Source organism: Polaromonas sp. P1_H6 (assembly GCF_056405195.1).
In genome coordinates this window covers 114,481-168,931 of record NZ_JBFUCN010000012.1, presented here as the reverse complement: position 1 = coordinate 168,931, position 54,451 = coordinate 114,481, and the positions used below count along the sequence as shown (strand labels likewise).

At 64.9% G+C, this 54,451-nt stretch carries 58 protein-coding genes (1 of these 58 cut by a window edge); 23 read left to right on the top strand and 35 right to left on the bottom strand.

Going from position 1 to position 54,451, the window contains the following annotated elements:
• Positions 1-164: 164 nt before the first annotated feature.
• On the bottom strand, positions 165-1,421 hold the full coding sequence (locus AC1D1F_RS13265) for an MFS transporter (RefSeq protein ID WP_477696423.1): 1,257 nt from the start codon (positions 1,419-1,421) through the stop codon (positions 165-167).
• A 159-nt stretch (positions 1,422-1,580) separates the two neighbouring features.
• Between AC1D1F_RS13265 and AC1D1F_RS13260 the strand changes: the two genes are divergently transcribed.
• From AC1D1F_RS13260 to AC1D1F_RS13240, 5 genes are all read left to right on the top strand, one after another.
• Complete coding sequence (locus tag AC1D1F_RS13260) at positions 1,581-1,955, top strand: VOC family protein (protein WP_477677256.1); 375 nt, start codon at positions 1,581-1,583, stop codon at positions 1,953-1,955.
• On the top strand, positions 1,952-2,497 hold the full coding sequence (locus tag AC1D1F_RS13255; protein WP_477677255.1) for a GNAT family N-acetyltransferase: 546 nt from the start codon (positions 1,952-1,954) through the stop codon (positions 2,495-2,497). Before AC1D1F_RS13260 ends, AC1D1F_RS13255 begins: the two co-directional genes overlap by 4 nt.
• Before the next feature lie 309 nt (positions 2,498-2,806).
• Positions 2,807-3,607, top strand: coding sequence for a hypothetical protein (locus AC1D1F_RS13250; RefSeq protein WP_477677254.1), 801 nt, complete (start codon positions 2,807-2,809; stop codon positions 3,605-3,607).
• The gene (locus AC1D1F_RS13245; RefSeq protein ID WP_477696424.1) at positions 3,604-4,518 is read left to right on the top strand and encodes a hypothetical protein; all 915 of its coding nucleotides are present in this window, start codon (positions 3,604-3,606) and stop codon (positions 4,516-4,518) included. The genes AC1D1F_RS13250 and AC1D1F_RS13245 overlap by 4 nt, the downstream gene beginning before the upstream one ends.
• Before the next feature lies 1 nt (position 4,519).
• Entirely contained in the window at positions 4,520-5,311 is a 792-nt protein-coding gene (locus AC1D1F_RS13240) for a peptidoglycan recognition protein family protein (protein WP_477700748.1), read from the top strand.
• Between the two features lie 66 nt (positions 5,312-5,377).
• On the opposite strand, the gene AC1D1F_RS13235 is transcribed toward AC1D1F_RS13240, so the two are convergent.
• From AC1D1F_RS13235 to AC1D1F_RS13225, 3 genes are all read right to left on the bottom strand, one after another.
• Positions 5,378-6,169, bottom strand: a complete 792-nt coding sequence (locus AC1D1F_RS13235) for a tetratricopeptide repeat protein (RefSeq protein WP_477677999.1) — start codon at positions 6,167-6,169, stop codon at positions 5,378-5,380.
• Between the two features lie 132 nt (positions 6,170-6,301).
• Positions 6,302-6,961: a hypothetical protein gene (locus AC1D1F_RS13230; protein WP_477696426.1), complete on the bottom strand. Its 660-nt coding sequence runs from the start codon at positions 6,959-6,961 to the stop codon at positions 6,302-6,304.
• Positions 6,962-7,008: 47 nt separating this feature from the next.
• Entirely contained in the window at positions 7,009-8,199 is a 1,191-nt protein-coding gene (locus tag AC1D1F_RS13225) for an aminotransferase-like domain-containing protein (RefSeq protein WP_477678001.1), read from the bottom strand.
• 142 nt (positions 8,200-8,341) lie between these two features.
• On the opposite strand from AC1D1F_RS13225, the gene AC1D1F_RS13220 reads away from it, so the two are divergent.
• From AC1D1F_RS13220 to AC1D1F_RS13200, 5 genes are all read left to right on the top strand, one after another.
• Entirely contained in the window at positions 8,342-8,962 is a 621-nt protein-coding gene (locus AC1D1F_RS13220) for a TetR/AcrR family transcriptional regulator (protein WP_477677997.1), read from the top strand.
• Between the two features lie 40 nt (positions 8,963-9,002).
• The gene (locus AC1D1F_RS13215; protein WP_477677996.1) at positions 9,003-9,530 is read left to right on the top strand and encodes an SRPBCC family protein; all 528 of its coding nucleotides are present in this window, start codon (positions 9,003-9,005) and stop codon (positions 9,528-9,530) included.
• Between the two features lie 105 nt (positions 9,531-9,635).
• Complete coding sequence (locus AC1D1F_RS13210; protein WP_477696428.1) at positions 9,636-9,902, top strand: helix-turn-helix domain-containing protein; 267 nt, start codon at positions 9,636-9,638, stop codon at positions 9,900-9,902.
• Between the two features lie 13 nt (positions 9,903-9,915).
• On the top strand, positions 9,916-11,274 hold the full coding sequence (locus AC1D1F_RS13205; protein ID WP_477677994.1) for a type II toxin-antitoxin system HipA family toxin: 1,359 nt from the start codon (positions 9,916-9,918) through the stop codon (positions 11,272-11,274).
• The gene (locus tag AC1D1F_RS13200) at positions 11,271-12,251 is read left to right on the top strand and encodes an AraC family transcriptional regulator (RefSeq protein ID WP_477677993.1); all 981 of its coding nucleotides are present in this window, start codon (positions 11,271-11,273) and stop codon (positions 12,249-12,251) included. Before AC1D1F_RS13205 ends, AC1D1F_RS13200 begins: the two co-directional genes overlap by 4 nt.
• Before the next feature lie 51 nt (positions 12,252-12,302).
• Here the strand turns inward: AC1D1F_RS13200 and AC1D1F_RS13195 are convergent, their stop codons facing one another.
• Entirely contained in the window at positions 12,303-13,295 is a 993-nt protein-coding gene (locus AC1D1F_RS13195) for a Bug family tripartite tricarboxylate transporter substrate binding protein (protein ID WP_477696429.1), read from the bottom strand.
• A 56-nt stretch (positions 13,296-13,351) separates the two neighbouring features.
• The gene (locus tag AC1D1F_RS13190; protein WP_477676605.1) at positions 13,352-14,761 is read right to left on the bottom strand and encodes a M20 family metallopeptidase; all 1,410 of its coding nucleotides are present in this window, start codon (positions 14,759-14,761) and stop codon (positions 13,352-13,354) included.
• A 147-nt stretch (positions 14,762-14,908) separates the two neighbouring features.
• On the opposite strand from AC1D1F_RS13190, the gene AC1D1F_RS13185 reads away from it, so the two are divergent.
• Entirely contained in the window at positions 14,909-15,859 is a 951-nt protein-coding gene (locus AC1D1F_RS13185; RefSeq protein ID WP_477700747.1) for a LysR family transcriptional regulator, read from the top strand.
• A gap of 25 nt (positions 15,860-15,884) precedes the next feature.
• On the opposite strand, the gene AC1D1F_RS13180 is transcribed toward AC1D1F_RS13185, so the two are convergent.
• Entirely contained in the window at positions 15,885-17,528 is a 1,644-nt protein-coding gene (locus tag AC1D1F_RS13180; protein ID WP_477676607.1) for an alkaline phosphatase family protein, read from the bottom strand.
• Positions 17,529-17,754: 226 nt separating this feature from the next.
• Between AC1D1F_RS13180 and AC1D1F_RS13175 the strand changes: the two genes are divergently transcribed.
• On the top strand, positions 17,755-18,774 hold the full coding sequence (locus AC1D1F_RS13175) for a BLUF domain-containing protein (RefSeq protein ID WP_477696431.1): 1,020 nt from the start codon (positions 17,755-17,757) through the stop codon (positions 18,772-18,774).
• Positions 18,775-18,831: 57 nt separating this feature from the next.
• On the top strand, positions 18,832-19,476 hold the full coding sequence (gene nth / locus AC1D1F_RS13170) for an endonuclease III (protein ID WP_477676609.1): 645 nt from the start codon (positions 18,832-18,834) through the stop codon (positions 19,474-19,476).
• Between the two features lie 12 nt (positions 19,477-19,488).
• Here nth and AC1D1F_RS13165 read toward each other — a convergent pair whose 3' ends face one another.
• The 3 genes from AC1D1F_RS13165 to AC1D1F_RS13155 form a co-directional block, all read right to left on the bottom strand.
• The gene (locus AC1D1F_RS13165) at positions 19,489-20,610 is read right to left on the bottom strand and encodes an ABC transporter substrate-binding protein (RefSeq protein ID WP_477696432.1); all 1,122 of its coding nucleotides are present in this window, start codon (positions 20,608-20,610) and stop codon (positions 19,489-19,491) included.
• 89 nt (positions 20,611-20,699) lie between these two features.
• A complete protein-coding gene (locus AC1D1F_RS13160; RefSeq protein WP_477676611.1) occupies positions 20,700-21,677 on the bottom strand; it encodes a Bug family tripartite tricarboxylate transporter substrate binding protein in 978 nt (325 codons plus the stop codon).
• 115 nt (positions 21,678-21,792) lie between these two features.
• Entirely contained in the window at positions 21,793-23,013 is a 1,221-nt protein-coding gene (locus AC1D1F_RS13155) for a pyridoxal-phosphate-dependent aminotransferase family protein (protein WP_477676612.1), read from the bottom strand.
• A gap of 115 nt (positions 23,014-23,128) precedes the next feature.
• Between AC1D1F_RS13155 and AC1D1F_RS13150 the strand changes: the two genes are divergently transcribed.
• Together AC1D1F_RS13150 and AC1D1F_RS13145 are read left to right on the top strand one after the other, a co-directional pair.
• A complete protein-coding gene (locus tag AC1D1F_RS13150; protein WP_477654057.1) occupies positions 23,129-23,815 on the top strand; it encodes a GntR family transcriptional regulator in 687 nt (228 codons plus the stop codon).
• A gap of 75 nt (positions 23,816-23,890) precedes the next feature.
• Positions 23,891-27,007 carry an FAD-binding and (Fe-S)-binding domain-containing protein gene (locus tag AC1D1F_RS13145; protein ID WP_477696434.1) on the top strand — a complete coding sequence of 1,039 codons (3,117 nt, stop codon included), beginning with the start codon at positions 23,891-23,893 and terminating at the stop codon, positions 27,005-27,007.
• Between the two features lie 45 nt (positions 27,008-27,052).
• Here AC1D1F_RS13145 and AC1D1F_RS13140 read toward each other — a convergent pair whose 3' ends face one another.
• On the bottom strand, positions 27,053-27,628 hold the full coding sequence (locus tag AC1D1F_RS13140) for a hemerythrin domain-containing protein (protein WP_477696435.1): 576 nt from the start codon (positions 27,626-27,628) through the stop codon (positions 27,053-27,055).
• 199 nt (positions 27,629-27,827) lie between these two features.
• On the opposite strand from AC1D1F_RS13140, the gene AC1D1F_RS13135 reads away from it, so the two are divergent.
• Together AC1D1F_RS13135 and AC1D1F_RS13130 are read left to right on the top strand one after the other, a co-directional pair.
• On the top strand, positions 27,828-28,805 hold the full coding sequence (locus AC1D1F_RS13135) for a DUF2167 domain-containing protein (RefSeq protein WP_477696436.1): 978 nt from the start codon (positions 27,828-27,830) through the stop codon (positions 28,803-28,805).
• A 15-nt stretch (positions 28,806-28,820) separates the two neighbouring features.
• The gene (locus AC1D1F_RS13130) at positions 28,821-29,546 is read left to right on the top strand and encodes a site-2 protease family protein (RefSeq protein ID WP_477678247.1); all 726 of its coding nucleotides are present in this window, start codon (positions 28,821-28,823) and stop codon (positions 29,544-29,546) included.
• A gap of 13 nt (positions 29,547-29,559) precedes the next feature.
• Here AC1D1F_RS13130 and AC1D1F_RS13125 read toward each other — a convergent pair whose 3' ends face one another.
• Positions 29,560-29,817, bottom strand: coding sequence for a hypothetical protein (locus AC1D1F_RS13125; RefSeq protein ID WP_477654060.1), 258 nt, complete (start codon positions 29,815-29,817; stop codon positions 29,560-29,562).
• Between the two features lie 126 nt (positions 29,818-29,943).
• On the opposite strand from AC1D1F_RS13125, the gene AC1D1F_RS13120 reads away from it, so the two are divergent.
• The gene (locus AC1D1F_RS13120; RefSeq protein WP_477678248.1) at positions 29,944-30,540 is read left to right on the top strand and encodes a 3'-5' exonuclease; all 597 of its coding nucleotides are present in this window, start codon (positions 29,944-29,946) and stop codon (positions 30,538-30,540) included.
• A 57-nt stretch (positions 30,541-30,597) separates the two neighbouring features.
• Here the strand turns inward: AC1D1F_RS13120 and AC1D1F_RS13115 are convergent, their stop codons facing one another.
• Positions 30,598-31,908: a c-type cytochrome gene (locus AC1D1F_RS13115; protein WP_477678249.1), complete on the bottom strand. Its 1,311-nt coding sequence runs from the start codon at positions 31,906-31,908 to the stop codon at positions 30,598-30,600.
• Between the two features lie 110 nt (positions 31,909-32,018).
• Here AC1D1F_RS13115 and AC1D1F_RS13110 point away from each other — a divergent pair, with 110 nt between their 5' ends.
• The gene (locus tag AC1D1F_RS13110) at positions 32,019-32,252 is read left to right on the top strand and encodes a hypothetical protein (RefSeq protein WP_477678250.1); all 234 of its coding nucleotides are present in this window, start codon (positions 32,019-32,021) and stop codon (positions 32,250-32,252) included.
• 54 nt (positions 32,253-32,306) lie between these two features.
• On the opposite strand, the gene AC1D1F_RS13105 is transcribed toward AC1D1F_RS13110, so the two are convergent.
• The 5 genes from AC1D1F_RS13105 to AC1D1F_RS13085 all read right to left on the bottom strand — a co-directional run bounded on the left by AC1D1F_RS13105 (position 32,307) and on the right by AC1D1F_RS13085 (position 35,350).
• Positions 32,307-32,996, bottom strand: coding sequence for an aKG-HExxH-type peptide beta-hydroxylase (locus AC1D1F_RS13105; protein WP_477700746.1), 690 nt, complete (start codon positions 32,994-32,996; stop codon positions 32,307-32,309).
• Between the two features lie 56 nt (positions 32,997-33,052).
• On the bottom strand, positions 33,053-33,472 hold the full coding sequence (locus AC1D1F_RS13100) for a hypothetical protein (RefSeq protein WP_477700745.1): 420 nt from the start codon (positions 33,470-33,472) through the stop codon (positions 33,053-33,055).
• Positions 33,426-34,619 (bottom strand): radical SAM protein, encoded by a 1,194-nt coding sequence (locus tag AC1D1F_RS13095; RefSeq protein ID WP_477678252.1) that lies wholly within the window; start codon positions 34,617-34,619, stop codon positions 33,426-33,428. The genes AC1D1F_RS13100 and AC1D1F_RS13095 overlap by 47 nt, the downstream gene beginning before the upstream one ends.
• Positions 34,620-34,698: 79 nt before the next feature.
• A complete protein-coding gene (locus AC1D1F_RS13090) occupies positions 34,699-34,893 on the bottom strand; it encodes a hypothetical protein (RefSeq protein ID WP_477678253.1) in 195 nt (64 codons plus the stop codon).
• Between the two features lie 256 nt (positions 34,894-35,149).
• Complete coding sequence (locus AC1D1F_RS13085) at positions 35,150-35,350, bottom strand: hypothetical protein (RefSeq protein ID WP_477678254.1); 201 nt, start codon at positions 35,348-35,350, stop codon at positions 35,150-35,152.
• On the opposite strand from AC1D1F_RS13085, the gene AC1D1F_RS13080 reads away from it, so the two are divergent.
• Positions 35,349-35,684 carry a hypothetical protein gene (locus AC1D1F_RS13080; RefSeq protein ID WP_477678255.1) on the top strand — a complete coding sequence of 112 codons (336 nt, stop codon included), beginning with the start codon at positions 35,349-35,351 and terminating at the stop codon, positions 35,682-35,684. The two genes, AC1D1F_RS13085 and AC1D1F_RS13080, sit on opposite strands and share 2 nt — an antisense overlap.
• 16 nt (positions 35,685-35,700) lie before the next feature.
• Here AC1D1F_RS13080 and dnaB read toward each other — a convergent pair whose 3' ends face one another.
• The 10 genes from dnaB to ppsA form a co-directional block, all read right to left on the bottom strand.
• Positions 35,701-37,113, bottom strand: a complete 1,413-nt coding sequence (gene dnaB / locus AC1D1F_RS13075) for a replicative DNA helicase (protein WP_477654068.1) — start codon at positions 37,111-37,113, stop codon at positions 35,701-35,703.
• Between the two features lie 180 nt (positions 37,114-37,293).
• A complete protein-coding gene (gene rplI, locus AC1D1F_RS13070; RefSeq protein WP_477654069.1) occupies positions 37,294-37,746 on the bottom strand; it encodes a 50S ribosomal protein L9 in 453 nt (150 codons plus the stop codon).
• A gap of 11 nt (positions 37,747-37,757) precedes the next feature.
• A complete protein-coding gene (rpsR, locus tag AC1D1F_RS13065; RefSeq protein ID WP_011483947.1) occupies positions 37,758-38,042 on the bottom strand; it encodes a 30S ribosomal protein S18 in 285 nt (94 codons plus the stop codon).
• A gap of 10 nt (positions 38,043-38,052) precedes the next feature.
• Positions 38,053-38,361, bottom strand: coding sequence for a primosomal replication protein N (gene priB / locus AC1D1F_RS13060; RefSeq protein WP_477678256.1), 309 nt, complete (start codon positions 38,359-38,361; stop codon positions 38,053-38,055).
• A gap of 60 nt (positions 38,362-38,421) precedes the next feature.
• Positions 38,422-38,787: a 30S ribosomal protein S6 gene (rpsF, locus tag AC1D1F_RS13055; RefSeq protein WP_007871089.1), complete on the bottom strand. Its 366-nt coding sequence runs from the start codon at positions 38,785-38,787 to the stop codon at positions 38,422-38,424.
• Between the two features lie 263 nt (positions 38,788-39,050).
• Positions 39,051-41,162 carry a sodium:solute symporter family protein gene (locus tag AC1D1F_RS13050; RefSeq protein ID WP_477700744.1) on the bottom strand — a complete coding sequence of 704 codons (2,112 nt, stop codon included), beginning with the start codon at positions 41,160-41,162 and terminating at the stop codon, positions 39,051-39,053.
• Complete coding sequence (locus AC1D1F_RS13045; RefSeq protein WP_477679273.1) at positions 41,163-41,420, bottom strand: DUF4212 domain-containing protein; 258 nt, start codon at positions 41,418-41,420, stop codon at positions 41,163-41,165.
• A complete protein-coding gene (locus AC1D1F_RS13040) occupies positions 41,407-42,030 on the bottom strand; it encodes a tetratricopeptide repeat protein (protein WP_477697160.1) in 624 nt (207 codons plus the stop codon). Before AC1D1F_RS13040 ends, AC1D1F_RS13045 begins: the two co-directional genes overlap by 14 nt.
• On the bottom strand, positions 42,027-42,323 hold the full coding sequence (locus tag AC1D1F_RS13035) for a hypothetical protein (protein ID WP_477700743.1): 297 nt from the start codon (positions 42,321-42,323) through the stop codon (positions 42,027-42,029). The genes AC1D1F_RS13040 and AC1D1F_RS13035 overlap by 4 nt, the downstream gene beginning before the upstream one ends.
• Positions 42,324-42,451: 128 nt before the next feature.
• Positions 42,452-44,851 carry a phosphoenolpyruvate synthase gene (gene ppsA / locus AC1D1F_RS13030; protein WP_477697158.1) on the bottom strand — a complete coding sequence of 800 codons (2,400 nt, stop codon included), beginning with the start codon at positions 44,849-44,851 and terminating at the stop codon, positions 42,452-42,454.
• A gap of 187 nt (positions 44,852-45,038) precedes the next feature.
• Between ppsA and ppsR the strand changes: the two genes are divergently transcribed.
• Entirely contained in the window at positions 45,039-45,860 is an 822-nt protein-coding gene (gene ppsR, locus AC1D1F_RS13025) for a posphoenolpyruvate synthetase regulatory kinase/phosphorylase PpsR (RefSeq protein ID WP_477654075.1), read from the top strand.
• 7 nt (positions 45,861-45,867) lie between these two features.
• Here ppsR and AC1D1F_RS13020 read toward each other — a convergent pair whose 3' ends face one another.
• Entirely contained in the window at positions 45,868-47,082 is a 1,215-nt protein-coding gene (locus tag AC1D1F_RS13020; protein ID WP_477697163.1) for a M20/M25/M40 family metallo-hydrolase, read from the bottom strand.
• Positions 47,083-47,291: 209 nt separating this feature from the next.
• A complete protein-coding gene (locus AC1D1F_RS13015; RefSeq protein ID WP_477676301.1) occupies positions 47,292-48,272 on the bottom strand; it encodes a GlxA family transcriptional regulator in 981 nt (326 codons plus the stop codon).
• A gap of 95 nt (positions 48,273-48,367) precedes the next feature.
• Here AC1D1F_RS13015 and AC1D1F_RS13010 point away from each other — a divergent pair, with 95 nt between their 5' ends.
• Entirely contained in the window at positions 48,368-49,213 is an 846-nt protein-coding gene (locus AC1D1F_RS13010; protein WP_477676300.1) for a dienelactone hydrolase family protein, read from the top strand.
• Here the strand turns inward: AC1D1F_RS13010 and modC are convergent.
• Genes modC through modA form a run of 3 tightly spaced genes read right to left on the bottom strand, consistent with a single transcriptional unit; the run spans position 49,188 to position 51,725 of the window.
• Positions 49,188-50,276: a molybdenum ABC transporter ATP-binding protein gene (gene modC / locus AC1D1F_RS13005; protein ID WP_477700742.1), complete on the bottom strand. Its 1,089-nt coding sequence runs from the start codon at positions 50,274-50,276 to the stop codon at positions 49,188-49,190. The two genes, AC1D1F_RS13010 and modC, sit on opposite strands and share 26 nt — an antisense overlap.
• A complete protein-coding gene (gene modB, locus AC1D1F_RS13000) occupies positions 50,273-50,956 on the bottom strand; it encodes a molybdate ABC transporter permease subunit (RefSeq protein WP_477676298.1) in 684 nt (227 codons plus the stop codon). Before modB ends, modC begins: the two co-directional genes overlap by 4 nt.
• A gap of 13 nt (positions 50,957-50,969) precedes the next feature.
• Positions 50,970-51,725 (bottom strand): molybdate ABC transporter substrate-binding protein, encoded by a 756-nt coding sequence (gene modA, locus AC1D1F_RS12995; RefSeq protein ID WP_477697110.1) that lies wholly within the window; start codon positions 51,723-51,725, stop codon positions 50,970-50,972.
• 92 nt (positions 51,726-51,817) lie between these two features.
• Between modA and AC1D1F_RS12990 the strand changes: the two genes are divergently transcribed.
• Entirely contained in the window at positions 51,818-52,606 is a 789-nt protein-coding gene (locus tag AC1D1F_RS12990) for a TOBE domain-containing protein (protein ID WP_477676296.1), read from the top strand.
• Positions 52,607-52,609: 3 nt separating this feature from the next.
• Here AC1D1F_RS12990 and AC1D1F_RS12985 read toward each other — a convergent pair whose 3' ends face one another.
• Both AC1D1F_RS12985 and AC1D1F_RS12980 read right to left on the bottom strand, forming a co-directional pair.
• Complete coding sequence (locus AC1D1F_RS12985) at positions 52,610-53,461, bottom strand: heme ABC transporter ATP-binding protein (RefSeq protein ID WP_477676295.1); 852 nt, start codon at positions 53,459-53,461, stop codon at positions 52,610-52,612.
• Positions 53,458-54,451 carry the 3' portion of a FecCD family ABC transporter permease gene (locus AC1D1F_RS12980; protein ID WP_477676294.1) on the bottom strand. 65 nt of this gene lie beyond the right edge of the window, so the window shows 994 of its 1,059 coding nt (coding positions 66-1,059); the start codon falls outside the window, past its right edge; it ends in the stop codon at positions 53,458-53,460. Before AC1D1F_RS12980 ends, AC1D1F_RS12985 begins: the two co-directional genes overlap by 4 nt.

Below are 54,451 nucleotides of genomic sequence, written 5' to 3'. Positions count from 1 at the left end.
CTGCAGTAGACGAATTCGCTGCACAACCTTCGATCGGAGGAGATGATGTTGTTTCGACAATCAGAAGAATTGAATCGTCGGTTGGTCTATCAGCGCATCACCGATGCATAGGAGTACCGGTCCAACCCTCTAGCCTTAGGTCATACGCTCGCCGCGATGGATGATCAATTTACCGTCCGCCGCCTCAACGCCCAAGCAAAATAAGCCCCCTCCGCCGCCATCACCCCGCCCCCCAGCGCCACCACGGCGCTGGTGCCTATGCGGTCAATCAAGGCCGCGGCCAGCACCACGCCCAGGGACTGGCCCAGGAACAGGAAAGACGCGAACAGTGAGACGGCCGTGCCGCGCGCTTCGGGCGCCATCTGGGTGGCGTTGGCCTGCATGACGTTGTGGAACATGAAAAAACCAAAACCACCGACCAGGCTGGCCGGGATGGCCGGGCCCCAGTGCGGGATGTAGGCAATCGCCAGTGCGCTGATGCCGAGCAGCGCGCCACCCAATAACACCAGGCCGTGCTGGCCCAGGCGGGGGATCAGCGCGCGGCCTGCGGCCATGTAGCCGACGCCGCCCAGGCCGAAGAGCGCGACGATGGCGCCTGAGACCGAGAGCGACAAACCGAGTGCATGGTGCAGATGCGAGGCCCACATGGCCAGCACCCCAAAGCCCATGGCGCCTTCGATCACGGCCAGCAGCAAAATGGTGCGCGACCAGGGGCGGCTGGCGATCAGCAAAGCCTGTTTGATGAAATGCGGGCGTGCCACGGGCGCTTGCGATGTTGGCATTGCCTCTGCGACGGGCTGCGCTTTTTGCTGCCGGCGCAGATCGCCCCACAGCAGCGAGCCCACAGTGCCAAACAGCAGCACCAGGAAGGCAAACGCCCAGCGCCAGCCGAGCGCGTCGGTCAGCAGCCCGCCCAGCAACTGGCCGCAGACAATGCCCAGCGTGCTGCCCAGCCCCGTGCGTGTGAGCATCTCCTGCAGCTCATGGGGCGGCACGGCGTCGCCGACCCAGGCCATGGCGAGCGGGATCAGCGCGGCAGCCCCCAGGGCCATCATGATGCGGGCCAGCAGCAGCACGTCGAGGCTGGTGGCGAACACGGCCACGAGGCTGCCGACGCTGCAGCCCAGTGCTGCAAAGGTGACGATGCGGAACTTGCCCAGCCTGTCGCCCAGCGGCCCATAAAACAGTTGCGAGATGCCGTAGGTGACGGCAAACACCGAGACGACCTGCGCGGCCTGCGCGAGACTGACGGCGAAGACGCGCGAGAGCTCGGGCAGCATGGCGTCGCAAATGCGCTGGGCCACCATGCTGGAGAAGGTGGCACACGAGAGCAGCAGGATGGAGCGGCGGGTGGCGGGAGAGAGGGACGAACCAGGCAGAGTGGAAGAGCGGGTGGCGCCAGGCGCAGCGGCTGAAGTCATGAAGTGAGGGGCCCGAATCAAGGTAGCGGGCGACAGGCCCACGCTCTGATGGATTGTAGGCAGTGCAGGCAATTCACGTAGCCCACTCACAAAACCCTGCCGGCATCGTTGCGCAGCGCCTGTGCAAAATGGCGGATTGACGATTCCAGGAGACACCCCATGCCCGCCACGCCCACCACACCCACTTCAACCGAAAACTGCCGCATCAATTACCTGGAGCTCAACGTCAGCGACATAGACAAAGCCAAGGCCTTTTACGGCAAGGCCTTTGGCTGGACCTTTACCGACTACGGCCCGCAGTACACCGAGTTCTCTGACGGCGGGATGAAGGGCGGCTTCACGACGCAGGCGGCGCCCTCGCCTGCCGGCGGCCCGCTGGTGGTCTTGTATGCGAACAAACTCGAAGCCGCGCGTGACAGCGTGCTGGCAGCCGGGGGGCGCATCAAGCGCGAGATTTTTCCGTTTCCGGGCGGGCGGCGCTTTCATTTCCAGGACGCGGACGGCTATGAGCTGGCGGTCTGGTCGCACAAATGAACATAGGCGATACACCCGCACCGGAGGCCGTGGCGGCCGGGCGCTTCAGCTTCCGGCCTCTGCAAACGACCGACCTGCCCCTGCTGCACAGCTGGCTGTCGCGCCCGCACTGGACCGAGTGGTGGGGGCCGGCGCCTACGCTCGCTGAGGTGCAGGCCGACTATGGAGCCTGGATCAATGACCCGGCCCAGGTGCAGCCGCATATCGCGCTGCTGGACGGTGAGCCCTTCGGCTACATCCAGTCTTACGTGGCCATGGGTTCGGGCGGCGGCTGGTGGGAAGCGGAGACCGACCCGGGCGTGCGCGGCATAGACCAGTCGATTGCCGACGCGGCGCAACTGGGCAAGGGCCTGGGCACGGCGATGGTGAAGGCCTGGGTGGAGAGGCTGTTTGCCGACCCGCAGGTCACCCGCATCCAGACCGACCCGGACCCGCGCAATGCGCGCGCGATCCGCTGTTATGAAAAAGCCGGGTTTCGCGCGGTGGGCGAGGTGTTGACGCCGGATGGGATGGCGTTGTTGATGGTGTGTGAACGCACATAAGCCACGATCACACGCTGGTTCTGCCGTGCCGCTGGCATTCCACGGCAGGGCCTCAACCGCCCGCCGGCACCGCAAGCAGAGACCGCGGACTTTTCACAAAATCTGCGGGATAAACCGCTCTAGTCAGCCCAAAAGCTTGTGCGCCATCTACCCGCAGCCTGGCAACGCGGCTCGCCGGTCCTGAAAATAATTTGCCGGCATCCTTTAAACAGAGGAGGACACCCGCCGGGGTGAGGAATAGACTTCGAAAAAAAATCCACCCGGCAAAGAGGGCAATGACCGCAAAGCGCGGTTAAAAAAGGAGAGGGTATGAGGATGAACGCGTTAACCCCTATCGGCCTCGCGCAGCTTGCGCTGTGCGCCGCCTTTTTGGTGCCGCAGTCGGCGAAGGCGCAGTCGCTGTGCCCCCCATCCTGGCCGGCCGCCTTTACCGCAAAGGCCAACGCGATCCTGGAACTTCTGGCCAATAGCACCTATAAAAGAAATCAACCCGTCGCCCTGGCCAATTGTGTTCGCGACGCCGCGATGCAGACGGATGTCGAGGACGCGCGTGCCGCGGACCCGGAAAACCTCTCTCGAGTCCTGAAGCAGGTGGCCGATTTTCAGCACAAGACATCCGCCACCCTCAAGGCCTCGGGTGACTCGGATGCGGCCGCATACTGGTTAAAACAGGAGGCCGAGTTTCGCGCCTGGTACCTGGACGAACTGGCGAGCCCGGTGGGTCCTCCGCTACCTCCCGGCCGGCTACGCGACACCTACCTTGAAGGTGTTCATTCCTTGATGGATGGCTATGAAATCGTCAATACCGCGGAGCCGGTGGTGCGTTGGATGGAAAAGGCGCCACCTGAAATCTATTACCCGGCAACCTACGGGATCTGGATACGGGCGGTTGCCAGCTGCTCGAGCTGGAGCTTCAAGGATGCCGCCAATGCAACGGATGCCGCCCTGAGAACCAGCCTTTGCAGCGCGGCCTGCAGATCCATGGCAAGCAGTGCACGCGAAGCCATCGATCATTTTGCCGGTCGCGCGGCCCCCGAAGCCCTTGGGAAATCCCGAAGCCTGCTTGATCGCACACGCCAGGCCCTTAAATCCTGCGGAGGCGGCAGATGAAGCGCCTGATCACCCCCGTGCTGATCAGCCTTGCCTTGCTGCCCGCGCTGCTGGCACTGCCGGTCGGGGCAGCAGCGGCCGGCGCCGCCTCGATGGCAACGCTGTCGATCGATGCAGATAAGACCGCGGTTTTTGGGCAGCCCTTGCCTCTGATTCTGGTGATTCGCAACAATGCTGCCGCGAAAGGCAGCGGCATCACACCGCAGAGCATCAAGGTCATCCCCATAGGCCGTCTGGCCGACGTTTACGAGGATCTGGATATTTCGGACAGCGCTACGGGCTTCACGGCCATTCTGCCGGGCGAAACCTTGCAATTGCGCAAACAGCTAGCGCTCAAGAAGGACCAACGCTGGCAGCGCTACTTCCATACGACGCAGGCCTATGAGGTGATGGTGGAAGCTACCTGGGCCGACAACTCCCAGGCGGCCACGCGCCAGCCTGTCACCATGCTGTCCTCGCCAGCGGCGGTGATATGCGGTGGCATCCTGGGGGCTTTGCTGCTAACGCTTTTCACCGGCCTTTATCCACTGTTACGCTCCAGGCCAAAAAACATCGAAGAAACAACGGCTGACTTGATTTGGAGCATGTTCGCCTCCAGCCTGATGGGCGCCATACTGGCCATGCTGATCATTGCGATTACGCGCGGGACCTCTTCGATTACCTTACCGGTGGTAATCAAGGTCGAGGACTTTGTAGGCGGCTTGATGGTGGGCATGTTCAGCCATGTGCTGGCCCCGTGGCTGGCGGAAAAACTGAGCATCCCCGGCGCGCTTTCCACATCAACCTCTGTATCGTCATCAGCAGGCTCCACGAATGCTGCGCCCCATGATACCGAGGACGGGTGCGATGCCACCATCAGCGAGCCCACACCCGACGAAGAACTACCGGCATCCAGAGGAGGCGTCGCCTGATATGGCCTACAAACTCACATGGCTTGCCGACACATTGCTGAATGCGGGACTCAAGGTCGCCGAGGTTCCGGGCTGGCAAAACCGCGGCCGCGCGGAAATGGGGGATGTGCTGGGTATTCTTTGCCACCACACGGCTGGCCCCAAGAATGGGAACATGCCTTCACTGAGGACATTGATTGAAGGCCGAAGCGATTTGCAAGGACCCTTGTCGCAACTGGGGCTGGGCCGCGACGGTACCTATTACGTGATTGCCGCGGGCCGCTGCAACCATGCCGGCTCCGGCTCCTGGCAGGGCCTTACGGAGGGCAATTCCAACTTCATCGGCATCGAGGCCGAGAACACCGGGCTGAGAACGGACCCCTGGCCGGATGTGCAGATGGATGCCTACCGCAGGGGCGCGGCAGCCATCCTGAAGCACGTCGGGAGGCCGGCAACCATGTGCGCGGGCCACAAGGAATATGCCTTGCCCCCTGGCCGCAAAACAGATCCGCCGTTTGACATGACCATGTTCCGCTCGGAAGTTTCCGCCATCCTCGCCGGCACCGTGGCGCAGCCCCCACCGATTCCGGCAGTGACGCCGGCAGCGCAGGTGGGCGGTACTGAAAAACCCACTTTGCGCCGCAATGCCACTGGAGAGTTTGTCGCCCTCCTCCAGCAGAAGCTGCAGACCGATGTCGACGGATACTTCGGCCCGTACACGGAGGCCGCCGTGCGCGCTCTCCAGAAATCCCGGGCCTTGGTGCCGGACGGCATTGTCGGCCCCAAGACCTGGGCCTTGCTGGACCCCGGTTGAGTTTTTCGCGCGCATAGCGAGCCGCCGGTCGGCCTGCTTTCGGTGTCTGTCGATGCGCCATGAGCTTCAGGGCGTAACGACGGCGGGCGCGCGCTGCGGCGTGGGGCGCTGGGTGCGGACGTAGTTCAATTCGTTCTGGGCACGCCTGTCGTTCTTGTCGAGCTCCAGGCATTGCAGGTAGACCTTTTCGGCATCGTCCCAGCGGCCCTGTTCGACATAAACATAGGCGATGCCGCGCCAGGCGCGGGACAGTTCCTTGTTCTTGACCTCGGGCGGGGAAAACTCTTTGGCGGCGGTTTCGGCCTGCTCAAAGATTTTGAGAGCCTGGGGCCAGTTGCGTTGGCCCAGGTACACGGTGCCGAGCTCGCCCAGGTACTGGGAGTTCCGGGGCGCCAGGGCCAGGGCGGCTTCGAGTGCGCTGCGTGCTTCGGCCGGGCGTTTGAGTTCAATCAAGGCATAGGCCTTGAGGTACCAGGCATCCGACCAGACCTGCGGCACGATGATCGCGCCCTGCTTGGGTTCTTCCTTGGCGTTGGCCGCCTGCAGCAGGTACAGCAGGCTTTCCACCTGCGAACGGCCGGTGTAGGGCTTGGCTTTCTGGTGCTTGTAGCGCAGCTCATAGGCGGCGATGATTTTGTCGAAGTGGTCGGTAATTGCTCGGTCGGGCTGGCGGAGCTGCAGCAGATTGGCGCCGGCCATCAGCTGCTGCTCCAGCGCGGCATCTTCAGGGTTGGCCGCGGCCTGCGGGGGCGCGCCTGCTGTGGCGGGCTGGCTGAAGGCGGGAGAAGCGGCAAAGAAGGAAAAAGCCAGCGCCGTTGCCGCCAGCCAGGCCGTTGGCTGTTTGAGAGTTTTGGGCATTGTGGATATCCAGGTTAACGGGCACAAAAAACTACCAATCGATGAAGCACGGCGCTTACTTTAAGTGCACCAAGCTGGGACTGGGTCTTGTCCCTGGCTTGCGCGCCCCGCCTCACCACCTCACCACCTTACTCAGCGCGAAAACTCCAGCGAGAAGGGGTGTACATCGAAGAGATAGAAGCTGGGAGAGCGCCATTCTTCAGGACCGGACTTGAAAGTCTTCCAGGGGGTATAGGCCACAACATAGAGCTTACGTCCGGCAATCGTAGACAGCGGATTCTTTCCTTGGGCGTAATTGAACTCCGCGTAATTGCGATTCGCACCGGTGACAGGGTCTACAAAGGGCCAGACGGATTGATACGGTTTTGCCGCCGTAGGGCAGCCCTTCAAATCCCGGCAGGCCTTGTCGTACTCGGCTCGCGCCCACACGGTCGCATCTGTCCCCATCGTTATTTCTTCATCGATATCGGAGCGCGGGTTGTGGGCTCCCCCCAGGTCAAGAAGACTGGAACTTGGCGCGCCTGCCATGTAGTAGCCCGCACCTGAAAACACCTTCGATGTTTTTGTCAGGTAGGTGATTTGAGTTTTCAAGGCCAGGTTGATTCCCGGACGGCATTCAGCGGGCGTCAGCTCAACCCGAAAGGGAGCGGGAAGCAGCTTGAAAACCGGCACAGCCTCCTTCGACGAAACGATTTCGACGTTGTCCTGAAATACCCGCAAGGTGCACTGCGGCTCGGCAGCTGCCATTGCGTGCAGGAAACCCAAGCCTAAGCCAAGGAAAATTTTGTACATCGCTCCCCCCCCCCAGTTGAATAGCGCAGACGCAGCGCTCTGTCTTTTTATAAGGCCTTGCCCAGCCGTCCCACACCCTCTTCAATCTTCGCCACATCGGCCGTGGCGAAGCTCAGGCGCAAGGTGGCGAGGTCGGGGTTGGCGGCATAGAACGGCGCGCCGGGCACAAAGGCCACGAGCTGCTCGATGGCCTTCTTCGCGAACTCACCGGCGTCCTGGCTTTTGCCGTTGGCGCCGGTGAGGCGGGCCCAGAAGAACAGGCCGCCTTGCGGCTGGGTGAATTCAATCGCGTCGCCGAGTTCGCGCTTCAGGGCATTGCCCATGGCGGTGGCGCGTTCGCCGTAGACCTTGCGCACGCGCTTGAGGGTTTCGGGCATGCGGCCGGCCTTGAGGTACTGGGCGGCGGTGGCCTGGGCGAAAGTGCTGGTGTGGGCGTCGCTGAACTGTTTGCACATGGTGGCCTTGGCCAGCAGTTCGGCGGGAGCAACCATCCAGCCCACGCGCAGGCCGGGGCTGAGCACCTTGCTGAGGGAGCCGCAGTGGGCGAGCAGTTCGCGGCTGCCGGGCACGCTGGGGCTGAGGGCCAGCAGCGAGGGCGGCGGCGCTTCGCCGAAAAACAGGTCGCCGTAGGGGTCGTCCTCGACGATGAGGGTCTGGTGCTTGACGGCCATCTCCAGCACCTTCTTGCGGCGCTCCAGGCTCAGCAGTGCGCCGCTGGGGTTGCCGAAGGTGGGGATCAGGTAGACGAACTTGGGTTTGTGCTGGGCGATCAGTTGTTCGAGTTCGTCGGTCTTGACGCCGTGGGCGTCTATCGGCGCGCTGATGAGTTCGGCGCCGTAGAGGCGGAAGCACTGGATGGTGGCCAGGAAGGTGGGGCCTTCGACGATGACCTTGTCGCCGGGGGAGATCATGGTCTTGCCGAGCAGGTCGAGCGCCTGCTGGCTGCCGGTGGTGACGATGAGATTCTCGGGGGCGACGTCCTTGGCGCCCTTGGTGGCCATGAAGGCGCTGAGCTGTTCGCGCAGCGGGCCGTAGCCTTCGGTGGCGCCGTATTGCAGGGCGCCGCCGGGTTCTTCATTGAGGGCCTTGTTGCTGGCTTCCTGGATGCCGGCCACGTCGAACATGGCGGGGTCGGGGAAGCCGCCGGCAAAGCTGACGATGCCGGGCTTACCCAGCAGTTTGAACAATTCGCGGATGGCGGAGGTTTCAACGTTGTTGAGGCGGTCGGCAAAGTGCAGGGGCATGTTCGGTTTCTCGCTTTCTGGGCTGCATTGTCGCCAATTTGGGCGGGGGTTGCGCGCTACTTGGCGGCCTGGAGGCGCCTGGAGGACGTCTTTTGGGGTGGTTGACAGAGTACCGGTCTAGAGTAATACTCCAGTCATGAGCGACACCGCCCCATCCTCCGCCCCATCCTCCGCCTCACCTTCCGCCCCTGCCCCGACCCGTGACCGCCTGCTGGAGGCCGCCACCAAAGTGTTCCTGGCCCAGGGCTTCACGGCCGCCTCGATGGACATGGTGCGCCAGGAGGCGGGGGTGAGCAACGGCAGCCTGTACCACCACTTCCCGACCAAGGCGCTGCTGGCCGATGCGCTGTATGCGCACACGCTGCGCGACTTCCACGCGGCGCTGACGGCGCCGATTGCCGGCAAGGCCTCGGCGCAGGCCGGGGTCAAGGGCCTGCTGCGCGCCTATATCCAGTGGGTGGTGCAACACCCGGAGCAGGCGCGGCTGCTGCACGCGCTGCGGCGCGGCGGCGGTATGACGGACGGCGCCGAGATCAACGCGGCCAATGAACAGGTGTTTGGCGCGCTGAAGGCCTGGATGGAGCAGCGCATGGAGGCCGGCGAGATGCGGGCCATGCCTTTTCACCTGTGGATGGCGCTGGTGTTTTCGCCGGCAATGTCGCTCACGCAGCGCTGGGCCAGCCAGCCGGCGCCGGCGGTCGCACCCAAGGTGCGGGCCGCGCTGGAGCACGCCGCCTGGATGGCCGTGGCGCCCTGAACCCCTTCACCTTCCCCACCTTCAACCAAGGAGTCCCTGTATGAAAGTTGTCAACGTTCATCAACGCCTTTTGCATGCCAGCCCGGAACGGGTAGGCGCACTGCTTGATTCACTGGGCTCGCCGGCCGATGCGCTGTGGCCGGGGCGGGCCTGGCCACGCATGAAGTTCGACAGGCCGCTGGCTGTGGGCGCGGTCGGCGGCCATGGGCCGATTCGTTATACGGTGGAGGCGTATGTGCCGGGCCAGTCGGTGCGCTTTCGCCTGACGGCGCCCGCGGGATTCGAGGGCTGGCACGGCTTTGAAGTGCTGGACGCCACGCCCGCGCATTGCGTGCTGGAGCACCGCATCGAGATGCAGGCCCGCGGCCCCGCCCTGCTCTACTGGCCGCTGGTGATAGCGCCGCTGCACGACGTCTGCGTGGAAGACGTGCTGTCGCAGGCGCAGCTCTCGCTGGGCCTGGAGCCCCGGCCCGTGCCCTGGACGGCGCGCGTGCGCCTGCTGCGCCGGCTGGCCTCGGGCGGCAGGCGGCCGGCGCCGCCGTTCGCGCGGGGGCAGCATGCCCGCTGACTGGCAGGCCAAGGCGAGACTAAACTCCTTAAAAGGAGTTATTTTACTTAACTACATTAAAGGAGTATTATCGATTAACTACTTTTGAGGTGTATTGTGAGCAATGTGACTTATCCGGTAGACACGCCCCAGCAGCTGCGCACCATGTTGCGAACCCTGCGCCAGGCACGCAAATTGACCCAGACCCAGCTGGGTGAAATGCTGGGCGTCAGCCAGAAGCGCATCGCGCGCATAGAGGCCGCGCCTGAAGTCACGGCTTACGACCAGATTGCGCGCATCGTTTCGGCCATGGGCTGCAGCCTTGTGATTGAAGAGGCTCCCCGGCATCGCGTGGCGGAAGACGAGCCGCCCCCCTATGCGCCGAAATGGTAGGCGGGCAAATACCATGGTGACCTTCCGCCGCCCCCGCAGCAGCCCAGGTTCCGGCACGCTGACGGTGTGGGCCAATGGAGAGCCCCTCGGCAACTGGTCCGTTGCCGACGGTGAGCATCGCTTCCAGTACGACGAAAAGTGGCTGCAGTCCCCCTCTTTACGCCAGTTGTCGCTTTCATTGCCTTTCATGCCCGGCAACCTGCCGCATCGCGGCGAGGTGGTGCATAACTTCTTTGACAACCTGCTGCCCGACAGCGATGCCATACGCCGGCGGCTGCGTGACAAGTTCGCCACGGGCGGTACGGCCGCATTTGAATTGCTGGCCGCCGTGGGACGCGACTGTGTGGGCGCGGTGCAACTGCTGCCGCCGGGGATGGAGCCCGAGGGCTTTGACCGCATTGAGGCACGGCCGCTGGACGAAGCCGGCGTGGAGCAAGCCATCGATAACGCGGTCACGGCCGGGCGGGTGCTGGGCCAGCAGCAGGAAGACGACTTTCGTATCTCGATTGCCGGTGCGCAGGAGAAGACCGCCCTGCTCCGCCACAATGGCCAATGGTGCCGGCCGCTAGGCGCTACCCCCACGACGCACATCATCAAGCTGCCGCTGGGCCTGGTGGGCAATGTGCGGGCCGACATGCACACCTCTGTCGAAAATGAATGGCTGTGCGCGCGGATTCTGGATTTGCTGGGCCTGCCGGTAGCGGCATGCGACATTGCGACTTTCGGCCAGCGCAAGGTGCTGGTGGTAGAACGGTTTGACCGCGCCCCTGAAATCCCGCCAGGGCGGCCGCCCTGGCTGGCGCGGTTGCCGCAGGAAGACTTTTGCCAGGCGCTTGGCGTGGCCGGCGCCATGAAGTATGAATCGGACGGAGGGCCGGGCATATGGGCCATCTTGCGCCAGCTAGACAGGAGCAGCCAGGCCGCTGTTGACAAGCTGGTGTTCGTCAAGACCTTGCTCGCCTTCTGGATCATGGCCGCGACGGACGGCCACGCCAAGAATTTCTCTATCTTCCTGGAACGAGGCGGCGGCTTTCGCATGACGCCGCTGTATGACGTGCTGTCGGCGTGGCCCATCATCGGCAATGGGCCCAACCAGGTCAGCCCGCGCCGCGCCAAACTGGCCATGGCCTTGCGCAACAAGAATACGCACTACCATTTGCACGAAATCCGCACGCGCCACTGGGAAGCGCTGGCGCGGCAAAGCGGCGTGCCCGGCGCCTTCGCCCAGATGGTGGCGCTGGTGCTGCAAGTGCCGTACGCGCTGGAGCGCATGGCCGAACAACTGCCGCCGGACTTTCCCGAGCCGGTGTTTGCCGCCATTCGCCGCGGCATGCTGGCGCAGGCTGAACAGTTTGTGGCCGAACTGCCATGACAGAGCCCGGCCTTGACCCCGCAGCCCGCCGCGCCTACATCGCCCGCATCAACCGCGTGGTGGACCACATCAGCGCCAACCTGGCCGGCACGCTGGACTTGCAAGCCCTGGCCGACGTGGCTTACTTCTCGCCCTGGCACTTTCACCGCGTGTTTCAGGCGGTGACGGGCGAAACCCTGGCCGACTGCGTACGCCGGCTGCGGCTGGAGGCCGCGGCCCAGCGCCTGATTTTTACGCCGCAGACCGCGCTGCAAATCGCGCTCGACACCGGCTTTGCGTCGGCCGAGGTTTTCAGCCGTGCCTTTCGCGCCCATTTCGGCATGACACCCACGGCCTGGCGGCGCGGGGGCTGGCGCGAGTGGGCGACGCGCCGGCAGATTGAACTTAGCAAGATTCATCAAGGCAATCACAAGCCGAATCAAGACTCCATCATGGCGTTGTTTAAAGATAGAACCCTCTGGCCCACCGGGCCGGTACCTTCATCCGAAAGAACCCTTGCCATGCACATTGAACTCAAAACCCTTCCCCCCATGCGCCTGGCCTATATGCGCAACACCGGGCCGTACGGCGACCAAGTGGCGCAGCTGTGGCAGCGCTTTGTCGCCTGGTGCGGCCAGCACGGCTACATGAACCCGCGCCCCAAGATGTACGGCATCAGCCAGGACAACCCCGAGATCACGCCAGCCGACAAGTGCCGCTACGACGCCTGCATTGAGGTGGACGAAACTTTCAAACCGCAGGGCGAAATATGCGTGCAAAACTTTGGCGGCGGGCGCTATGCCTGCGGCCGCTTCACCGGCAAGCCGGGCAACGAGGTGCACGAAGCCTGGACGCACATGTTCGCCGAGTGGCTGCCGCAAAGCGGCTACCAGCCGGACAACAAACCGGCGCTGGAACTGTACGAAGAAGACTTTGTGATGGACCCGAAAACAGGAAACTTCAGCTGCTGGCTGTGCGTGCCGGTCAAGGCGCTATAGGACCTGCGCCGCGGAGCGCGGCACCCATAGCGGTGATGGCCATGCCCGGCTTCAATCGAGGCGAATGCCGGCGCGTGCCACCGTTGCGCGGTAGCGCGTGATCTCGGAATCCATCACATCACGCAGCGCCTGCGGGCCCAGGAAGGCCGGCTCCAGGGACTGCTGCTGCAGCTTCTTTCCCACCGCGGGCTCGGCGATGATGGCCGTCAGCGCGTGCAACAACTGGTCACGCACGGCAGGTGAAATGCCAGCCGGCGCGGCGACCGCATACCAGCCGTCCAGCAGCGCCGGCGATAGCTGCAGCTCGCCGTAAGCGGGCACGCCGGGAATCTGGGCGGAGCGCTTTTCGCTGATGACCGCGAGGGCGCGCAACTTGCCGGACTGCACCAGGGGATTCACGGCCGCCAGGGTGTCTATGCCCATGCTGACGTCCGCGCGCACCACGCCGATGTCGGCCTCGGCGCTGCCTTTATAGGGAATGGCGGAAAACTTCACGCCCGAGGCGTTGGCCAGCATCTCGCCGGCCAGGTGCGGCGCCGAGCCGGCGCCGAAGGTGGCATAGGTCACGGCGCCCGGCTCGGCCTTGGCTTTGGCCAGAACATCCTTGAGGGTTTTGTAGGGCCCGGTGGCCGAGGTCACCAGCACCAGCGGCGTGCGCGCGACCATGGCGATGGGCGAGAGCTGCTTGAAGGGGTCGTAGCCCAGCTTGCTGCGCACGGCAGGGTTGACGGTGTAGCTGGTGGAGCCCGAGAACAGCAGCGTGTAGCCGTCGGGCTCGGCCGCGATCACCATGCCCACGCCAATGGCCGTGGCGGCGCCGGGCTTGTTGTCGATGATCACGGGCTGGCCCAGGCGGGCGCTGAGCCGCTCGCCGATGATGCGGGCCGCCACGTCGGTGCCGCCGCCCGGCGGAAAGGGAACCACCATCCGTATCGGCTTGGCGGGCCAGGCCTGTGCCTGTGCCAGGCCCGGAAGCACGAAGGTGAAGCAGGCGGCGGCTATCAAGACCGCGTGAAGCAGCGAGCGGCATGAATCGGAAGGCATGGGCATCTCCGGTGGGGGTGGCAACAACAACACAACACACAACAACAGGCAACAACTCAGGCGGCTGCCGGCGCGGCATGCCAGGGCAGCCCGGCGGGTTCGCCCAGGTCCCAGTAGAGGCCGGCCATGATGCGCAGGCCTTCGCGGGCCACGGGCGCCAGCAGGTGTTCGTCGGGCGCGTGCTGCGCGCAGGCCGGGTAGGAGTGCGGCACCCACAGCGTGGGCAGGCCCAGCAGGTCGGCGAACACGTCGTTTGGCAAGGAACCGGCCAGGTTGGGCAGCGTGACGACCGGCTTGCCGCTGCTCTGCGCGATGGAGCGTTGCGCCCAGCCCACCCAGGGGTGGTCCAGGTCCAGGCGCGTGGCCGCGCCGGTGAGCGTGATCTCGATCTCGACGCGGTTGAAGCCGTAGCGGTCCAGGTGCTTGCGCAGGATGTCGGCGAGATCCTGGTGGGGCGTGCCGACCACAAAGCGCAGCTGGCAATGGGCCACGGCCTCGGCAGGAATCGCGTTGACGGGACGCTGCGGCGAGCCGGCGCCCAGCGCCAGCACTTCGATCGTGTTCCAGCCCATCAGGCGTTCGGCCGCGCTGAGGCCGGGCTCGCCCCAGCCGGCGTCGGGCAGCGGGTCGTCCGCACCGCCGCCTATGGCCACACCGGCCAGCGCGCGGCGCACCGACGGGGGCAGCACGCGCGGCTTGAGGGCCGGGACCTGGATGCGCCCGCGCGCATCGACCAGCGAGGCCACGGCGCCAGCCAGCACGCTGGCCGGGTTGAGCAAGGCGCCGCCCCAGTTGCCCGAGTGGTAGGCCTTGTCGCGCGCGCGCAGGCGCAGGCTGAAATTGACCGCGCCGCGCGAACCCAGGAACAGCGTGGGTTTGTCGGCGTGCACGCGCGGGCCGTCGCAGGCGATCAGCAGGTCGGCTTTGAGCTGCGCGCGCTGGCTTTCGCAAAAGGCGTGCAGGCCGGGCGAGGCGGCTTCCTCGCCCATCTCGAGCAGCAGCGTGGCGTTGTAGCCGAGGCGGCCGCCGCGCGCCTTGATCACGCTGGCCAGCGCGCCGAGGTTGACGGTGTGCTGGCCCTTGTTGTCGGCGGTGCCGCGGCCATACCAGCGCTCGCCTTCACGCACCAGTTCCCAGGGCTGCAGCCCTTCGCGCCAGCGCCCTTCCTGGCCGCTGACCACGTCGCCGTGGCCGTAGGTGAGCACCGTGGGCAGCGCCGCATCCTCCACGCGCCGCGCGACCAGGAATGGCCCGGCGCCCTCGACCGGATTGGGCATGACGCTGCAGGAAAAGCCGAGCGCGCGCAGCGAGTCGGTCATCTCGCCGTGCAGGTAGCCGGCCAGCGCGGGGTTGGGTTTGCCGCTGTCGCTTTCGGTGCGCAGCGCGACGCGCCTTTGCAGGACGTCGAAAAAATGGCCGTCGTCAAACCAGGCCGCGGCGGCATCAAGGCAATCTGATCTCAGCATGTTTCACCGTTTTATAGGGACCGCGCGGCGTGGAGCGCGGCATGCAACCAAATGTAGGAAGAATCGGGGCTTACTACAATGAGAGATATCGCAACAAGCCATTGCCTTTTCAGCAAACCACGGCTTTCACCTGCCAGGTGCCTTCGCATGAAAACCTCTTTTTTCAGCACGCAGATCCGCTACTTCCTCGAGGTGGCCCGCACCGGCTCGGTCAGCCAGGCCGCGGCGCAGCTGCACGTGGCGGCTTCGGCCGTGAGCCGCCAGGTCGGCAAGCTGGAGGACCAGCTGGGCTGCGCGCTGTTCGAGCGCAGGGCCCGCGGCATGGTGCCCACGGACGCGGGCGAGCGCCTGATGGCCCATGTGCGCGCGGGCAGCGACGACGCCGAACGCGTGATGGAGCAGGTGCGCGGCCTGGCCGGCTTCAGCGCGCGGCGCGTGCGGGTGGCCTGCACCGAGGGCTTCGCGACGGGTTTCATGCCGGAAGTCATGACCGGCTTTCGCCGCAGCCACCCCGAGGCGCTGATCGAGCTCAGCGTGGGCTCGCCCGAAGCGGTGAGCCGACTGCTGCTGCAGGGCGAGACCGACGTGGCGCTCAAATACACCGTGGCGCCCGAAAAAGGCGTGACGGTGCGGCATGCGGCCACCGCGCCCATCTACGCCCTGATGCTGCCCACGCATCCACTGGCGCGGGCCCGCGTGGTGACGGCGGCGGATGTCGTGAAATACCCGCTGGGCATCAGCGCCAAGGGCATGACGGGCCGCCAGCTCTTCGACATGGTGGCCAGCATCCAGGGCCTGGAGTACCAAACCTCGGTGGTCAGCAATTTTTCGTCAGCCCTACTGCCCAGCGTGCGCAGCGGCGACATCATGCTGTCGGGCTACCTGACGGCCGCGCACCTGATACGCCAGGGCCAGCTGGTCGCCGTGCCCTTTGCCGAGCCGCAACTGAGCCAGCGCGTGCTGCAGGTGCTGTCGCTGCACGGCCAGACGCTGGCGCCGCTGGTGCTGGACTTCACAACGCAATTGATCGCCGCCATACGGCAGTCGGGCGATGGCATGGCGCCAGCGCGCAAGCGCGCCGTGAAAAAGAGCGGCTAAGCGCCCTGCCCTTTAAAAACGGCTCTTACAAACCTGGCAGCGGCAGCAACTTGCCTTCAGCCGATGAGGGCGGCGCGATGCGCAGCACGCGCGACAGCGTGGGCGCGATGTCCACCACTTCCACGCGCGCATCGATGCGGCCGGGCTTGACCCAGGCAGGGCCGTAGACCAGGATGGGCACCTGGGTGTCATAGGGATGGGGCGAGCCGTGCGTGGCAACCGTATTGCCGAACATCCAGCCGGGCTTGGGCGAATATTGCACCTCACCGGACACGTCGGGGTGCCAGGATTTGCGGATCTGCTCGAAGAAAGGCGCGCCGGCGCGGCTGCCGCTTAGCAGCTCGCGCCGGGTATAGGCCGCGGCGAAGCCGGGCTCGGCCATCAGCAGCGCGCGGGTTTCCTCGGCCACGGCGTCGGCATCGGCCCGCTTTTGCGTGATGAGCTGTTTGTTGAGCAGCACGCTGGAGCCCGAGAAGCCCGCGGCCCATGTGCCTTCACCGAAACGTTTTTCCAGCCCGACATTGATGCGGCCCAGCACCTGGCTGCCGTTGATGCGACCGGACTCGCGGCCCTGGCTGGCGTTGTATTCGGGCGCGGGCATGAAGCCGTGGTCGGCAGTGAGCACGGCGATGTAATTGTCCTTGCCGATGCGCGCGTCCAGGTCCTGGAAGAAGGACTGCAGCAGGCGGTCCAGCTGCAGAAAATGGTCATGCGAGAGGCGCGACTCGGCGCTGAAGGCGTGGTTCACGTAGTCGTGGCCGGAGAGGCTGACCGAGAGGATGTCGGGGATGTCGTCCTGGCCGAGCTGCTCGCCGGCGATGGCGGCGCGCGCGAAGTCCAGCGACATGGCATCGACAAACGGACCGCGCAGCAGCGAGTTGTAAAAGCGCGGGCCGGGCGCCGCGTCTTCCTTCGCGCCGAACATGGCCGGCAGGCCGCCGCCCGCGGGGCCGTACCAGGGCTGCTGGTCGGGCAGCGAGCGAGCGTAGGCGGCTTCGGGCAGCAAGGCTTTCCATTCAGTCTTGAAATAGCGGTCGGCCGGCTTGGCGGCGTTGTAGCTGTCGACCCAGGCCGGATGCGCGGCCATGTAGTGGGTGCTGGAGGCGAACTGCCCTGTCGCGCCCATATACATATAGGCGATGCCGGTCTTGCCGGCCGGCAGGATGGCGCCGCGGTCCTTGCCCGAGATGCCGATGACCTTGGAGCGGCTGTCGACGCGGCGCAGCACGTCGCCGACGGTTTCGGCCTTGAGGTTTTTCGGGCTGGTTCCGTCGAGCGCGTTGGTCTTGTGGCCTATGTAGGTGGCCGAAGTGTCGCCGGTGCAGTACACCGGTTCGGCCGTGAGCGGGTCGCGCCAGTCGTTGCCGATGATGCCGGTGCGCTGCGGATAGGCGCCGGTCAGCATGGTGGCGTGGCCGGCCGCGGTGACAGTGAATGCATGGCCGTAGTGCGCGTTGGCGAACCAGGCGCCGCGGTCCAGGAAGCGCGCGAAGCCGTCGGGCGCGAGCTGGTCCCGGTAGTCCAGCACCTGGCGTTGCGGCAGGCCGTCGACGACCAGGAACACCACCAGTTTGGGGCGCGGCGCGTTGCCGGGCGCGGCGGCGCAGCTGACAAGCAATGTGGCGGCCAGCGAGGCGGCCAGCAGGCGTAAAAGAGTGTGAGCTTTCATGGCTGCGATGCTAAAGCAGTTCAGGCCGGGTCAACCCCCGTAATGACCCGCGCCGGTCGCATTCATGGGTGTGTCTCCCAGCGGCGCCGCATCATGCACGCAAGGCCAGCGCCGAGTTGCAAGAAAATGTTGCAGCCCTGTTGGCGCGGCATTTTTGCCACTATTCACCTGCACCCTTTAGGGGCGGGGATTGACGCGGATTTTGCTTATGGGGCAGGATGGCCTCATGGTGAACAGCATCGCGCCCTATGCGGCGAGTCCTGGACAAGCGGAAGTCGAGCGTGTGGTGACGGCCAGCATCTGCCACATGAAGGAAGGCATCTACGCGCAGATGGAGGACATCCGCGCGCACTCGCTGCGCCACAACGCCGTGGACGGTATCCACGCGATCCTGCAGTACCAGAGCGGCTGGTTCATCCATTGGGTGGAAGGCCCGTCGACGGCGCTGCGGGTCCTGCTGCAGCGCGTGGCCGAGGACCCGCGCCACCACTCGCCGCATACCCTGCACCTGAGCCGGGGCCGGCGCATCCTGCCCACGCCCTGGTCCATGGTGATGTCGCAGGCCACCGAGTCGGCCGTGCAGTTCGGCCGCCGCGTGGTGGCGCTGCGCGAGCAGTTCGAAAAAGGCGTGCAGTACGGGCCCTCCTCCGTGCTGCGGCGCCTGTCGGCGCCCATGCAGTTGCCGCAGGCGCAAGGCCTGGCCGACCCCGAAGCTTTCCACCGGGTCGGCATTTGCGCGGCCGGCGGCAATGAGGCCTTCGCCATGGTCGGCTGGCTGGCGCAGCGCACCGGCGGGACCGTGGCCAAGCGGCGCTTCGCGGGCGAACAGGACATGGACGGCAGCAGCGAGTACGTGGAATTCATGGAAAGCGGCCATCCCTGCCGCATGATCGCGGTGGCGCGCAACGGCCTGACCCACGGGCTGCGCCGCGCCTTCCTGCCGGACTGGCCGCATTTTGTGATGCTGTTCAGCGGCACGCCCAAATTCGACGACGCGCTGATGGGCCGCATGACCGCGGCCTGCGAGGGCCTGCCGGCCACGCCGGCCCTGCTGGGCATCGCGCCGAATGCTGAAACCCACGAGCGCATGCAGGCCGCGGCCCAGGCGGCGCACATCGCCTACCTGGCTGCCGGCACCGCCAGGCCCGACGACTGCAATGCCATCTGGCAGGCGGTGCAGGCGCAGCTCCAGCGCGCCGGCGAGCCGCCGAGCTCGGTGTGGGACGTGCCGCGCATGGCGGCCTGAGACCGCGGCCGACGGCCCCGGCGGCGCCGGCCGGCCTGCACCGATACACTGCGGTGCATGAAAAAAGAAGACATCGCCCCGTTCTTTGCCACCCTCAAGGCCGCCAACCCGATGCCGGTGACGGAGCTCGAATACACCAGCGTGTTCGAGCTGCTGGCCGCCGTGCTGCTGAGCGCACAGGCGACCGACGTTGGCGTGAACAAGGCCACACGCAAGCTCTACCCGGTGGCGAATACGCCGCAGGCCATCCTCGATCTGGGACTTGAGGGGCTGGAGTCTTACATCCGCACCATAGGCCTGTACCGCACCAAGGCCAAAAACCTGTTGGCGACCTGCGAGATATTGGTGAAGCAGCACGGTGGCCAGGTGCCGCGCACGCGCGAGGCGCTGGAGGCCCTGCCGGGCGTGGGCCGCAAGACGGCCAATGTGGTGCTGAACTCGGCCTTCGGCGAGGCGGTGATGGCGGTGGACACGCACATCTTCCGCGTGAGCAACCGCACCGGCCTGGCGCCGGGCAAAAACCCACTGGAAGTCGAGATGAACCTGCTCAAGCGCGTGCCCACCGACTACCTGGTGGACGCGCACCACTGGCTGATCCTGCACGGGCGCTATGTATGCGTCGCGCGCAAGCCGCTGTGCTGGCAATGCGCGGTGGCGCCCTGGTGCGATTACGAACCGAAGACGCCGCCGCCTTCGGCTTGAGCCCGCTGTGCCTTAACGCGCGAAAGTACCGTCGGCGCGAATCATCGTCAAGTTGACGAATCGCGAACCCAGGTTGCTCTGCTTGCTGTAGGTCACCGCGAAGCCGCCCAGGTCTTCGTTGGTGAAAGACTCCAGCGTGCTGATGAGCTTGGCGCGCGTGACGGGTGCCGGCGTCTTCTGCAGCGCGCGCACCACCAGCTTGGCGTTGAGGAAACCCTCCATGCTGTTGTAGCTGAACTTCTTGTCGGCAGTTCCCGAGATCACGGCCTGGTATTCCTTCACGGCGGCGTTGCCCAGTTCGGTGAAGGGGTAAGGCACGACCTGGGAGGCGATGGTGCCGGCGGCAGACTCCTTGAGTTCGGCATGCAGGCCGGAGGACACGCTGAGCACCATGAACTGCGCGCTCGCGCCCTTGGCCTTGTAAGCCCTGATGAAAGCGGCATTCGGTTTGGCCTGGGCGATCAGGATCACGGCCTGCGGCTGGGCGGCGGCGATCAGGTCCACTGCCTTGGCCACGTCCACCGTGCCGCGCGGCACGGGTGCCACGGCGGCGGGCGCGGCATTGCGCTTTTGCATGGCGGCATTGAGGGCCTCCAGGCCTTCCTTGCCGAAGGCGTCGTCCTGGTAGGCGACGGCGATCTTGTTAATGCCTATGGTCCAGGCGTGGTTGACGGCGGCCTCGATCTCATCGGTGGTGCTGGCGCGCACATGGAAGAGGTTGGGCACAAAAGGGTCGCGCAGCGATTTGGCGCCGCTGGTGTTGCCGATCTGGGCAATGCCGGCGCCCTGCACGATGGGCACGATCTTCAGCATATTGGCGGTGCCGCGAAAACCCACCAGGGCCACCGCGTTCTGCTCGATCAACGCCTTGGTGTTGTCGGCGGTCTTGTCAGGGTTGAAGCCGTCGTCCAGGCTGACGAGCTTGATCTTCTCGCCGCGTATGCCGCCCTTTTTGTTGACGTCGTCAAAGTAGGCGTTCATGCCGCGCACGTAGTCGGTGGTGAGCGCTGCGCTGGTGCCGGAGAGGTCGCCCGAGTGGCCCAGGATGATGTCGGCCGAGGCGCCCACGCTGGCGGCGCACAGGAAAAACCCGGCCAGCAGACGGCCGGCCCTTGAAAAATTCACAACTGTCATGAAACGATCCCTACCCTTGTTGTTGAAAAACTTGTTTGTTGTTAATAAAAAAACCGGCCCGAGGCCGGTTCCATCCCAGGGACGCAGTATCAAGCGTCAACCTTGACCTTGGCTTGCTCGGCCACCTGCGCCCATTTCTTCTGCTCTGCCTTGATGAAGGAGGCAAACTTCTCGGTGCTGCCGCCGCCGTCTTCGGCACCGTACTGGTCCATTTTTTCCTGCACGTCGGACATGGCCAGTACCTTGTTGACGTCTTCGTTCATGCGCTGCACCATGGCCGGCGGCATCTTGGACGGGCCCATGAGGCCGTACCACACTGTCGCCTCGAAGCCGGGAAAGCCCGACTCGGCCATGGTGGGCACATTGGGATGGCCTTTGGCGCGCTTCAGGCGCGTCTGCGCCAGCGCGATGGCCTTGCCGCTCTTGACGTGGGGCGTGGCCGAGGTCATGGTCTCGAAGCAGTAGTTGACCTGCCCGCCGATCAGGTCGACCAGGGCCGGGCCGGAGCCGCGGTAAGGAATGTGCAGCGCGAAGATCTTCGCCTGCAGCTTGAACATCTCGAGCGCAAAGTGCTGGGCCGAGCCGCCACCGGCCGAGGCGAAGCTGATCTGCCCCGGTTTGGCCTTGCACAGCGCGACCAGGTCCTTGACGGTCTTGGCGGGCTGGTCGGCGTTGCAGATCAGCATATTGGGCGTGACGCCGACCATGCTGATGGGCACATAGTCGCGCTCGGGGTTGTAGCCCAGCTTGATGCCGAGAGCCGGCGCCAGCGCGTGGCTGTTGATGTGGGCCATGAGCAAGGTGTTGCCGTCGCCGGGCTGCTTGGCCACGTAGTCGGCCGCGATGACACCGGCGGCGCCGCCCTTGTTTTCAATCACCACCGAAATGTTCCACATGGTGGAGAGCTTCTGGCCGACCACACGCGCCAGCGCGTCGGTGCCGCCGCCGGGCGGAAACCCCACAACGATGCGGACCGGCCCGGACGGCAGGGTTTGCGCCCTGAGCATGGGCGATGCCACCATGGCGGCCGTGGCCGCCGTCGCGCTGATAAAGGTTCTGCGTTGCATGGTTTCCCTTCCTGATCGGTAATGTAAAAAGCTCGGTGACAGTTTGGCGGGTTAACGTGACGTGAATATTGGCGTTGTAAACAAGCGTCCTTTTCACGCGTTTGTCAGATCCGCCTCAAGCAGCCTTGCGCTGCGGCACCACGGCCGCATGGCTGGAAAAATGCTCCATGGCGGCTTGCACGCCAGAACCCGCGAGTTTGACACCCGCAAGTTTCAGGCCCATTTCACAGCCGCTCAGCGCGGCCATCAGCGTAAGGTCGTTGCAGTCGCCGAGGTGGCCGATGCGGAACATCTTGCCCTTGACCTTGCCGAGGCCGGTGCCGAGCGAGCAGTCAAAGCGTTCGTAAATGATCTTTCGCACCGCGTCGGCGTCCACGCCCTCAGGCGTCATCACGCCGGTCAGCACCGGCGAATAGACGGACGGGTCGGCGCACTGGATCTGCAGGCCCCAGGCCTTGACCGCCGCGCGCACGCCGACGGCCCAGCGCTGGTGCCGCGCGAAGACCGTTTCCAGGCCGTGCTCGAGCAGCATGTCGCAGGCTTCGCTGAGCGCGTACAGCAGGTTGGTGTTGGGGGTGGACGGCCAGTAGCCGGTCTTGTTCATCTCGATGATCTCGTCCCAGGCCCAGAAGGCCTTGGGCAGCGTGGCCTTCTTGCTGGCCTCGACGGCCTTGGCGGAGACGGCATTGAAGCTGATGCCGGGCGGCAGCATCAGGCCTTTTTGTGAGCCGCTGATGCTGACGTCGACGCCCCACTCGTCATGGCGGTAGTCGGCGGAGGCGAGGCCGGAAATTGTGTCGACCAGCAGCAGCGCCGGGTGTCTGGCGGCGTCCATGGCCTTGCGCACGGCGGCGATGTTGCTGGTGACGCCGGTGGAGGTTTCGTTGTGCACCACGCAGACGGCCTTGATGCTGTGCTGGGTGTCGGCCTTCAGGCGCTCCTCGATCAGCGCGGCCTGCACGCCGTGGCGCCAGACGTCGGCGCCGGGATAGCTGATGACTTCGGTCTTCAGGCCCAGGCGCGCGGCCAGCTTTTGCCACAGCGCGGCGAAATGGCCGGTTTCGTACATCAGCACGTGGTCGCCGGGGTTCAGGGTGTTGGACAGGGCCGCTTCCCAGGCGCCGGTGCCGGAGGCCGGGTAGATGATGACGGGCTGTTTGGTCTGGAAGATCTTCTTGATGTCTGCCAGCACTTTCAGCCCCAGTGCGGCGAATTCAGGGCCCCGGTGGTCTATGGTGGGCAGGCTCATGGCCCGCAGGATGCGGTCCGGCACCGGCGAGGGGCCGGGAATCTGCAAGAAATGACGTCCCGTGGGGTGAAAGTCAAGCGTCAACATGGCGGTCTGCTCCTGAAGTAAGTCTCTATTTTTTGCATACAAAATTCATTTGTCAAGCCATCAAAGGACTACAAATTGATTTGACAGGGGTATTTTTTGCATACAAAATTTCCACATGGTTGCTGAAATCATCCCTATCCCGCGTGCGGCACTGCACGAACAGGTCGCGCACCGGCTGCGCCAGATGCTGGTGGAAAACCGCATCCTGCCCGGCGCCAAGCTCAATGAACGTGAGCTCAGCGAGGTGCTCAACGTCTCGCGCACGCCGCTGCGCGAGGCCATCAAGATGCTGGCCGCCGAAGGCCTGGTGGAGCTGCTGCCCAATCGCGGCGCGATCGCGGTGGAGCTGACGGAAGCCGACGTGCTCAACACCTTCGAGGTGATGGCCGGGCTGGAAGCACAGTCGGGCGAACTGGCGGCCGAACGCATCACCGCGGCCGAACTGGCCGAGATCAAGGCCATGCATTTCGAAATGCTGGCCGCCTACACGCGCCGCGACCTGCCCAATTACTACCGGCTCAACGCCGCGATCCACAACGCCATCAACGCCGCGGCCAAGAACCCGGTGCTGGCCAGCACCTACGCGCAGGTCAATGCGCGCCTGCAGGCACTGCGTTTTCGCTCCAACCAGGACGAGGAAAAGTGGAAAGCGGCCGTGAAAGAACACGAGCAGATGATTGAGGCCCTGGAGGCGCGCGACGCGGCGGCCATGCGCCGCGTGCTGCTGGACCACCTGGCCAACAAGCGCGATGTCGTGGTGCAGCAGCTGCGTACCGCCGTGGCGGAAAGCGCCAAGGCCTGAGCCGGTAGCCGGGCCAGCGGCCCGGACCGCCCATCCCTCCCCACAGCCCCCACAGAAAAAAGGCGAAACGCCGCGATGAACGCCCCCCTTCCCCTCAAGATCAGCCGCGAGGCCGCGGCCCAGGCTTATGACGACGTGGCCCGCGTCAGCAATGAGGTCGCCGGCCGGCTGGCCGCGCGGCTGGCTGCCGAAACCCAGGGCGAGGTGCTGTTCTCGCCGGCGGACCGCGGGCGCTACGCCACCGACGCGTCCATCTACCAGGTGACGCCGGTGGGGGTGTTCGTGCCGCGCACCGATGCCGATGTGAAAACCGCGCTGGACATCTGCCGCGACCTGCAAGTGCCCATCATTCCGCGCGGCGGCGGCACCAGCCAGTGCGGGCAGACCGTGGGCGCGGGCCTGGTGATAGACCATGCCAAGCACCTGCGAAATATCCTGGACGTGGACCTGGGCGAACGCACGGCCGAAGTCCAGCCCGGCATCGTGCTGGACCACCTGAACGCCTCGCTCAAGCAGCACGGCCTGTGGTACCCGGTGGACGTGTCGACCAGCGCGCAGGCCACGCTGGGCGGCATGGCGGGCAACAACTCCTGCGGCAGCCGCAGCATCGCCTACGGCAACATGGTGCACAACGTGCTGGGCGCGACCGCCTTGCGGTCCGATGGCAGCCTGCTGGAACTGGGGCGCTACGACAAGGCGGGCGGCGCCGCGCGCGAGCTGGGCGATTACGTCAAGGCGCTGTCCGACCAGTTGCGGCCCGAACTCGAGGCGCACTGGCCCAAGGTGCTGCGCCGCGTGGCCGGCTACAACCTGGACATCTTCAACAACCAGAACGAGAAGCCCTACACGCAGGACGGCTCGGTCAACCTGGCTCACCTTCTGGTGGGCAGCGAAGGCACGCTGGCGCTGACGAAATCGCTGACACTGCGGCTGGCCGAGCTGCCGCGCACCAAGGTGCTGGGCGTGGTGAACTTCCCGACCTTCTACAAAGCCATGGACACGGCCCAGCACATCGTGCAGCTGGGCGGCGACGGCACGCTGAGCGCGGTCGAGCTGGTGGACCGCACCATGATCGAGCTCTCGCTGCAGAACCCGGCCTTCGCACCTACGGTGCGCACCGCCCTCATCGGCCGGCCCGACGCGATCTTGCTGGTGGAGTTTTCGGGCAAGTCCAAGTCCGAACTGGTGCCCAAGATGCGCCAGCTGGTCGAGCTGATGGGCGACCTGGGCCTGCCCGGCTCGGTGGTCGAGATGATCGAGGACGCACCGCAGAAAAACCTGTGGGAGGTGCGCAAGGCGGGCCTGAACATCATGATGAGCCTCAAGGGCGACGGCAAGCCGGTCAGTTTCATCGAGGACTGCGCCGTGCCGCTGGAGCACCTGGCCGAATACACCGACGCGCTGACGCAGGTCTTCCGCAAATACGGCAGCAAGGGCACCTGGTATGCCCACGCCTCGGTCGGCACGCTGCACGTGCGGCCCATCCTGGACATGCGGCGCGAGGGCGGCGCCAAGATGCGCGCGATTGCCGAAGAGGCCTCGGCCCTGGTGCGCCACTACAAGGGCGCCTACAGCGGCGAGCATGGCGACGGCCTGTGCCGCGGCGAGTGGATCGAGTGGCAGTTCGGACCGAAGATCAACGACGCTTTTGCGCAGATCAAGAACTACCTTGACCCGCTGAACCTGCTGAGCCCGAATCGCATCATCAATCCGCCGAAGATGGACGATGCGCGGCTGATGCGTTTCCCGCCCAGCTACAAGGTCGTCCCGATCAAGACCGCACTGGACTGGAGCGCCTGGAACGTGCAGAACGACCCGGTGACCGAGCAGACCAGCGAGCCGGGCACGGGCGGCGACCCGGCCCAAGGCTTTGCCAAGGCCGTGGAGATGTGCAACAACAACGGCCACTGCAGAAAGTTCGACGCCGGCACCATGTGCCCCAGCTACCGCGCCACACGCGACGAAAAACACCTGACGCGCGGGCGCGCCAACACGCTGCGCCTGGCGCTGTCGGGCCAGCTTGACGGCTTGAAAGCGGAAGACGCTTTCACCAGCGAAGCCGTGCAGGAGGCCATGGATTTGTGCGTGGGCTGCAAGGGCTGCAAGCGCGACTGCCCCACCGGCGTGGACATGGCCAAGATGAAGGTGGAGTTTTTGCACCACTACAAGGCAAAGCACGGCTACACGCTGAAAGACCGGCTGGTTGCCCACCTGCCCGACTACGCGCACTGGGCCAGCCGCTTCGCGCCGCTGCTCAACCTGCGCGACAAGATTCCGGGCATGGCCGAGTTGAGCGAAAAGCTGCTGGGCCTCTCGGCGCGCCGCACCCTGCCGCAGTGGAGCGGCAATACCTTCTGGAAGCAGCTCGGCGCCTCGGGCGAGCCCGGCGCGGCGCCGCACGGCCGCATCCACACCGCCAGCCGCGAAGAAGTGCTGGCCGCCACGCGGCCCGTGGTGCTGTTCGTGGACACCTTCAACGGCTATTTCGAATCCGAAAACGCGCTGGCCGCGCTCACGGTGCTGCAGGCCGCCGGCTACACGGTGCATGTGGCCGCGAAGACCACACCCGACGGCAAAAGCCTGTGCTGCGGCCGCACCTACCTGGCCGGCGGCATGGTGGACAGAGCCAAAGCCAAGGCACGCGAGGTGGTAGGCGCCCTGCTGCCCTTCGCCGAACGGGGCATCGCCATCGTCGGCCTGGAGCCTTCCTGCCTGCTGACGCTGCGCGACGAGATGCTGGTGATGGGCCTGGGCGAGGCGGCGCAGGCCATCAGCCGCCATGCACTGCTGCTGGAAGAGTTTTTGGCGCGCGAGGCGGCCGACGGCAAGCTCGAGATGCTCAAGGGCCGGCTCAAGCCTTCAGCCCAGCCCATTCTGTTGCACGGCCACTGCCACCAGAAAGCCTTCGGCGCGGTGAGCCCCATCCTGGACGTGCTCAAGCTGATTCCGGGCGCCAGGCCCGAGCTGATCGAATCCAGTTGCTGCGGCATGGCCGGCAGCTTCGGCTATGAAGCCGGGCATTACGAGGTGTCCATGCAGATGGCCGAGCTGAGTCTGTTGCCCGCGGTGCGCAAACAGCCCGACGCGATCGTGGTGGCCGACGGCACCAGTTGCCGCCACCAGATCAAGGACGGCGCGCAGCGCGAGGCGATCCACGTGGCGGTGCTGCTGGCGCGGCAGCTGCAGGGCTGAGAACACCCAAACCAGCCGGGCGCCCAGGGCCTTGCGCCGGTTGGATCACACCATGGGCGCATGCCTGAGGTGGAGCGACAGGCCCAGGGCCGCCATACGTTTTTCGTTGCGCCCCAGGATTTCTTCGGCCAGCGGAAGGAAGAACTCTTCCTCATAGCGCGCATGGGCGAGGTAAGCCTGCACCAAGGCTTCGACGGCCACCAGGTCCAGTTCGGCGGGCCGGTTATTGGCCACCGCCCTCACCGCGGGCTCCAGTGCTTTCCAGAGCGCATCGATGCGGCGGTGGTCTGCGGTCAGGCGCATCACCAGGGTCTGGACCCGGATCGCTTCCTCCCCCTTGACGGCATTGCGCAACACGGCAGGAAACAGTTCGCCCTCCTCGTCGGCATGGTGCCCGGCCACGGCATATTTGAAAAGGCTCAAGGTGCGGGTGGCGATGGTGTGGGCCTGCGCCTGGGCCGCCAGCAGGCCCGGCAACTCCGCGAAGGCCTGCAACTGCGAGGCAATGCTGAAGTGGCATTGTGAGAACCCGGCCAGCGGCAAGGCCAGGTCGGTGGGCCCCGCAGCGGCCGGCGATGCCGACGATTGCCCGCCGTGGAGGGTGGCGTGATGAGTGGTCATGGATCTGCCCCTGGTTAGCGGCCGCACCTGCCGGATGGCCGCCCCGGCAGCTGCCGGGACGCACCCACCTGAACCGGGCCGTCAGTTTGACTATAGGGACGGCCGCCGGCGACGCTGTTGATCTACATCAAGCAGGCGGGCGGCTCCCCCCGGGGCCGTGTCAGAATACCCGGAAATTTATTCCAACAGGGAGGACTTGATGAACCGTTTGTGGACGCGCGTTTGCGCGCTGGCTGTCTTGCTGTCGTGCGCCGCCGCCATGGCGCAGACCTTGTCGAAAGAGGAGTCGGAGAAAATCTGGGCCGAAGGCCGCGCCGCCGCCAAGGAAGGGCCGCAAGACATCGCCCTGGCGAGCCAGGCCGTGCTCAAGCTGCCCGCCGGCCGCATCTTCGTGCCGCAGCCCCAGGCGGGCAAGCTGCTCAATGCCATGGGCAATCCGGGCACCGACACCCGCCTGCAAGGCCTGGTGTTCCCGGCCACCGGCGATTCCTGGTTCATGACGGTGCGCTATGAGGCTGCCGGTTACGTGAAAGACGACGACGCCAAGGACTGGAACGCGGACGATCTGCTCAAGAGCTACCGCGAAGGGACCGAGGCCTCGAACGCCGAGCGCAAGAAGATGGGCTTCCCCGAACTGGAAATCGTGGGCTGGGCTGAAAAGCCGGCTTACAGCGCCGCCACCCACCGCCTGGTCTGGGCCATGTCCAGCAAGGACCGCGGCGCGCCTTCCGGTGCCGCGCAGGGCGTGAACTACAACACCTATGCGCTGGGCCGCGAAGGCTACTTCAGCATGAACCTGGTCACGGCGCTGAACGACCTGCCCAAGGACAAGCCCGCCGCGGCGGAGTTGCTGGCGGCGCTGCAATATGACGAGGGCAAGCGCTACGCCGACTTCAACTCCAAGACCGACAAGGTCGCCGAGTACGGCCTGGCCGCGCTGGTACTGGGCGTGGCCGCAAAAAAGCTGGGCTTTTTCGCGGTGGCGGCGCTGTTTTTCGCCAAGTTCGCGAAGGTGATCTTCCTGGCCGTGGCCGGGTTCGGCACGGTGTTCCTGAAGTATTTCAAGCGCAAGCCGGCTGCTGAGCCCGTGCCGGTGTCCATGCCCAGCCGGGCCGAACAAGACACCGTGCCCGCCGCGCTGGGCGGCGGGGCGCCGCCCGCGCCACCCAAAGCCTGATAGCGGCAGCCCGGCATGACCAAGCTCCTGCTGCTGCTTTTTACCGGCGCCAAGTTCGGCAAGCTGTTGCTGACGGGCGGCAGCATGCTGGTCTCGGTCTTCGCCTACGCATGGCTGTTCGGCTGGCGCTATGCGGTGGGCTTTGTGCTGCTGCTGTTCGTGCATGAGATGGGCCACTACATCGCCGCCCGCCAGCGCGGCCTGAATGTGGGTGCGCCCACCTTCATCCCTTTTGTGGGCGCCTGGGTGGAGCTCAAGGACATGCCGCATGACGCGGAAACCGAGGCCTACGTCGGCCTGGGTGGCCCGCTGCTGGGCACCGTGGGAGCGCTGGCGTGCTACTTCCTCGCGCGCGACCAGGACAGCAATCTGCTGCTGGCGATCGCTTATTCCGGTTTCTTCCTGAACCTCTTCAACCTGATTCCACTGTCGCCGTTTGACGGCGGGCGCATTACCGCGGTGCTGTCGCCGCGTATCTGGTTCCTGGGGGTGCCGGTGCTGGTGGCGCTGTTCTTCTGGCGGCCCAGTCCCATGCTGATCCTGATGGCGCTGCTGGCCTCGCCGCAACTGCTCAAGGCGATACGCTACAAGTCGGACAGCGAGGAGGCCAAGACCTATTACGCGGTCAGCGCTGCCACGCGCTTTGAATACGGCTTTTATTACCTGGCGCTGGCCGTCTTCCTGGCCATGATGACGCACGACGTACATGAAATGCTGCGCGGCGTCGGCGGCATTCGCTAGGACCCGATGTGGTTCAGTCCGGCACGAATTTCGCGTTGAAGGTGGCCTCGTCCTCGGGCAATTCCAGCGTGACCAGCTGGCCCATGCGCATGTCGGCCAGCCGGCAGGCGCCGAACAGGCTGTACTTGCCCTTGAACCGATAGCTTTCCAGGTCGATGAGCATGAAAGAATGCGGCACAAATACCTGGTGCAGGAAAATCGTGCGGTGCCGGTTGCGCGGCGACGGAAAGAGCTTGTAGTGCTCGGTGGTGATGCTTTGGGCTGCTGCCATGATGTGGGTGGTGCGGGCTGTCCGGTGTAATGCGCTACCTTGGACTGTAAGCTCTGGAGCCCGCCACCGCGGTTTTTTTGCACCTTCCCTTTTCCCGTAGCCCACTTCCCTTTTGCATGGAACCCTATGACCGAGCGCTATCCCACCCCCGACAAGGAAGCCATTGCCCTGCTGGGGCCCTTCGAGCGGCTGGGCCTGGACCAGATCGAGGTGGTCTCCACGCCCGAGCGGGCAGCCCAGGCGCTCAAGGATCTCACGGGCGCCACCGTGCTGGGCTTTGATACCGAATCCAAACCCACCTTCGCCAAAAACGAAGCCTCCGAAGGCCCGCACATCGTGCAGCTCTCGGCCCTGGACAAGGCCTGGATCTTTCAGCTCGAAGACGCGGAATGCCGCCGCGCCGTCGGCCTGGTGCTCAGTTCACCCGCCGTCATCAAAGCCGGCTTCGGCCTGGGCGACGACCAGCGCCGCATCATCCGCAAGCTGGGCGTGGACCTGCAGGGCGTGCTGGACCTGAACGTGGTGTTCCGGGAGCGCGGCTACCGCAAGGACATGGGCGTGCGCGGCGCCGTGGCCGTGGTGTTCAACAAGCGCTTCCTCAAATCCAAAAAAGCGGCGACCTCCAACTGGGCCAATGAACGACTCACGGAAGCGCAAATCGTCTACGCGGCCAATGACGCCTACGGAGCGCTTCGGGTGTACAAGGCCCTCGGGCTACCGTAAAGCCATTCGCTCATCAGCTTCAAGCGTACCTTCTCTCGTTGAATGCTGATCACCCTTCTACCTGCGACGGGCTTGAACCTCTTCAGGCGTCACGAATTCAACCAGATGGCTGGTGAATTTGAAACGCACGTAGTTAATGACCTCGGCGATTTCTTCGTTGGGCAGCATGGTCCAGCTGGGCATGCCGCCGGTTTTTGAGCCATTCAGCATGATTCCGATGGCGCTGTCGTTTTTGGCGAGCGTGGAGGCATTGCCCAGGTCTGGAATGGGCCCGGCTCCACGGCCATTGGCCTGATGGCAGGCGGCGCAGTTGGCCTGGTAGGTGCGCTCACCCAGCCCCATTTTCTGGCTCGCATTCATCGCGTAATAGGGAACCGCTGGGGGTCGGGGAATGGCGGTTCTTGGCGGAGTCAGCTTGAAGCTGACAGTACCGGGATGCCCGGCGGGCAGCGGCGGCTCCGCGAATTTACCCCCTGCGGTGTTGGCCAGATAGGCTACCGCCCTGGCTAGCTCAAGCTCCTGAAAGTCGCCACCCGCCTGGGCACCCATGGCACCCTTGCCCTTGACAGTGGACTGAAGCATGGACGCCAAGCCCGAACGGATACGCGGCGCCCAGGCGGTGACGTCGCCCTGCCGCGGCGCGCCCGCGGCGCCGGTGGCATGGCAGGCCACGCACTGCGCGCGATAAACCTCTTCGCCGCTCGCGACACTGCGCGTGCGCATCTGGGCCGGAGCGTCAGGCGCAGCAATGGCAACACCTTTAACTGGCGGGTTAAGCCGGTCGGCCATCTCCAGCGCGCGTTTTGCCCCCGCAGGGCTGAACATGCCCTTGGTGACTTTGTCCCGAATGCTTTGGGCCAGAAGTCCCAACATGGTGTTCGTCAAGCCCTTGAGGCTTTCGACTAGCTTCTGGATTGCTTCCTGCTCCTCGCTTGAAGCAGCGGACGCGGATGCGGGTAAGAGTGTTTGGGCACTTTTTCGGGCACCGCGATCCACCACCAGCACGCTCCAATTGAGCGCGTCCAGATACTCTTCTTCATAGGCTCGAGGATTGGCGGCAAACGCTTTTTCGTAGCGCGCCAGCAGGGGCTGTATCAGTTTGGGGACTTCGGGCTCGGCGGCGTTTTTTGCCAGTCCATCGAAGTACTCGTCGACAATGCCTGATGCCCGGGCAGGATCCAGCAGTTTGCGCAAACTCGTGCCGTTCGCAGGATCCGAGTATTTGACGGGCGGCTCCGGCAGCAACACCTGCCGGCTTTCAAAAGCCAACAACTCGGATGAAAACGTACGCAGGTTTTCACCGGCCCATGCCAGGTTGTACAAACTCGCCCCCAGAACGCCGACAACCAGCAAGGTCAAACGCAACATCGTGGCCCCTCCTTCTTGTTTGGTATCCATTATCCAGGCACGCATCGCACCAACGCATAGCATGGCATACCGGGAGCACCGATTACATTATTCCCATCAAGGAAATTCTTATGAAAAACCCGTACCTGTTGTCTTTTCTGCTGCTGGCCGCCGCCCTGCTCTCCGGTTGCGCCGCCGAGCTGCTCAGCAATACCGAAAAACTGATCATCGTCAAAGGCCGCCCTTCGCAGCTCGCGGACGCCTCGGAGATCGCCGAAACCCAGTGCCAGAAGCGCGGCGGCCAGCATGCCCGGCTGATCACCAAGCCGGCCGAAGGCCAGTACGGCTTTGAGTGCGTGCGCTGAGCAGCCCTTCCCTCTGATCCGGCCTTGAGCCCCCAAGGCCCGAGGGCCGGCCGGTCAGGCGTCGCGCAAGACGGCCTCGGCCCAGTGCAGAAAGCCCTGCCCTGCCTCGGTGAAGTGCGCGTGCCCGCGCAAGAGTTCAAATCCTTCGCGCGCCTGGGCCCGCAACTCGTTCAGGCGGGCGGCGGCTTCGCACCGCTCCGCGGCATCAAGGCCGTTGGCCTCGAGGTAACGCACTAGCGCCATGACGCAGTGCAGGTGCACATACACTCCCTCGAAGATTCCGACCACCGGGCGCGGATCGGTGCGCCAGCCGACGCGAAAGCGCGCGCGGGTCTGCCCGGCTTGCAGCAGCGGAACGGCCTCCTCGACGTAGCGCAGCTTGATGTGGCTGTGCTCATGCACCAGGCTCTCGAGGGTGCGCAGGGTGCTGGACGGGTGGATCCATGCCGCGCCCTGCATGGATGAGATCGTGAATCCCTCCATCTGCCAGCCTGGCGGCGGCAGGCGCGGCACCACGACACGCATCATGCAGCGCCAGTCTTCGTACTCCTCAGGCCAGGCCGACAGCAGGGCTTGCGCCGCTTCAACGACGGGGCGATGGCGGCCCTGTGGGTAAGAACGCTCGCGCGCGTCGATTTCCTGCTCGCGCACGGCACTGCCGCGCTCGGGTGTGCGTGTCTCGTCGAGCGACACCCGCAGGCCCGGCAAGTCGTTGCGGACCACGATGTTGGATCGCGGCAGCACCGCCTCCGTCGGGACAAGGCATGAGCTCAGCGTCTGGACGCCCGAGCTCGGGCGGCTCAGTCCATCAACACTCTGGCGCGCGACGACGTTTCGGTGAAGCCCGGCACGTAATTGGCGACCGCCGCGAGCAGTGGCTCGACGGCTGCCGGCGGTGCGCCCTGGATCAGCGCACGACCCGCCGCGTGCAGCCAGCGGCGGTACAAGGGCGACGACCCAATGGCGATGCGCTCATGCACCAACAGCGCTTCGAGGTCGGCCGCAGCCTGTTCCCAACGTTCGCGGTGCGCGGCCAGCGCCGGTGAAGTCCGCACGATGTCGGCCAGGACCCGGAAGTCATCCAGGCGATCGAATGCCGAAGCGCCGACCAGTTCGGCCGTGATGACGGCGTCCGGCATCAGCGCGAGTTCGACGAAATCGGCGGACTGCAGCTCAGGCCTGGAGGCCTGCGGCGATACTTGCTGGGTCACTGTGGGCATGGGTATCTCGCTGTTGAAGTGAGGATTCGATGAGGCCGAGGGCGGTGTCAAAAAAATGCATCTGGTCCGCGCACAGCACGGATTCGCGCGACGAGATGCCGTCGCTGGCGTCGCTGCGGCCGGGCAGGAAACCACCACCGCAGACCCGGCGATGGCGGCAGCCTCCGCACTTCGCGGGAAGTTCGGCGCGCAGGTCGAGCAGCCGGGCGAACAGCGGGTCACCGGCCAGCACGGCAATGCCGTCCGTGTCAATATGAAAAGGCGTGCTGGCCGAGCCGTCGCCCGCCACGCGCAGATAGTCGGGGTATTCGTAGCTGCCGTCGGTGTTGACGACGAACATGTTGTAGCTATCGTTCACCAAGGCATCGATATGGCCCTGCCCTCCCAGCGCGACGTGCAGCAGATTGTTGAAGAGCCGTATGGTGAGGCCCGGATCATCCAGTGCCCACCAGGCGCGGAACAGATCCGCAAACCAGGCGCCGTAGCGTGGCTCGGCGGCATAAGCGCGCGAAGCGCCCAGCGGCCATGGAGGGTTCCGCCAATTGAATTCGATGGGCCACAACACATCGACTTTTGGAACCGGCAGGCTGCGCACCCAGGCGAGGAAGTCGGGCGGCGACAACGAAGGGTTGGCCACCGAAAGGAAACCACCTATCAAGGCGCCGTCACCGTCATCCAGCATGCGATTGACGTTGGCCATGACGCGCTCATAAGTGCCGCGGCCGCGCTTGTCAACGCGCGCGGCGTCGTTCACCTCGCGCGGGCCGTCGAGGCTGACGCCGAGCGACACCCGGTGCTCACGAAACAGCACGCGCGATTCCGGGTTGATCGGCTGCACCAGGTTGGTCTGCACAGCGATATCGAGATTCCACCCCTGGTCGCGGCGCCGGCCGACCTCTGAAAGCAGCGCGGCAAAGCTGGCATCTGGCCAGAGCATGGGCTCACCGCCGTGCAAGACGATAGAGAAGGGTTCGGGCTCGCCCGGTGGGTGGTAGTCGCAGATGCGGTCCAGCAGGCGCAAGGCGGTATGCAGCGGCATGCGGGCCGGCATGCGCTTGAAGGTCTGGTCCGCCTGATTGAACATATAGCAGTAGGTGCAATCGATGTCGCACACTGCGGTCAGCTTGACGATGGCCGAGCGAAACATGGTGAAAGTAAAGATGGAGCCGGGGCCGGGACGGGGCACGCGAGACGGACTCACGCACCCCGCGGCGGCTAGCCGGCAGTTACCACTTCAGGCCGAACACGATGCTGATCGCGGCGGGGTTGAACCCCGGGCGGCCAGCGAGCTGGGCAATGGCGGTTTCAAGAATGCGGCCTTCCACGACCTTCTGGTTGAGTGAGTGCACGTCCCCTTTGAAATTGGACGTCAGGTTACGCGGCAGGGCATGGGCTTCCGCGTTGTTCGAGGTGGTAGTCATAAGAATTTTCCTTATAGGTTGGTTAACAACTTCACACTTCAAGCGACGGCTCAGGTGCCGGCGAAACGGCCGGACGAAACAAGCTTTGCATCCAGACGAACGTTGATCACGCCTTGCCGTCCCGGCGGATGCTAGCCAGTCTTGGCGGCAAAGAACAGATCGAAAAGAGCGAGCTTCAGGAAATCCGACAAACATTTACCGCGCGCAGACAATTCGCGCGAACTTGCTTGATGAACTCGAATACCTTTCAACGTCTTCATAAGCGCTCAGCAAGCAGCGCGATGAGTCGCGGCAAGAGCAACGACACATAGACCGCGCAGGCCGCACCGAGCGAGATCAAAGTCTGGAGGGGAGAACGATGCAGAAAATCGCGACCGAGAAAAATATCGCGGGCGTCAGCCGCCGCGTCCGATGGGCCTGGTGCCATCCAGCACGCCGTCCAGAGAGGAAGCGGCATGAATGAACGCCTCACGGTTCGCCTGCACAAAATCCTGAGGGCACCCTGGGCGATTCCACCGGTTGACTACTACCGCGTGATCGGAACGGTCCACCGCGGAATGGAGTTCGGCTTTTTGGCCATCACGCGCGACGGCTGTTATCTGCAGGTCAACGGTTCCGTGGTCCAGCGCTTGAACCATGCCGACGTGGACGCCGCCATCGGCAGCGCCGAGCACTTGTCTGCGGCCAGGCCCACGCAAGCCCCGACACCGGCACCGATGCATTCCGCCGGGCCGGTAACGGTCATACGCAAAAAAAGGCGCACGCCCGCTGAAGCGGGCGTTGCGCCTTGACGGCCGTCAGAAAATGCTAGAAATCTCCCGATGCTCCATGCGCCAGGCTTTCGAATTTGGTGATGCGGTTGATGAAGGCCAGTTTCACCGTGCCCGTGGGGCCGTTACGCTGCTTGCTGATGATGACCTCGGCGACGCCGGGCTCCTTGCAAGCCTCTTTGGTGTAGTACTCGTCGCGGTAGATGAACATGATGATGTCGGCGTCCTGCTCGATGGCGCCGGATTCGCGCAGGTCGCTCATCATGGGGCGCTTGTCGGTGCGCGACTCGACGCCGCGGCTGAGCTGCGACAGGGCAATCACCGGGCACTGCAATTCCTTGGCCAGCATCTTCAGGCCGCGCGAGATTTCACCAACGGCGGTGGCGCGGTTCTCGTCGGCCATGCCGCCGGACACGCTCATGAGCTGCAAATAGTCGACCACGATAAGGCCGAGCTTGCCGCACTGCCGAGCCAGGCGCCGGGCATTGGCGCGTAGCTCGCTCACGGTGAGGCCTGGCGTTTCATCAATGTGCAGCGAAACGGTGCGCAGCTTTTCAATCGCTTCTGTCAGGCGCGGCCACTCTTCGTCGGTCAGGCCGCCGGTGCGCAAATGGGTTTGGTCGATGCGGCCGATAGAGCCGACGATACGCACGGCGAGCTGGGAGGCGCCCATTTCCATGGAAAACACCGCTACCGGCAGGCCTTCGTTGAGCGCAACATGCTCGGCGATGTTGATGGCCAGCGCGGTCTTGCCCATGGACGGGCGCGCCGCCAGGATCACCAGGTCGCCGGCCTGGAAGCCGGAGGTCATCTGGTCGAGGTCCCTGAAACCCGTGGGTACGCCGGTGACGTCCTGCGGGTTTTCGGCCATCTCGGTCACGCGGTCCAGCAGGCTCACGACCAGCGTGTCCATGCTCTGGAAACCTTCCTTCATGCGTGAACCCTGCTCGCCGATCTTGAAGATCTTCTGCTCGGCTTCGTCGAGGATGGTGGCGACGTCCTTGCCCTGCGGGTTGAAGGCGTTGGTGGCGATTTCGTCGGATGCCGAGACCAGCTTGCGCAGGATGGAGCGCTCGCGCACGATTTCCGCATAACGGCGGATGTTGCTGGCGCTCGGTACGTACTGCGCAAGTGAATTCAAATAGCTCAGGCCCCCTACCTCATCGGCCTTGCCCTGGTTCTGCAGGTATTCGTAGACGGTGATGATGTCGGCCGGCTTGGTGGCGTTGATCAGCGCGCCTATGGCGCCATAAATCAGCTTGTGTTCGGAACGGTAGAAGTCCTCGTCAACCAACAGGTCGCCCACCCGGTCCCAGGCGCCGTTGTCGAGCAGCAAGCCCCCCAGGACACTGGATTCGCCCTCGATGGAATGCGGCGGGATGCGCAGCTGGGCGATCTGGCGGTCGGGGCTGTAGCCGGGATCGTCATAGGTGGAAAGTACGGCGGACATGGGTTTCCTTGGGAGAGGGTGAATGGTACGCCGGGAGCGCAAAACACCGCGGGATAAGGCTGTGGATAACCAGGGGAAATCGGGTGGAAATACGGCGGGAAGATGTGCACAGCCGGCGCCGGCGGCCGGCCATGAAAAAAGCCGCTCGGCGAGCGGCTTTTTGAGTGAGGGAGAAAACGCTTAAGCGGTTTCGCCGTACACGGTGACGGTGATGTCCACAGCCACGTCGGTGTGCAGCGCCACGGTCACAGCGTGATCGCCAACGATCTTCAGCGGGCCGTTAGGCATGCGGATCTGCGACTTCAGGACAGGGAAGCCCTGCTTGGTCAGCTCAGCCGAGATGTCGTGGTTGGTGACGGAACCGAACAGGCGGCCGTCAACACCGGCTTTTTGCGTGAGCTTGACGGTGGTGCCGCCCAGCTTTTCGCCCTGGGCTTGCATCTCGGCCAGCTTGGCGGCCGCAGCCTTTTCGAGTTCGACGCGCTTGGCTTCGAATTCGGCCTTGTTGGCTTCGGTGGCGCGGCGTGCGCGGCCCGAAGGGATCAGGAAGTTGCGTGCATAGCCGTCTTTGACCTTGACGATTTCGCCGAGGTTGCCGAGGTTCACGACTTTGTCGAGCAGAATGATTTGCATGGTCGCGCTCCTTACAGGCTACGGTGCTGGTCGCTGTAAGGCAGCATCGCGAGGAAGCGAGCGCGCTTGACGGCGGTGTTGATCTGGCGCTGGAAAATCGCGCGCGTGCCGGTCAGGCGGGCGGGGATGATTTTTCCGTTTTCGGCGACGAAATCGCGCAAGGTGTCGATGTCCTTGTAATCGATTTCTTCAACGCCGGCAGCGGTGAAGCGGCAAAAGCGCTTGCGCTTGAACAGCAGGGATTGGGTATTGCGCTTGGGGCGCTTGTCTTTGTTGAAACGTTTTGGTCCGGCCATGATGGACTCCTTAAATGGGGTTCGGTACTTGCTCTACCTTGTGCAGAGCTTGAATGTGGAAAACAACGCCTTTGCTGGTGCGCGCATTGATGAGGAAACCGGTGAACCTGAAGGGCTGGCCTAGCGGAGATTTGGCTGATTGCTCAGCCAGCGTTCCGAAGGCAACCGCCCTGACCGTCAACGTGACCTGCCTGGTGACTCCGGCTTCGACGACTTCGGACTCGTGTTCGAGAACGAAGTTGGCGGCGGGAATTCCAGCGGGCGTGTAGCGAAGAGGACTTGCCTCGGCGATACATGCGGTCAGTTCAACGTGGTTCACTGCGGGCTTTTGCTCAATGGCAGCTGCGCGGCAGCGAGGCGTTCAACAGCATGGTGGCAATTAAGCCGCATACTCCTGCTGTTGGGCTTTACGGGCTTCTTCCCTCTCGACATTGCGCATCATGAGGGATGGGCCGGTTTCGGCCTTTTTCTTGACCACGGTCAGGTGGCGCAACACGGCATCGTTGAACTTGAACGCGTGTTCAATTTCTTCCATCACAGCCTGGCTGGCTTCGATGTTGATGCAGAGGTAGTGGGCTTTGGCCAGTTTCTGGATCAGGTACACCAGCTGGCGGCGGCCCCAATCTTCAACACGGTGCACTTTTCCACCGCCGGCGGTGATCATGCCCTTGTAACGTTCCAGCATGGCTGGGACTTGCTCGCTTTGATCCGGGTGGATCAGCAAGACGATCTCATAGTGACGCATAAACTCTCCTTGTGGTTGATTGAAGCTGCCCCAGCGTCGTTAAGGGTGCAGCAAGGCGAAGCCCAAGAGTATAGCATGCCCCCACGCTCCCCCACTTCGTGTGGGTCGCTGCCCCCCGAGGGGGCCGCCCGCCTGCGGTCTGGCAAAGCCAGTCCCGCGGCTCATGCTGACAAAGACGGGGAGGAGCCGGACTCTTCCCACTTGAGGGGGGAAAGGCCCTGAAAAGCGCCGAAAAGGATGGCTGGCCTGCTTTTTCCGGGGTTTCAGAGCCTCTTTAGGTCCGGGTAGCGGATGTATTCGACCAATTCCTGGATTTTCTGGCTGGGGGGCCGGGTGATCAGGCTGACCAGCACGATCACCGCAAAACCCACCGGGACGCCGAAAAGCCCGGCTGAAATCGGGTCTATGCCCCACCACAGCTGCACCGGCGAGGTGATGCCGAAGGTGGCGCGTAGCCAGGGCTGGTTGGTGAACATGTAATAGGAGGTCACGCCCAGGCCGGAAACCATGCCCAGCACCGCCCCTATGCCGTTGGCGCGCTTCCAGAAGATTCCCAGGCTGAGCGCCGGGAAGAAGGAGGCGGCGGCGAAGGAAAACGCCGCCGACACCAGGAACAGGATGTCCGCCGGCTTTTGCGCCGCCACATAGGCCGCCAGCAGGGCCACGATGAGCAGCAGTATCTTGGACACCGTGACCCGGCTCACGGTGGAGGCGTTGGGATCGATCATCTTGTAATAGAGGTCGTGGCCCAGCGCGTTGGCAATCGTCAATAGCAGGCCATCGGCGGTCGACAGCGCGGCCGCCAACCCGCCGGCCGCCACCAGGCCCGAAATCACATAGGGAAGCCCCGCCAGTTCGGGCGTGAGCAGCACGATGATGTCGCCGCCTATGGTCATTTCATTGAGCTGCAGGATGTTGTCGCGGTTGATATCGGCCACCGACAGCAGGCCCGGGTCGATCCGGCTCCAGGCATTGACCCAGGACGGAAGCTGGTCAAAGCGCGTGCCGACCAGCACCGTGAAGATTTCATACTTCACCAGCACAGCCAGCGCCGGCGCCGTGAAATACAGCAAAAAGATGAAAAACAGCGACCAGGTGACCGACTGCCGCGCCTCGCGCACGCTGGGCACCGTGTAATAACGCATCAGGATGTGCGGCAAGGCGGCCGTGCCCACCATGAGGCAGAACACCAGCGCCAGGAAGTTGCGGCGGGACGTGTCGTAGGTTTCCTGCTCCTTGGGCGTGCCATCGGGATCGCCCGAGAACTGCGCCGCATGGGCGGGCATGCCGTTGAGCGGCAGGGTCTTGGCCTCGGCTGCCGCCCTGGCGGCCGTCCAGGCCTTGACGGCCGCTGCCTCGTCCCTGGGCATGGTGGCCAGGGCCTTGGCCGCCGAGCTGATTTCGGCCACAGAGGCATTGCCGCCTTTGAGCTGCTCCATGCGTTTGGCGGCGGCCAGTTTGTCGGCGGCCAGCGATTCGGCCGGATGGGCCAGCTTGCTGGACAGCGCCTCCGCGCGCTGCCTGAACAGCTCGCGCACCTGCAGTTCCTTGGGGTCCTCGGCCAGCTCTTTTTCCTTGGCGCTGACCTTTTCGAGCTGAAAACCGTAGACCAGTTGCGGCACCGGAACGCCGGTCTGCTTGACCGACAGCCACACCACCGGGATCAGGTAGGCCACCACCAGGATGATGTACTGGGCCACCTGTGTCCAGGTGACGGCACGCATGCCGCCCAGGAAAGAACACACCAGGATGCCGCCCAGGCCCAGGAAGATGCCTAATTCGAAGGCGATGCCGGTCAGGTAGGAGGTGATCAGGCCCACGCCGTAAATCTGCGCGACCAGGTAGGTGAAGGAGCACAGGATGGCGGCAGCCACGCCAATGAGGCGCGGCAGGCTGCCACCGTAACGCTCCCCCAGGAAGTCCGGAATGGTGAACTGGCCGAACTTGCGCAGGTAAGGCGCCAGCACCAGCGCGACCAGGCAATAGCCGCCGGTCCAGCCCATGATGAAGGCCAGGCCGTTGTAGCCCGTGAGGTAGAGCGTTCCCGCCAGGCCGATGAAGGATGCGGCCGACATCCAGTCGGCACCGGTGGCCATGCCGTTGTAGACCGCCGGCACGCGCCGGCCCGCCACATAATATTCGCCCGCGTCGGTGGTGCGGCTCATGATGCCTATGCCCGCGTACAAGCCAATCGTGGCCAGCAGGAAGGCCGTGCCTATCCACAGGCGCGGCAGGCCCATGCGCTCCAGGCCCGCGAGGATGAGCACGAACGCCACCAGACCCACGGTGTACCAGCGGTAGACGCGGTTGAGCTGCGCCTTGAACTGCTGGCTGGAGAGCAAAACCCCGTCGCGCGAACCAAAGAAGCCGGCCATCTAGTCCCCGTCCGCCACGTCGTGTTCGATGTCGAGCCGGTTCATGTACCAAGCGTAAAAGCCGATGATCAGGCAGTACACCAGCAAAGCGCCCTGCGCGCCCATCCAGAAGCTGAAAGGCCAGCCGAAAAACCGGAAACTCAGCGCGCGCGCGAAGTAGCTCACGCCGAAAGTCACGCTGAACCAGACCAGCAGCAGCACGGCTGTCACCACCAGGGTTTTGCGCCAATAGCGGCGGTGGCTGTCAGCCGGCTGCATGACCTGCCTCGCTCGTGGACGCCCTGCCCGCCTGCAGCGCCGCGGCGTTTTCACGCTCCAGTTGCGCGGCCACGCGCGGCTCGAAACGCCGCAGGTGGGCAATGACCTTGCGCGCCTTGCCCGCCTCGCCCAGCGCCAGCCAGACCTGCGCGAGCCGGTACCAGCCATAGGGGCCCAGCGGCTGCAGCGCGGTATTGCGCTCCAGCGCCTCGGCGGCTTCCTGCCAGCGCTGCTGGTGGATATGGACCAGCGCCAGGCCGTACCAGGCCCGGTCCAGGCGCGGGTCCAGCGCCAGCGCGCGTTCGAAGGCCGGGCCGGCTTCTTCGTGGCGGCCGGCCTGTTGCAGCACATAGCCGAGGTTGAACCAGCCGGAGGCCTGTAGCGGCCAGGCGCAGGTGAGCTGCCGCAGGCTGGCAATCGCCTCCTGCGTGAGATGCAGCTGCGCCTCCACATGGCCACGGCTGGCCAGGGCATAAGGATCGACAGGCCGCAGGCACAGCATCTGCGCGAATTTCGGCAAGGCGGCCGTGCGCTTGCCAGCTGCCAACAGCAGCAAGGCCTGCGCTTTCAGGAAGTGATAGTGCAAGAACGGCGCGGCCTGCAAATTCATTTGCACAGCGCCACCCCGATTTCCAGGCAGATGCGGATTTTCGCGACGGCGGCTGCAAGCCAGAGCATCGCCAGTACCAGGAAGGCCACCAGCGGCAGGTGGCGCTCCAGCACCACGGGCGGCGAAATCCAGCGCGCCGCCCTCACCCAGGGCCGGCCCAGCAGTTGCAGCAGGCGGTAAAAAAAATTGCTGTCGCGTCCCGCGCCGGCCAGCAAGCCCACCACCCATTGGCCGGCCAGCGCGAGTAGCGCAATTTCAGCAAGCAGTTTGGCGGTGGTGGCGGCGGCGAGCATGGCTGATGGCTGATGGCAGACAAGGAAAAGCGGTGCTTCCGATTGTCATCGGAGGCACCGCCAATTACTCGCCGCGAGCGGCGCCGGCCTCCGGGGGTTTTCCCTCGGTCAGCCCGCGAGGGACCTGCCTAGCCGGCCAGTTGCTTCCAGGTGGTTATCACGGTATCGGGATTCAGCGAAATCGAGCCTATGCCCTGCTCCTTGAGCCACAAGGCAAAGTCGGGATGGTCGCTGGGGCCCTGGCCGCAGATGCCGACGTATTTGTTGGCACGCTTGCAAGCGGCAATGGCCTGGCTCAGCAGCGCCTTGACCGCCGGATCGCGTTCGTCAAAGTCTTTGGCCAGGATGTCCAGACCCGAGTCGCGGTCCAGGCCCAGCGTGAGCTGGGTCAGGTCGTTGGAGCCTATGGAGAAGCCGTCGAAATACTCGAGGAACTGGTCGGCCAGCACCGCGTTGCTCGGCACCTCGCACATCATGATGATTTTCAGGCCTTGCTCGCCGCGCTTGAGGCCGTGTTTAGCCAGCAGTTCCGTCACGGCCTTGGCCTGGCCCAGGGTGCGCACAAAAGGCACCATCACCTCGACGTTGGTCAGGCCCATGTCGTTGCGCACGCGCTTGAGCGCTTCGCATTCCATGGCAAAGGCCTCGGCGAAATCCGGGCTCAGGTAGCGCGCCGCGCCGCGGAAACCCAGCATCGGGTTTTCTTCCTCGGGCTCGTAGCGCGAGCCGCCTATCAGCTTGCGGTACTCGTTGGACTTGAAGTCCGACAGGCGCACGATCACCGGCTTGGGCCAGAAGGCCGCACCAATCGTGGCAATGCCTTCAGCCACCTTGTCGACATAAAAGGCACGCGGCGAGGCATGGCCGCGGGCCACGCTCTCCACGGCCTTTTTCAGGTCGGCGTCGATGTTGGGGTACTCCAGGATCGCCTTGGGGTGCACGCCGATGTTGTTGTTGATGATGAACTCCAGCCGCGCCAGGCCCACGCCGTGGTTGGGTACCTGGCAGAAGTCAAAGGCCAGCTGCGGGTTGCCCACGTTCATCATGATCTTGAGGTCTATCGGCGGCATCGCGCCGCGCTGCACCTCGGTCACCTCGGTTTCGAGCAGGCCGTCATAGATGTTGCCGGTGTCGCCCTCAGCGCAGCTCACCGTCACCAGCATGCCGTCCTTGAGCGTCTCGGTCGCGTCGCCGCAGCCGACCACGGCCGGGATGCCGAGTTCGCGCGCGATGATGGCCGCGTGGCAGGTGCGGCCGCCGCGGTTGGTGACGATGGCGCTGGCGCGCTTCATCACCGGCTCCCAGTTCGGGTCGGTCATGTCGGTGACCAGGATGTCACCGGCCTGCACCTGGTCCATGTCCTTGATGTCATGCACGATGCGGACCGGGCCGGTGCCGATTTTCTGGCCGATCGCCCTGCCCTCAGCCAATACCGTGCCGGTGCCCTTGAGCGTATAGCGCTGCTCGGCCTTGCCCTTGGCCTGGCTCTTCACCGTCTCGGGGCGCGCCTGCAGGATGTAGAGCTGGCCGTCGGTGCCGTCCTTTCCCCATTCGATGTCCATGGGGCGGCCGTAGTGCGCCTCGATGATCAGCGCGTAGCGCGCCAGTTGCTCGACGTCCTCGTCGCTCAGCGAATAGCGGTTGCGCAGCTCGGTCGGTACGTCGGTGGTCTTGACCAGCTTGCCGCCGGATTTTTTCTCTTCCGGCGTGGTGAATTCCATCTGCAGCAGCTTGCTGCCCAGGTTGCGGCGGATCACCGCGCGCTTGCCGGCCTTGAGCATGGGCTTGTGCACGTAGAACTCGTCGGGGTTGACGGCGCCCTGCACCACGGTTTCGCCCAGGCCGTAGCTGGAGGTGATGAAGACCACGTCTTCAAAGCCGCTTTCCGTGTCTATGGTGAACATCACGCCGGCCGCGCCCTTGTCGCTGCGCACCATGCGCTGGATACCGGCCGACAGCGCCACGTCGGAATGGGCGAAGCCCTGGTGCACGCGGTAGCTGATGGCGCGGTCGTTGTAGAGCGAGGCGAACACCTCTTTCATCTTGTGCAGCACGTCCTCGATGCCGACCACGTTCAGGAAGGTTTCCTGTTGGCCCGCGAAGGACGCGTCGGGCAAATCCTCGGCCGTGGCGGAGGAGCGCACCGCGAAGCTGGCCTGGGCATTGCCGGCACTCAGGACGGCGAAGCTGTCCCGCACGGCTTTTTCAAGGTCGGCCGGAAAAGGCTGGGCTTCGACCAGCGCGCGGATTTTGGCGCCCGCCTCGGCCAGGGCACGCACGTCGTCGGTGTTGAGCGCGTCCAGCACACCGTTGATTTTTTTGTCCAGCCCGTCGTGGGCCAGGAACACGCGGAAGGCATGCGCCGTGGTGGCGAATCCGGTGGGCACCCGCACGCCCTGGGGACCGGTGGGCAGTTGCGAGATCATCTCGCCGAGGCTGGCGTTCTTACCGCCAACGGCCTCGACGTCTGTCATCCTCAGGTTTTCAAACGGTACGACCAGGGCGGTCGCCTCAAACAGATTGGACATGAAAATACTCCGGGAGGTTTAAAAACCGGGGAATTCACCATGCGCGGCAGGCAACCTTGTTGTTGTTCGAGGGGGTTGTGGCGGGGCATGGCGTGACAAACTGGATAATTGGCCCAATTGTAGGGGCGAGCCGCCGGATGTGCCGCGTCAGCCTTTCACCCAGCTTTCAATCAGCCAAACACCCACCATGTCCCAACGCACCGTGTTTTTCATCTCCGACGGCACCGGCATCACCGCGGAAACCTTTGGTAACGCCATCCTGGCGCAATTCGAATTCAAGCCGCGCCATGTCCGCTTGCCCTTTATCGACAGCGTGGACAAGGCCCACCAGGCGATACGGCAGATCAACCACACGGCTGAAGTCGAGGGCAAACGCCCCATCGTCTTCACCACGCTGGTCAACATGGAAATCCTGGCCGTCATCAAAACCCACTGCAACGGCATGCTGCTGGACATGTTCGGCATGTTCGTGGCGCCGCTGGAGGGCGAACTAGGCATCAAGTCCAACCACCGCGTGGGCCGGTTTTCAGACGCTTCGAAGAGCAAGGAATACGACGACCGCATCGAGGCCATCAACTTCTCGTTGGCGCACGACGACGGCCAGAGCAACCGCGACCTGGAAAACTCGGACGTGATCCTGGTGGGCGTGAGCCGCAGCGGCAAGACGCCGACTTCGCTCTACCTTGCCATGCAATACGGCCTCAAGGCCTCGAATTACCCGCTGATCCCGGAAGATTTCGAGCGCCGCCAGCTGCCGCCGGCGCTGGTGCCGCACCGCAAGAAGATCTTCGGCCTGACCATCGCGCCTGAGCGCCTGGCGCAAATACGCAATGAACGCCGGCCCAACTCGAAATACGCGAGCCTGGAGAACTGCCGCGACGAAATCCACGAAGCCGAGGCCATGATGCGCCGCGAAGGCATACGCTGGCTCTCGACCACCACCAAGTCGATCGAAGAGATTTCGACCACCATCCTGCAGGAAATCCGGCCCGAGCGGCTCGAGTACTGAACCGGCCTTATTTGGTCAGTTCCACCAGCATGCGCGCCAGCAGGTAAAAGCGCGGAACGATGCTGTCGATCTCGGCGTACTCGTTTTCCGTATGGATTTCACCGCCCACAATGCCGAACCCGTCCAGCGTGGGCGTGCCCACCCCGGCCGACAGGCTGGCGTCGGCCGCGCCGCCGCTGCCTTCCAGCGTCAGCTTGCGGCCGATTTCACCGTAGATCGCCTGGGCCTTGGCCGCCAGCACGTCCTGTTTGGGGGTTTGCGGCATGGGCGGCAGGCCGCGGCTCAAGGTGGTTTTGACCTCAGTGTCGGGGATCAGCTTGTTGGCCGACACCCTCGCCAAATCCTTTTCGATCCGGTCGAACTCCTCGGGGACGGTCACCCGCACGTCGGCCTTGGCGCTGGCGGCATCCGGGATCACATTGGTGCGATCTCCGGCCTTGAGCACCGTGAAATTGATGGTCGTCTGCTTTTCCTTGTTGCCCAGCTTGCCCAGTTGCAGGACCTGGTGCGCCACCTCCATGGCTGCATTGCGGCCGCTGTCGGGCGCGACACCTGCGTGCGCCGACTTGCCCTTGACTTCCACCGTGGCGGTGCCGCCGCCCTTGCGCCAGATCACCAGCCCGTCCGCGGGCCTGCCAGGCTCAAGGTTGAGCGTGACGTCGTGCTGCCTGGCCACTTTTTCGATCAGCGCGGTGGTCATGGCCGAGCCGGTTTCCTCGTTGTTGTCGAGCAAAAAAGTGATCTGTGCGTAGTCCTTGAAATTGAGCTGCTGCAGGATCTTCAGCGCATACAGGCCCGCGATGATGCCGCCCTTGTTGTCCATGACGCCGGGGCCGTAGGCACGGTTGCCCTTGATGTAAAAAGGCTTGGCCGCCGCCGTGCCTTCCTTGAAGACCGTGTCCATATGCGCCATCAGGAGGATTTTGGCCTTGCCGGTGCCCGTCAGCGTGGCCACCACATTCAAGCCGCCCTCGGGTGTTGCCTGGAAGGTCTCGATGCGCGCGCCAAGCTTTTTCAGCTCATCGACGGAAATCGCGCGCACCTGGGCCAGCCCCTTTTCATAGCCCGAGCCGGAATCGATATTGACCAGCTTCTCCAGCAAGGCCAGCGCCTCGCCTTTGTAGCTTTCGGCTTTTTCGAGGACTGCTTTGTCCGCCTGCGCGTGCGCATGGGGAGCGGCGATGCCGAGCGCAAGTCCGATGGACAAGCCAGATGCAAGCATGGTGCTCTTGAAATTAAACCGCATGTCGATGTTCTCCTGCTTGAATGAATAGGGGGATTTGTGATGCACATCCCGTGCCTGTCGCAGGGACGTGAAGAGTGACCATACATCGAGCAAGGATCAGCGTCGATACGCAGTTCCCGCAGCACATCGGCTAAAGCCCCGTTCCCCCAAGCAGACAGGTTGAAGAGCCCGGCTGTCCCGCATCCTCAGGACCGTATACCCGCCGGCCTGTAACGGCTGGGGTTGGCGCCCGCCGACTTGCGCATCAGGCGCCGCAGGGCGGTGGCGTCTTCGTAGCCGACCTGTTCGGCCACTCGCTCTATGCTCATACGGCTGGATTCAATCAGCATGCGGGCGCGATGCAGCCGCACGCTCTGCACCAGCGCCAGCGTGCTCCGGCCGGTGGCTTCGCGCACACGCCGCGACAGGGTTCGCTGCGACATCGCGAACTCGCCGGCCAGCGCCTCCACGCTGGGTGGGTGCGGCAGGGCCGCTTCGATGCGCGCCATCAGCCGCGCCACCAGTTCATTGCCGTTGGAGAGCATGGCCGGCACCACAAACGGGGCCTGCGCCTGCCGCCCGTCTATCAACAGGACGCGCCCCACGGCGTCGGCCAACCCCACGCCGAACTGTGTGCGCAGCAGGTGGAGCATCAAATCGGTCTGCGCGAAGGCGGCGCCCGCCGTGCTCACGGGACCGTCGGCGCAGACCATGCGGTCGGCATCCACGGTGCAGCGCGGCTCCAGGCGGCGCAGCTCGGCCGCCATCCACCAGGACGTGGTGGCGCGCCGCCCGGCCAGCAGGCCTGCGGCTTGCAGCAGGAACACCGCCGAGCAGGAGGCGGCGACACACCCGCCCCGTGCTGCGTGCGCGGCGACGGCCTGGATAACCCGCTGCGCATCGGCGCTCGCCAGCCCGGCCGCGACCGCTTCGGCGTTGTTCAGGCCCAGCCCCGGGATGATCCAGGTCGCCGCATCAGGGCGATAGCGTTTCGGCAGGGCCGCGGTGTCCACGCGCATGCCGCTGCTCAAGGCCACGGCGCCGCCGGACGGCGACAGCACGCGCCAGCCGGGGCGCGCCAGTTTCAGGCGCGGCGCCAGCGAAGCCGCCGCCTGCAGCACGTCGAGCGTGGCGGCCACGCTGGTCGCGAAAGCGCCGGGCAGCACCAGGATGGTGAAATCGGTCATTGACTGAAAAAGCCTCAAAGATGTCGAAACAGACACTCGCAGTTTATCCGCCGGCGGCGTCCAATGCAGGCTTTCCCACTCCTGAAAGCACGGTCATGACCACTGCCACCGCACAGCGCAGCATCAAAGAAGACGATCCCCTCGACGACTTCACACGCCGCGAGATCACGCTGGACGGCGTGGCCAAAAAAGTCTATCTGGCCGGCTCTGGGCCGGCCGTGATCGTCATGACCGAGATGCCGGGCATCAGCCCGCATGTCGCGCGCTTCAGCCGCTGGGTGCGCGATGCGGGTTTTACCGTCTACATGCCCTCGCTGTTCGGCCGCGACGGCGCGGTGCCCGGTGCGGATGAAGGCGCGGCCGTCTTCCAGCGCGCCTGCGTCAGCGCCGAGTTCCGCGCGCTGCGCGCGAATGAGACCAGCCCGGCCACGCAATGGCTGATGGCGCTGGCGAGGCTCGCCCACCATGAATGCGGCGGGCCCGGTGTGGGCGCCATCGGCATGTGCTGGACCGGCAACTTCGCGCTCTCGATGATGCTGGAGCCTGCCGTGCTGGCACCGGTGCTGGCGCAGCCCGCGCTGCCGCTCAACGACCCGGCCGGGCTGGAGATATCGCCCGCCGACATCCAGGCGGTGCGCAGGCGGCTCGACAAGGAAAAGCTCACCGTGCTGGCCTACCGCTTCGAAGGCGACAAGTTCTGCCGGGCCCAGCGCTTTGCGGCTTATGCCGAGGCGCTGGGTGACCGTTTTGTGGGCCGGGTGCTGCCGGACAGCGCCGCCAACCCCGATGTGCCGCCCTTCTTTTCCACGCATGTGCCCACGCCGCACAGCGTGGTGACGGCCCACCTGGTCGACGAGGCAGGCCAGCCCACGGTTGCAGCCCGCGACGAGATCCTGGCCTTCTTTGCGGAACGCCTTAGCCCAGGACGGCCACGCCCTTGACCTGGGCAAACACGCGGCTGCCGGGCCGCAGTTGCAGCGCCTCAGCCGATTTCTGCGTAATGCGCGCAAGCAGCGCGCTACCGCCGGCGTCCAGTCCCACCATCACCTGGCCCGGACTGTCGGCGGACAGGGCCGTGACGGTGGCGGCAAAGATGTTCTGCACGCTGGTGCCTGTCTGGCGTTCCAGCGTGAGGCTCACGTCACGCGCCTGGATGCGCACGCGCACGCGCTGGCCGACCTGCAGGCTGGGGTTAAGCAGGCTGATGCTGCCGCCGGAAAACTCGGCGTGGCTCATGTGCCAGCCAGGTTCGACGGCGCTGACCACGGCGTCCAGCACCGCGGCCGCGGCGTCGCCATGCGCCAGCGGCAGGTCCAGCCGCGTCATCAGTTCGCGCGTGGGGCCCGAAGCCGTGACCCGGCCGGCATCCAGCAGCACCAGATGGTCGGCCAGCCGGGCGACCTCGTCGGGCGCATGGCTCACATAGAGCACAGGCATGTCGAGTTCGTCATGCAGGCGCTCCAGGTAGGGCAGGATTTCGGCCTTGCGGGCGATGTCCAGAGAGGCCAGAGGTTCGTCCATCAGCAGCAGGCGCGGGCTGGTTGCCAGCGCGCGTGCGATCGCCACACGCTGGCGCTCGCCACCCGAGAGCGTGCCGGGCATGCGCTGCATCAGCGCTTGCAGGCCCAGCAGTTCGATGGCTTGTTCCAGCGAGACGCGTCGCTGGGCCGCAGGCACGCGGCGCAGGCCGAAGTCGAGGTTGCGGCGCACGTCCAGGTGGGAAAACAGGCTGGCCTCCTGAAACACATAGCCCAGCGGACGCCGGTGCACCGGCAAAAAACCGCCGGCGGCATCGTCCTGCCAGACCTCGCCGTTGACCGAAAGGTAACCGTTACCGGCGCGCTCAAGACCGGCGATGCTCCGCAGCAGGCTGGTCTTGCCGGAGCCCGAAGGGCCGAAGATGGCCGTCACGCCGCGCCCCGGCACGGCCAGCGACACGTCGAGCGAAAAACCGGCGAAGGCACGGCGGAATGAAGCGGCAATGCCTGTGTCGGCGGCCGTCATGCGCCCTGCCCTTTGCGCCGACCCGGCTGCAAGGTATAGAGCGCCAGCAGCACCAGGAAGGAGAACACCAGCAAGCCGCCGGCCAGCCAGTGCGCCTGGCGATATTCAAGCGTCTCCACGTGGTCGTAAATCTGCACCGACATCACACGCGTCTTGCCGGGAATGTTGCCGCCCATCATCAGCACGATGCCGAACTCGCCTACCGTGTGCGCAAAGCCCATGACGGCGGCGGTCAGGTAGGCCGGCCGGGCCAGAGGCAACACCACGCTGAAGAAGGTGTCCAGCGGCGAGGCGCGCAAGGTGGCGGCGGCCTCCAGCGGCCTGTCTCCCAGGGCTTCAAAGGCGTTCTGCAGTGGTTGCACGACGAAAGGCATGGAATACAGCACCGAGCCCGCCACCAGCCCGGCAAAGGTGAACGGCAGCACGCCCCAGCCCAGCGACTGCGTGAGCTGGCCCACCGGGCCGTTCGGCCCCATCAGCACCAGCAGGTAAAAACCCAGCACCACCGGCGGCAGCACCAGCGGCAAGGCCACCAGGGCTCCCACCGGCCCTTTGAGCCGCGAATGCGTGCGCGCCAGCCACCAGGCCAGGGGCGTGCCGGCCAGCAGCAGCAGCACCGTGGTGGTGGCCGCCAGCCGCAGGGTCAGCGCCAGGGCCTGAAGGCTTGCATCATCAAACATGCTTCGGCCAGGTTCAGGGCTCGTAGCCGAAGGAGCGGATCACCGCCCTGGCCTTGTCGGTTTTGAGGTAAGCCATCAGTTGCGCCGCGGCCTTGCTGTCTTTGGCTTTGGCCAGCAGCACCGCGTCCTGGCGGATCGGGCTGTGAAGGTTTGCGGGAACAATCCAGGCCGAACCGGATTTGATCTTGCCGCCTTCGTAGACCTGCGACAGCGCGATGAAACCGAGCTCGGCATTGCCGGTGGAGACAAAGCTGAAGGCTTGCCCAATGCTTTCACCCTGCACCAGCTTGGGCTCCAATGCGGCCTGCAGGCCCAGCTTGTTGATGGTCTCAACGGCGGCCGCGCCATAGGGCGCTAGCTTGGGCGCGGCAATGGCGATCTTTTTTAAGTCACCCTTCTTTAGGACCTCGCCCTGCGCATCGACCACACCCGGCTGGGCCGACCAGAGCACCAGCTTGCCGGTGGCATAGGTAAAGCGGGTGCCATTAACAGCCGCACCTTCCTTTTCGAGCTTGGCAGGCGTCTCGTCATCCGCTGCGAGGAACACTTCAAACGGCGCGCCGTTGGTGATCTGCGCGTAGAACTTTCCGGTTGCGCCGAAGGTCAGCACCGCCTTGTGGCCGGTGTCTTTTTCAAAGTCCGCGGCGATCAGCTTCATGGGAGCGGTGAAGTTGGCCGCCACAGCGACCTGGACGTCTTCGGCCAGCGCCGGGGCCGATGACAACGCGATACACAGCGCCGGCAGCCAGCGCAACATGGTTGGGGACATGGGAGAGCTCCAGTGATGAGATGAAGGGGCCAAGGCATCCGGCCCATTCGCTATTCTATTTTAGAATAGCGCTTCCTGTCCCGAGGCCTTCCATGCAAAAAGCCGCCCCCTCATCGTCCGCCGCCCCCTCCTTCGCCAGTGCCTTCGGCCATGAGCCGGCCGACAAGCGCATCGACATCCTGCGCCTGGTCGGCGAGAGCGGTTCGATCTCGCAGGCGGCGCGCCAGGCCAAGGTCAGCTATAAGGCGGCCTGGCAGGCCATAGACACATTGACCAATCTGGCCGGGGTGGCGCTGGTGGAGCGCGCCGTGGGCGGCTCGGGCGGCGGCGGCGCCACCTTGACCCCGGCAGGCCAGAAGCTGCTGGCGGTCGCCGGCCTCTTGAATGAAACCCGCAGCCAGGTGCTGGCCGCCTTCAAATCCAACGAGCTGCTGCTGCCGCGTGCCCTGCCCGCACTCTCCAACATGAGCGTGCGTACCAGCATGCGCAACCAGTTGCCCTGCCGGGTCAACAAGCTCGAAGTGCGAGGCCAGGTGGCGCGCATACATCTGCAACTGGCCGACGGCACTGCGCTGGTTTCACGCATCACCAAGGCCAGCGCCGAGCTGCTGGGCTTGCAAAAGGGACAAGCGGTGCTGGCACTGTGTAAGGCTACGGCGGTGGCGGTGAGTGCACAAAGCGCCACACCGCCAGGCGTTCAAAACCTCACGGGCCAGGCCGTACGCATCAGCCGCGGCGCCAGCGGCGATGAGGTGTCACTGCAGCTTGATGGCGGCCTGCAGCTCGTGGGTTTTGCGTCTGCGGGCAGCGGACTGAAGACCAAGGCACTGGTGCAGGCCGGGGTCGACGAGTCGGCTGTCGTGATCGCCCTGGCAGCCTAGGTTTTAAACCGGTGCCTCAAACACGTACTGCGAAGGCCCGGCCGCCCCGCCCTGCGGCGCGACCGGATGCGCGACCACACCCCAGACTTTTTCGATGCAAGGAGGCGTGAGCACCTCGGCGGTGGCGCCGCTGCCCACCACCTCGCCGCCCTGCAGCACCACGCAGCGGTCGCTATAGCGCAGTGCAAGATTCAAGTCGTGCAGCACGGCCACCACGCCCACGCTCTGGGCGGTTGCCCAGACGCGCACCAGTTGCAGCATGCGGTGCTGGTGCTGCAAATCGAGCGCGGCCGTAGGTTCGTCCAGCAGCAGCCAGCGTGTGGCCTGGACGCCTGCCGCGCCGGCGGCGGGCTCCCACACCTGCGCCAGCGCGCGCGCCAGATGCACACGCGCCTTCTCGCCGCCCGAGAGCGTGTTGAGCGCGCGGTGCTGCAGGTGTTCGACCGCGGTGGCCCGCATGGCCTGCAGGGGGATGTCCGCCTCCTGCCTGCCCGGATGGCTGCGGTGCGGGTAGCGCCCCAGCTCCACCACCTCGCGCACGGTGAATTCAAAGGCGACCTGGGTTTCTTGCGCCACTGAGGCGCGTACACGGGCGAGTTCAAGCGGCGCATAGGCGGCCAGCGCCTTGCCGGCCAGGTAGACAGCACCGCCTGTGGGTTGGCGCTGGCCGGTCAGCACCGACATCAGCGTGGACTTGCCCGCACCGTTGGGCCCCAGCACGGCGGTGACCTGCCCGGCCGCGAATTGCGCCGAGGCGGCCCGCAGCAGCGACCGGCCGGGCACCTCCACCCCCACGCCCACCACTTCGAGCAGTCCGGCCACGAGCGAAAAATCATGCATGTTTCGTGCGTTCATAGCCGGTTCTTGAAGTGGCGCAGCAGCAGCAAAAAGAAGGGCACACCGACAAAAGCCGTCAGCACGCCCAGCGGCAGCTCGGCGGGCTTGACCACCGTGCGGGCCACGCTGTCGGCGGCCAGCACCAGGGCCGCGCCCAGCAGGGCCGATCCCGGTAGCACGATGCGGTGGTCGGGTCCGGCCACCAGGCGCACGCAGTGCGGCGCCACCAGGCCGATGAAACCAATGATGCCGGTGGTGGCCGTAACGGCCCCCACGGCCAGCGCCGTCACCAGCACGGCAAAACGCTTGACGCGCTCGACCGGCACGCCCAGCAGCGTGGCCTGTGCCTCGCCCAGCGCGATGGCGTTGAGTGGCCGGGCCAGCGTCAGGCCCGCCCCCAGCGCGGCCAGCACAATGGAAAACACCAGCGCCACCGCGCTCCAGCGCGCGCCGCCCAGGCTGCCGAGCAGCCAGAACTGGATGTTGCGCAGCTGTTCGTCGGTGGCCAGGAAGGTCAGATAGCCCAGGCCCGCGCCGGCCAGCGCATTGACGGCAATGCCGGCCAGCAGCATGATGCCGACCCGCGTCGCGCCGTCCTGCTGCGATAGCGCGTACACCAGCACGGTCACCAGCAGGCTGCCCAGGAAGGCCATGAGCACCAGCGTCCAGCTGCCCAGCGTGCGCGGCATCTCGGGAAACCACATGCTGCCGAGCACGATGGCCATGCCTGCGGCCAGCGCCGCGCCACTGCTGACGCCGATGAGCCCCGGGTCGGCCAAAGGATTGCGGAACAGGCCTTGCATCAGCGCGCCCGACATGCCCAGCGCCGCACCGGCGGCTACGCCCAGCAGCAGGCGCGGCAGGCGTATGTTCATGAAGACCAGGTGTTCGGGCGAAGGCTGGCCGCTGCCCGCCAGCATGTCGAGCAGCACATTCCAGAGCTGTAGCGGACTGATGGCGTAAGCGCCGCGCGCGCTGCCGATGAAAAAGCTCAGGGCCAGCAGCAGC

Coding starts and splice junctions, on each gene's coding strand:
- AC1D1F_RS13265 (WP_477696423.1), bottom strand. CDS start 1,421: ATGACTTCAGCCGCTGCGCCTGGCGCCACCCGCTCTTCCACTCTGCCT.
- AC1D1F_RS13260 (WP_477677256.1), top strand. CDS start 1,581: ATGCCCGCCACGCCCACCACACCCACTTCAACCGAAAACTGCCGCATC.
- AC1D1F_RS13255 (WP_477677255.1), top strand. CDS start 1,952: ATGAACATAGGCGATACACCCGCACCGGAGGCCGTGGCGGCCGGGCGC.
- AC1D1F_RS13250 (WP_477677254.1), top strand. CDS start 2,807: ATGAGGATGAACGCGTTAACCCCTATCGGCCTCGCGCAGCTTGCGCTG.
- AC1D1F_RS13245 (WP_477696424.1), top strand. CDS start 3,604: ATGAAGCGCCTGATCACCCCCGTGCTGATCAGCCTTGCCTTGCTGCCC.
- AC1D1F_RS13240 (WP_477700748.1), top strand. CDS start 4,520: ATGGCCTACAAACTCACATGGCTTGCCGACACATTGCTGAATGCGGGA.
- AC1D1F_RS13235 (WP_477677999.1), bottom strand. CDS start 6,169: ATGCCCAAAACTCTCAAACAGCCAACGGCCTGGCTGGCGGCAACGGCG.
- AC1D1F_RS13230 (WP_477696426.1), bottom strand. CDS start 6,961: ATGTACAAAATTTTCCTTGGCTTAGGCTTGGGTTTCCTGCACGCAATG.
- AC1D1F_RS13220 (WP_477677997.1), top strand. CDS start 8,342: ATGAGCGACACCGCCCCATCCTCCGCCCCATCCTCCGCCTCACCTTCC.
- AC1D1F_RS13215 (WP_477677996.1), top strand. CDS start 9,003: ATGAAAGTTGTCAACGTTCATCAACGCCTTTTGCATGCCAGCCCGGAA.
- AC1D1F_RS13205 (WP_477677994.1), top strand. CDS start 9,916: ATGGTGACCTTCCGCCGCCCCCGCAGCAGCCCAGGTTCCGGCACGCTG.
- AC1D1F_RS13200 (WP_477677993.1), top strand. CDS start 11,271: ATGACAGAGCCCGGCCTTGACCCCGCAGCCCGCCGCGCCTACATCGCC.
- AC1D1F_RS13195 (WP_477696429.1), bottom strand. CDS start 13,295: ATGCCTTCCGATTCATGCCGCTCGCTGCTTCACGCGGTCTTGATAGCC.
- AC1D1F_RS13190 (WP_477676605.1), bottom strand. CDS start 14,761: ATGCTGAGATCAGATTGCCTTGATGCCGCCGCGGCCTGGTTTGACGAC.
- AC1D1F_RS13185 (WP_477700747.1), top strand. CDS start 14,909: ATGAAAACCTCTTTTTTCAGCACGCAGATCCGCTACTTCCTCGAGGTG.
- AC1D1F_RS13180 (WP_477676607.1), bottom strand. CDS start 17,528: ATGAAAGCTCACACTCTTTTACGCCTGCTGGCCGCCTCGCTGGCCGCC.
- AC1D1F_RS13175 (WP_477696431.1), top strand. CDS start 17,755: ATGGTGAACAGCATCGCGCCCTATGCGGCGAGTCCTGGACAAGCGGAA.
- nth (WP_477676609.1), top strand. CDS start 18,832: ATGAAAAAAGAAGACATCGCCCCGTTCTTTGCCACCCTCAAGGCCGCC.
- AC1D1F_RS13165 (WP_477696432.1), bottom strand. CDS start 20,610: ATGACAGTTGTGAATTTTTCAAGGGCCGGCCGTCTGCTGGCCGGGTTT.
- AC1D1F_RS13160 (WP_477676611.1), bottom strand. CDS start 21,677: ATGCAACGCAGAACCTTTATCAGCGCGACGGCGGCCACGGCCGCCATG.
- AC1D1F_RS13155 (WP_477676612.1), bottom strand. CDS start 23,013: ATGTTGACGCTTGACTTTCACCCCACGGGACGTCATTTCTTGCAGATT.
- AC1D1F_RS13150 (WP_477654057.1), top strand. CDS start 23,129: ATGGTTGCTGAAATCATCCCTATCCCGCGTGCGGCACTGCACGAACAG.
- AC1D1F_RS13145 (WP_477696434.1), top strand. CDS start 23,891: ATGAACGCCCCCCTTCCCCTCAAGATCAGCCGCGAGGCCGCGGCCCAG.
- AC1D1F_RS13140 (WP_477696435.1), bottom strand. CDS start 27,628: ATGACCACTCATCACGCCACCCTCCACGGCGGGCAATCGTCGGCATCG.
- AC1D1F_RS13135 (WP_477696436.1), top strand. CDS start 27,828: ATGAACCGTTTGTGGACGCGCGTTTGCGCGCTGGCTGTCTTGCTGTCG.
- AC1D1F_RS13130 (WP_477678247.1), top strand. CDS start 28,821: ATGACCAAGCTCCTGCTGCTGCTTTTTACCGGCGCCAAGTTCGGCAAG.
- AC1D1F_RS13125 (WP_477654060.1), bottom strand. CDS start 29,817: ATGGCAGCAGCCCAAAGCATCACCACCGAGCACTACAAGCTCTTTCCG.
- AC1D1F_RS13120 (WP_477678248.1), top strand. CDS start 29,944: ATGACCGAGCGCTATCCCACCCCCGACAAGGAAGCCATTGCCCTGCTG.
- AC1D1F_RS13115 (WP_477678249.1), bottom strand. CDS start 31,908: ATGTTGCGTTTGACCTTGCTGGTTGTCGGCGTTCTGGGGGCGAGTTTG.
- AC1D1F_RS13110 (WP_477678250.1), top strand. CDS start 32,019: ATGAAAAACCCGTACCTGTTGTCTTTTCTGCTGCTGGCCGCCGCCCTG.
- AC1D1F_RS13100 (WP_477700745.1), bottom strand. CDS start 33,472: ATGCCCACAGTGACCCAGCAAGTATCGCCGCAGGCCTCCAGGCCTGAG.
- AC1D1F_RS13095 (WP_477678252.1), bottom strand. CDS start 34,619: ATGTTTCGCTCGGCCATCGTCAAGCTGACCGCAGTGTGCGACATCGAT.
- AC1D1F_RS13090 (WP_477678253.1), bottom strand. CDS start 34,893: ATGACTACCACCTCGAACAACGCGGAAGCCCATGCCCTGCCGCGTAAC.
- AC1D1F_RS13080 (WP_477678255.1), top strand. CDS start 35,349: ATGAATGAACGCCTCACGGTTCGCCTGCACAAAATCCTGAGGGCACCC.
- AC1D1F_RS13085 (WP_477678254.1), bottom strand. CDS start 35,350: ATGCCGCTTCCTCTCTGGACGGCGTGCTGGATGGCACCAGGCCCATCG.
- dnaB (WP_477654068.1), bottom strand. CDS start 37,113: ATGTCCGCCGTACTTTCCACCTATGACGATCCCGGCTACAGCCCCGAC.
- rplI (WP_477654069.1), bottom strand. CDS start 37,746: ATGCAAATCATTCTGCTCGACAAAGTCGTGAACCTCGGCAACCTCGGC.
- rpsR (WP_011483947.1), bottom strand. CDS start 38,042: ATGGCCGGACCAAAACGTTTCAACAAAGACAAGCGCCCCAAGCGCAAT.
- rpsF (WP_007871089.1), bottom strand. CDS start 38,787: ATGCGTCACTATGAGATCGTCTTGCTGATCCACCCGGATCAAAGCGAG.
- AC1D1F_RS13050 (WP_477700744.1), bottom strand. CDS start 41,162: ATGGCCGGCTTCTTTGGTTCGCGCGACGGGGTTTTGCTCTCCAGCCAG.
- AC1D1F_RS13045 (WP_477679273.1), bottom strand. CDS start 41,420: ATGCAGCCGGCTGACAGCCACCGCCGCTATTGGCGCAAAACCCTGGTG.
- AC1D1F_RS13040 (WP_477697160.1), bottom strand. CDS start 42,030: ATGAATTTGCAGGCCGCGCCGTTCTTGCACTATCACTTCCTGAAAGCG.
- AC1D1F_RS13035 (WP_477700743.1), bottom strand. CDS start 42,323: ATGCTCGCCGCCGCCACCACCGCCAAACTGCTTGCTGAAATTGCGCTA.
- ppsA (WP_477697158.1), bottom strand. CDS start 44,851: ATGTCCAATCTGTTTGAGGCGACCGCCCTGGTCGTACCGTTTGAAAAC.
- ppsR (WP_477654075.1), top strand. CDS start 45,039: ATGTCCCAACGCACCGTGTTTTTCATCTCCGACGGCACCGGCATCACC.
- AC1D1F_RS13020 (WP_477697163.1), bottom strand. CDS start 47,082: ATGCTTGCATCTGGCTTGTCCATCGGACTTGCGCTCGGCATCGCCGCT.
- AC1D1F_RS13015 (WP_477676301.1), bottom strand. CDS start 48,272: ATGACCGATTTCACCATCCTGGTGCTGCCCGGCGCTTTCGCGACCAGC.
- AC1D1F_RS13010 (WP_477676300.1), top strand. CDS start 48,368: ATGACCACTGCCACCGCACAGCGCAGCATCAAAGAAGACGATCCCCTC.
- modC (WP_477700742.1), bottom strand. CDS start 50,276: ATGACGGCCGCCGACACAGGCATTGCCGCTTCATTCCGCCGTGCCTTC.
- modB (WP_477676298.1), bottom strand. CDS start 50,956: ATGTTTGATGATGCAAGCCTTCAGGCCCTGGCGCTGACCCTGCGGCTG.
- modA (WP_477697110.1), bottom strand. CDS start 51,725: ATGTCCCCAACCATGTTGCGCTGGCTGCCGGCGCTGTGTATCGCGTTG.
- AC1D1F_RS12990 (WP_477676296.1), top strand. CDS start 51,818: ATGCAAAAAGCCGCCCCCTCATCGTCCGCCGCCCCCTCCTTCGCCAGT.
- AC1D1F_RS12985 (WP_477676295.1), bottom strand. CDS start 53,461: ATGAACGCACGAAACATGCATGATTTTTCGCTCGTGGCCGGACTGCTC.